This window comes from Virgibacillus sp. W0430 (assembly GCF_051846935.1).
Classification (GTDB): domain Bacteria; phylum Bacillota; class Bacilli; order Bacillales; family Amphibacillaceae; genus JBPYCR01.
Genome location: NZ_JBPYCS010000020.1, coordinates 1 through 49486 on the forward strand (window position 1 = coordinate 1; position 49486 = coordinate 49486).

Annotated in this window: 46 protein-coding genes, 14 tRNA genes, 1 rRNA gene and 1 pseudogene; 18 read left to right on the forward strand and 44 right to left on the reverse strand. The window is 37.0% G+C overall.

Translation table 11 applies throughout. The features are described 5' to 3' along the window. Positions 1–476: GntR family transcriptional regulator (locus tag ACLIBH_RS10505; RefSeq protein ID WP_439316669.1), on the reverse strand; the 476-nt coding region annotated here is incomplete at its 3' end. A gap of 188 nt (positions 477–664) precedes the next feature. Between ACLIBH_RS10505 and ACLIBH_RS10510 the strand changes: the two genes are divergently transcribed. Continuing rightward, positions 665–1645, forward strand: a complete 981-nt coding sequence (locus tag ACLIBH_RS10510) for a 2-hydroxyacid dehydrogenase (protein WP_439316670.1) — start codon at positions 665–667, stop codon at positions 1643–1645. A 151-nt stretch (positions 1646–1796) separates the two neighbouring features. Here the strand turns inward: ACLIBH_RS10510 and ACLIBH_RS10515 are convergent, their stop codons facing one another. After that, positions 1797–2153: a response regulator gene (locus ACLIBH_RS10515; RefSeq protein ID WP_439316671.1), complete on the reverse strand. Its 357-nt coding sequence runs from the start codon at positions 2151–2153 to the stop codon at positions 1797–1799. Between the two features lie 444 nt (positions 2154–2597). Here ACLIBH_RS10515 and ACLIBH_RS10520 point away from each other — a divergent pair, with 444 nt between their 5' ends. The 4 genes and pseudogenes from ACLIBH_RS10520 to ACLIBH_RS10535 all read left to right on the forward strand — a co-directional run. Next, entirely contained in the window at positions 2598–3938 is a 1341-nt protein-coding gene (locus tag ACLIBH_RS10520) for a cytochrome ubiquinol oxidase subunit I (RefSeq protein WP_439316672.1), read from the forward strand. Between the two features lies 1 nt (position 3939). After that, positions 3940–4968 (forward strand): cytochrome d ubiquinol oxidase subunit II, encoded by a 1029-nt coding sequence (locus ACLIBH_RS10525; protein ID WP_439316673.1) that lies wholly within the window; start codon positions 3940–3942, stop codon positions 4966–4968. An 18-nt stretch (positions 4969–4986) separates the two neighbouring features. Next, on the forward strand, positions 4987–5103 hold the full coding sequence (cydS, locus tag ACLIBH_RS10530) for a cytochrome bd oxidase small subunit CydS (protein ID WP_439316674.1): 117 nt from the start codon (positions 4987–4989) through the stop codon (positions 5101–5103). 102 nt (positions 5104–5205) lie between these two features. Continuing rightward, positions 5206–5398: pseudogene (locus tag ACLIBH_RS10535) on the forward strand (IS5/IS1182 family transposase); the annotation flags it as partial. A 589-nt stretch (positions 5399–5987) separates the two neighbouring features. On the opposite strand, the gene ACLIBH_RS10540 reads toward ACLIBH_RS10535, so the two are convergent. The 4 genes from ACLIBH_RS10540 to ACLIBH_RS10555 form a co-directional block, all read right to left on the reverse strand. After that, the gene (locus ACLIBH_RS10540) at positions 5988–6776 is read right to left on the reverse strand and encodes an HAD family hydrolase (protein WP_439316675.1); all 789 of its coding nucleotides are present in this window, start codon (positions 6774–6776) and stop codon (positions 5988–5990) included. 156 nt (positions 6777–6932) lie between these two features. Further along, positions 6933–10022, reverse strand: a complete 3090-nt coding sequence (locus ACLIBH_RS10545) for an AAA family ATPase (protein ID WP_439316676.1) — start codon at positions 10020–10022, stop codon at positions 6933–6935. Between the two features lie 21 nt (positions 10023–10043). Then, a complete protein-coding gene (locus tag ACLIBH_RS10550) occupies positions 10044–11234 on the reverse strand; it encodes an exonuclease SbcCD subunit D (RefSeq protein ID WP_439316677.1) in 1191 nt (396 codons plus the stop codon). Positions 11235–11303: 69 nt separating this feature from the next. Further along, a complete protein-coding gene (locus ACLIBH_RS10555; RefSeq protein WP_439316678.1) occupies positions 11304–11447 on the reverse strand; it encodes a hypothetical protein in 144 nt (47 codons plus the stop codon). A gap of 457 nt (positions 11448–11904) precedes the next feature. Between ACLIBH_RS10555 and ACLIBH_RS10560 the strand changes: the two genes are divergently transcribed. Continuing rightward, positions 11905–13116 carry a cation:proton antiporter gene (locus ACLIBH_RS10560; RefSeq protein WP_439316679.1) on the forward strand — a complete coding sequence of 404 codons (1212 nt, stop codon included), beginning with the start codon at positions 11905–11907 and terminating at the stop codon, positions 13114–13116. Between the two features lie 25 nt (positions 13117–13141). Here ACLIBH_RS10560 and sspO read toward each other — a convergent pair whose 3' ends face one another. Both sspO and ACLIBH_RS10570 read right to left on the reverse strand, forming a co-directional pair. After that, positions 13142–13279, reverse strand: coding sequence for a small acid-soluble spore protein O (gene sspO, locus ACLIBH_RS10565; protein ID WP_439316680.1), 138 nt, complete (start codon positions 13277–13279; stop codon positions 13142–13144). Positions 13280–13329: 50 nt separating this feature from the next. Then, positions 13330–13761, reverse strand: coding sequence for a pyridoxamine 5'-phosphate oxidase family protein (locus ACLIBH_RS10570; protein WP_439316681.1), 432 nt, complete (start codon positions 13759–13761; stop codon positions 13330–13332). 269 nt (positions 13762–14030) lie between these two features. Between ACLIBH_RS10570 and ACLIBH_RS10575 the strand changes: the two genes are divergently transcribed. Then, positions 14031–14405 (forward strand): carboxymuconolactone decarboxylase family protein, encoded by a 375-nt coding sequence (locus ACLIBH_RS10575; RefSeq protein WP_439316682.1) that lies wholly within the window; start codon positions 14031–14033, stop codon positions 14403–14405. A gap of 51 nt (positions 14406–14456) precedes the next feature. Here the strand turns inward: ACLIBH_RS10575 and ACLIBH_RS10580 are convergent, their stop codons facing one another. Continuing rightward, a complete protein-coding gene (locus tag ACLIBH_RS10580; protein ID WP_439316683.1) occupies positions 14457–14828 on the reverse strand; it encodes a hypothetical protein in 372 nt (123 codons plus the stop codon). A gap of 544 nt (positions 14829–15372) precedes the next feature. On the opposite strand from ACLIBH_RS10580, the gene ACLIBH_RS10585 reads away from it, so the two are divergent. Next, positions 15373–15882 (forward strand): type 1 glutamine amidotransferase domain-containing protein, encoded by a 510-nt coding sequence (locus tag ACLIBH_RS10585; RefSeq protein WP_439316684.1) that lies wholly within the window; start codon positions 15373–15375, stop codon positions 15880–15882. A 636-nt stretch (positions 15883–16518) separates the two neighbouring features. On the opposite strand, the gene ACLIBH_RS10590 is transcribed toward ACLIBH_RS10585, so the two are convergent. Then, a complete protein-coding gene (locus ACLIBH_RS10590) occupies positions 16519–17829 on the reverse strand; it encodes an ArgE/DapE family deacylase (RefSeq protein WP_439316685.1) in 1311 nt (436 codons plus the stop codon). A 78-nt stretch (positions 17830–17907) separates the two neighbouring features. Further along, entirely contained in the window at positions 17908–19293 is a 1386-nt protein-coding gene (locus ACLIBH_RS10595) for an alanine/glycine:cation symporter family protein (protein WP_439316686.1), read from the reverse strand. 368 nt (positions 19294–19661) lie between these two features. On the opposite strand from ACLIBH_RS10595, the gene pdxK reads away from it, so the two are divergent. Then, positions 19662–20477: a pyridoxine/pyridoxal/pyridoxamine kinase gene (gene pdxK, locus ACLIBH_RS10600; RefSeq protein WP_439316687.1), complete on the forward strand. Its 816-nt coding sequence runs from the start codon at positions 19662–19664 to the stop codon at positions 20475–20477. Positions 20478–20842: 365 nt separating this feature from the next. Here the strand turns inward: pdxK and ACLIBH_RS10605 are convergent, their stop codons facing one another. From ACLIBH_RS10605 to ACLIBH_RS10625, 5 genes are all read right to left on the reverse strand, one after another. Beyond that, positions 20843–21415 (reverse strand): class I SAM-dependent methyltransferase, encoded by a 573-nt coding sequence (locus ACLIBH_RS10605; RefSeq protein ID WP_439316688.1) that lies wholly within the window; start codon positions 21413–21415, stop codon positions 20843–20845. Positions 21416–21942: 527 nt separating this feature from the next. Continuing rightward, positions 21943–22392: an SRPBCC family protein gene (locus ACLIBH_RS10610; RefSeq protein ID WP_439316689.1), complete on the reverse strand. Its 450-nt coding sequence runs from the start codon at positions 22390–22392 to the stop codon at positions 21943–21945. 94 nt (positions 22393–22486) lie between these two features. Beyond that, positions 22487–22894: a DUF1761 domain-containing protein gene (locus ACLIBH_RS10615; protein ID WP_439316690.1), complete on the reverse strand. Its 408-nt coding sequence runs from the start codon at positions 22892–22894 to the stop codon at positions 22487–22489. Positions 22895–23257: 363 nt separating this feature from the next. Then, on the reverse strand, positions 23258–23527 hold the full coding sequence (locus tag ACLIBH_RS10620) for a hypothetical protein (protein WP_439316691.1): 270 nt from the start codon (positions 23525–23527) through the stop codon (positions 23258–23260). Between the two features lie 34 nt (positions 23528–23561). Further along, positions 23562–23945 carry a VOC family protein gene (locus tag ACLIBH_RS10625; RefSeq protein WP_439316692.1) on the reverse strand — a complete coding sequence of 128 codons (384 nt, stop codon included), beginning with the start codon at positions 23943–23945 and terminating at the stop codon, positions 23562–23564. A 963-nt stretch (positions 23946–24908) separates the two neighbouring features. Between ACLIBH_RS10625 and ACLIBH_RS10630 the strand changes: the two genes are divergently transcribed. Continuing rightward, positions 24909–25067 carry a hypothetical protein gene (locus ACLIBH_RS10630; protein ID WP_439316693.1) on the forward strand — a complete coding sequence of 53 codons (159 nt, stop codon included), beginning with the start codon at positions 24909–24911 and terminating at the stop codon, positions 25065–25067. A 440-nt stretch (positions 25068–25507) separates the two neighbouring features. Next, complete coding sequence (locus ACLIBH_RS10635) at positions 25508–26962, forward strand: alkaline phosphatase family protein (RefSeq protein ID WP_439316694.1); 1455 nt, start codon at positions 25508–25510, stop codon at positions 26960–26962. A 73-nt stretch (positions 26963–27035) separates the two neighbouring features. Here the strand turns inward: ACLIBH_RS10635 and ACLIBH_RS10640 are convergent, their stop codons facing one another. Both ACLIBH_RS10640 and ACLIBH_RS10645 read right to left on the reverse strand, forming a co-directional pair. After that, the gene (locus ACLIBH_RS10640; protein WP_439316695.1) at positions 27036–28100 is read right to left on the reverse strand and encodes a YkvI family membrane protein; all 1065 of its coding nucleotides are present in this window, start codon (positions 28098–28100) and stop codon (positions 27036–27038) included. A gap of 266 nt (positions 28101–28366) precedes the next feature. Continuing rightward, entirely contained in the window at positions 28367–29545 is a 1179-nt protein-coding gene (locus tag ACLIBH_RS10645; protein WP_439316696.1) for an NAD(P)/FAD-dependent oxidoreductase, read from the reverse strand. Between the two features lie 750 nt (positions 29546–30295). On the opposite strand from ACLIBH_RS10645, the gene ACLIBH_RS10650 reads away from it, so the two are divergent. From ACLIBH_RS10650 to ACLIBH_RS10660, 3 genes are read left to right on the forward strand one after another with little or no spacing between them, the layout of a single operon-like run. Beyond that, entirely contained in the window at positions 30296–30574 is a 279-nt protein-coding gene (locus ACLIBH_RS10650; RefSeq protein ID WP_439316712.1) for a (2Fe-2S)-binding protein, read from the forward strand. After that, a complete protein-coding gene (locus ACLIBH_RS10655) occupies positions 30564–30965 on the forward strand; it encodes a (2Fe-2S)-binding protein (protein WP_439316697.1) in 402 nt (133 codons plus the stop codon). The genes ACLIBH_RS10650 and ACLIBH_RS10655 overlap by 11 nt, the downstream gene beginning before the upstream one ends. Beyond that, positions 30958–32172: an NAD(P)/FAD-dependent oxidoreductase gene (locus tag ACLIBH_RS10660; RefSeq protein ID WP_439316713.1), complete on the forward strand. Its 1215-nt coding sequence runs from the start codon at positions 30958–30960 to the stop codon at positions 32170–32172. The genes ACLIBH_RS10655 and ACLIBH_RS10660 overlap by 8 nt, the downstream gene beginning before the upstream one ends. 176 nt (positions 32173–32348) lie before the next feature. Here the strand turns inward: ACLIBH_RS10660 and ACLIBH_RS10665 are convergent, their stop codons facing one another. The 3 genes from ACLIBH_RS10665 to ACLIBH_RS10675 all read right to left on the reverse strand — a co-directional run bounded on the left by ACLIBH_RS10665 (position 32349) and on the right by ACLIBH_RS10675 (position 33955). Next, complete coding sequence (locus tag ACLIBH_RS10665) at positions 32349–32888, reverse strand: hydrolase (RefSeq protein WP_439316698.1); 540 nt, start codon at positions 32886–32888, stop codon at positions 32349–32351. Positions 32889–32925: 37 nt separating this feature from the next. Continuing rightward, complete coding sequence (locus ACLIBH_RS10670) at positions 32926–33705, reverse strand: TatD family hydrolase (RefSeq protein ID WP_439316699.1); 780 nt, start codon at positions 33703–33705, stop codon at positions 32926–32928. A gap of 70 nt (positions 33706–33775) precedes the next feature. Next, positions 33776–33955, reverse strand: coding sequence for a hypothetical protein (locus tag ACLIBH_RS10675; protein WP_439316700.1), 180 nt, complete (start codon positions 33953–33955; stop codon positions 33776–33778). 625 nt (positions 33956–34580) lie between these two features. Between ACLIBH_RS10675 and ACLIBH_RS10680 the strand changes: the two genes are divergently transcribed. Then, positions 34581–36320, forward strand: a complete 1740-nt coding sequence (locus ACLIBH_RS10680; RefSeq protein WP_439316701.1) for a SulP family inorganic anion transporter — start codon at positions 34581–34583, stop codon at positions 36318–36320. 356 nt (positions 36321–36676) lie between these two features. Then, complete coding sequence (locus ACLIBH_RS10685) at positions 36677–36874, forward strand: YjzC family protein (protein ID WP_439316702.1); 198 nt, start codon at positions 36677–36679, stop codon at positions 36872–36874. A gap of 166 nt (positions 36875–37040) precedes the next feature. On the opposite strand, the gene ACLIBH_RS10690 is transcribed toward ACLIBH_RS10685, so the two are convergent. The 8 genes from ACLIBH_RS10690 to ACLIBH_RS10725 all read right to left on the reverse strand — a co-directional run bounded on the left by ACLIBH_RS10690 (position 37041) and on the right by ACLIBH_RS10725 (position 45143). Beyond that, positions 37041–38570, reverse strand: a complete 1530-nt coding sequence (locus tag ACLIBH_RS10690) for a solute symporter family protein (protein ID WP_439316703.1) — start codon at positions 38568–38570, stop codon at positions 37041–37043. A gap of 4 nt (positions 38571–38574) precedes the next feature. Beyond that, on the reverse strand, positions 38575–38886 hold the full coding sequence (locus tag ACLIBH_RS10695; protein WP_439316704.1) for a DUF485 domain-containing protein: 312 nt from the start codon (positions 38884–38886) through the stop codon (positions 38575–38577). Positions 38887–39030: 144 nt separating this feature from the next. Beyond that, complete coding sequence (locus tag ACLIBH_RS10700) at positions 39031–39771, reverse strand: LytR/AlgR family response regulator transcription factor (RefSeq protein WP_439316705.1); 741 nt, start codon at positions 39769–39771, stop codon at positions 39031–39033. Then, a complete protein-coding gene (locus ACLIBH_RS10705; RefSeq protein ID WP_439316706.1) occupies positions 39768–41531 on the reverse strand; it encodes a LytS/YhcK type 5TM receptor domain-containing protein in 1764 nt (587 codons plus the stop codon). The genes ACLIBH_RS10700 and ACLIBH_RS10705 overlap by 4 nt, the downstream gene beginning before the upstream one ends. Then, the gene (locus ACLIBH_RS10710; RefSeq protein WP_439316707.1) at positions 41528–43072 is read right to left on the reverse strand and encodes a solute symporter family protein; all 1545 of its coding nucleotides are present in this window, start codon (positions 43070–43072) and stop codon (positions 41528–41530) included. Before ACLIBH_RS10710 ends, ACLIBH_RS10705 begins: the two co-directional genes overlap by 4 nt. Next, entirely contained in the window at positions 43069–43344 is a 276-nt protein-coding gene (locus ACLIBH_RS10715) for a DUF485 domain-containing protein (protein ID WP_439316708.1), read from the reverse strand. The genes ACLIBH_RS10710 and ACLIBH_RS10715 overlap by 4 nt, the downstream gene beginning before the upstream one ends. Before the next feature lie 164 nt (positions 43345–43508). Next, on the reverse strand, positions 43509–44438 hold the full coding sequence (locus ACLIBH_RS10720) for a manganese-dependent inorganic pyrophosphatase (protein ID WP_439316714.1): 930 nt from the start codon (positions 44436–44438) through the stop codon (positions 43509–43511). A 138-nt stretch (positions 44439–44576) separates the two neighbouring features. Further along, positions 44577–45143, reverse strand: a complete 567-nt coding sequence (locus ACLIBH_RS10725) for a hypothetical protein (RefSeq protein WP_439316709.1) — start codon at positions 45141–45143, stop codon at positions 44577–44579. Between the two features lie 754 nt (positions 45144–45897). Between ACLIBH_RS10725 and ACLIBH_RS10730 the strand changes: the two genes are divergently transcribed. Beyond that, on the forward strand, positions 45898–47016 hold the full coding sequence (locus ACLIBH_RS10730) for an NAD(P)/FAD-dependent oxidoreductase (protein ID WP_439316710.1): 1119 nt from the start codon (positions 45898–45900) through the stop codon (positions 47014–47016). 161 nt (positions 47017–47177) lie between these two features. After that, entirely contained in the window at positions 47178–47345 is a 168-nt protein-coding gene (locus tag ACLIBH_RS10735; protein ID WP_439316711.1) for a hypothetical protein, read from the forward strand. Between the two features lie 516 nt (positions 47346–47861). On the opposite strand, the gene ACLIBH_RS10740 is transcribed toward ACLIBH_RS10735, so the two are convergent. The 15 genes from ACLIBH_RS10740 to ACLIBH_RS10810 form a co-directional block, all read right to left on the reverse strand. Continuing rightward, positions 47862–47945: transfer RNA gene (locus tag ACLIBH_RS10740), tRNA-Leu, on the reverse strand. A 93-nt stretch (positions 47946–48038) separates the two neighbouring features. After that, positions 48039–48112: transfer RNA gene (locus tag ACLIBH_RS10745), tRNA-Cys, on the reverse strand. Positions 48113–48124: 12 nt separating this feature from the next. Further along, positions 48125–48196, reverse strand: a tRNA-Gly gene (locus ACLIBH_RS10750). Between the two features lie 5 nt (positions 48197–48201). Continuing rightward, positions 48202–48276 (reverse strand) — tRNA-Gln (locus ACLIBH_RS10755). A 21-nt stretch (positions 48277–48297) separates the two neighbouring features. Beyond that, positions 48298–48373 (reverse strand) — tRNA-His (locus tag ACLIBH_RS10760). A gap of 19 nt (positions 48374–48392) precedes the next feature. Then, positions 48393–48466 (reverse strand) — tRNA-Trp (locus ACLIBH_RS10765). A gap of 12 nt (positions 48467–48478) precedes the next feature. Then, positions 48479–48563, reverse strand: a tRNA-Tyr gene (locus tag ACLIBH_RS10770). Positions 48564–48579: 16 nt separating this feature from the next. Beyond that, positions 48580–48652: transfer RNA gene (locus ACLIBH_RS10775), tRNA-Phe, on the reverse strand. Positions 48653–48654: 2 nt separating this feature from the next. Then, a tRNA-Asp gene (locus ACLIBH_RS10780) sits at positions 48655–48731 on the reverse strand. A 39-nt stretch (positions 48732–48770) separates the two neighbouring features. Next, positions 48771–48847 (reverse strand) — tRNA-Met (locus ACLIBH_RS10785). 17 nt (positions 48848–48864) lie between these two features. After that, a tRNA-Val gene (locus ACLIBH_RS10790) sits at positions 48865–48940 on the reverse strand. Positions 48941–48976: 36 nt separating this feature from the next. Beyond that, positions 48977–49051 (reverse strand) — tRNA-Glu (locus tag ACLIBH_RS10795). Positions 49052–49060: 9 nt separating this feature from the next. Continuing rightward, positions 49061–49153 (reverse strand) — tRNA-Ser (locus tag ACLIBH_RS10800). 1 nt (position 49154) lies between these two features. Beyond that, positions 49155–49229 (reverse strand) — tRNA-Asn (locus ACLIBH_RS10805). A 162-nt stretch (positions 49230–49391) separates the two neighbouring features. Next, positions 49392–49486: ribosomal RNA gene (locus tag ACLIBH_RS10810) — 23S ribosomal RNA — on the reverse strand; the annotation flags it as partial.

Genomic DNA, 49486 nt, shown 5'->3' on the forward strand with positions numbered 1-49486 from the left:
TGGACTTGAATGGAATTATAAATTTTAATTATTCGAGAGTTCCCAGATAAATTAACAATATAACTATGAAACTGCATATCTAGATCAAATAATTTATTCCAATTCTTATCATTCGAATGCTCTTTCATTTGATCAACTACATGTATTATATTTTTGAAATGTTCCTCATTCAACTGAGGCACTGCTTTTACAAATGCATGTGCTTCAATTAAAGTACGTAATTCAATAATTTCCTTCCAATCTTTTTCAGAAAATGGCGCAACATATGTCCCTTTACGCGCTTTGCTAATAACCATTTCTTCATATTCTAATATTTTTAATGCTTCTCGTATTGTACTTCGGCTTACATCATATTCTTCAGACAATTCACTTTCAAGCAATCGTTCACCGAAGGTAAGTTCTCTATTCCATATTTTCCTTCGTAATTGCTCGGCGATTAATTCCCCAAGTGGTTCTTGTAATATGGGTCTATCCATTTATTTTCTTCCTCTCCCAAAAGACCCAACGCCGATTGTCGACATTGAGATTTATATTCAAGTATAGTTTTTGTCAAAGAAATTGTCAATTGGCTATTTTAAATATTCGAAATTTATAAATTGACTTCAGTTCAATTTATCGATATTTTAGAAATAATTGCTCATAAATATTACTAGGGGGAAAAAGGTTGAAAAAGAAAATAATAGCTTATAATCGTGTTGAAACACCCGTACTAAACGAGCTTCAAGAAAAATATGATGTGAAATTTTTTAAAAACATAGATCCCAAAACGGATACTGATTTTCTTGCTCACTTGAGTGAATCAGAAGGTATTATTGGTTTAGAGCTTGAAGTTGATGAAGAATTATTAGAGAAAGCACCTCATTTGAAGGTTGTCAGCAATGTATCGGTTGGATACAACAATTTAGACATCGATGCGTTGACAAAGCGCAACATTATGGCTACAAATACACCAGATGTGTTAACCGATACAGTGGCTGATACAATTTTTGGAATATTATTATCAGCAGCACGCAGAATTCCTGAATTGGATCATTTCGTTAAAAGTCGCAAATGGACTGAAGCACTTGAGCCTGAGCATTTCGGGGTTGATGTTCACCATAAAACGCTAGGAATAATTGGAATGGGTCGGATTGGCCAAGCAATTGCCCAAAGAGCAAACCATGGATTTAATATGGATATTTTATATCATAGCCGCAGCCGAAAAAAGGATGCAGAGGAAAAGTATAATGCGACGTATTGTTCTTTAGATAACCTATTAAGCAAGGCTGACTTCATTGTCTTAATTACACCTTTGACAAAAGAAACGGAAGGCATGATTGGGAGAAGAGAATTTGAAAAAATGAAGGAGAATGCCATTTTCATCAATGGCTCTCGTGGTAAAACGATTGTTGAAAAAGATCTTATTGAAGCTTTACGAAATGGGGAGATCGCCGCTGCTGGGCTAGATGTATTTGAACAGGAGCCTGTCAATCACGATAACCCTTTATTAGATATGAAAAATGTTGTCACGTTACCACATATAGGATCCTCGACGTTTGAAACCGAGCTAGCAATGTCGAAACTAGCTGCCAAAAACCTTGAAGCTGGACTTAAAGGTGAAATGCCTCCAACATTAATCAATAAAGAGGTATGGAAAGAGAAATAAGTTAATTTTTTTCTTAATGCCATTAAATAGCGAATTGTTTAATACGAAATCCAATTATTATTAAGTTTTTTTTCGAATTGACTGTCGCTTTAAAAATAAATCGGGCCTTGAAGGAGTTTACACATTTTGTAAATCGTTCAGGGCCCTTTGTTTATAATGCTTTATCTAATGCTTCCTTAATTCGATCTTCCGTAAAAGGCTTTACAATAAAATCCATTGCTCCCGCCTGAATTGCATCTACGACCATTCCCTGCTGACCCATTGCGGAGCACATTATAATTTTCACATCGGTATTTAGTTTTTTGATCTCTTTTACTGCCTCTACACCATTCATTTCAGGCATCGTTATATCCATCGTTATTAAGTCTGGTGTAGTTTCTTTAAATTTATCAATAGCCTCTATACCATTCGCTGCTTCTGCAACAACTTCATGCCCTAATTTTGTTAATATATCTTTTAGTTGCATTCGCATAAAAGCTGCATCATCTGTTACTAATATTTTTGCCACAATTAATTGCCCTCCAGTGTTATGATTGTTTTTAAAATAATTTTGCAATTTTAAACAACAACTAATCTTTCCCCGTCTGATCGATTTTATATTAAACGAAAAAAGGGGAATTTTCAACATTTTATAAAAAAATTATACTAGCCAAATTATTTAATTAAATGAATTAATCGCGATGCATTAATCTTTAAATACTTAAAAAGACTGCATATCAGCTGAATTTGAGTTTGTTAAAACTGTCACATTTTGATCATCATACTGTAGGCAAATTGACAAAATCAGTGCAATAAACTTGCTGAATATCGGGTAAAGTATAAGAAGTGGGGTGTATAACATGTATAAAAAACATGACAAAATCTTAATGTGGCTAGCCTTTAGTGTTGCAATTATTATGTTACTGTCCATTCTTGGGCGGGTTTTTGGCGGATAAAAAAGGAGGCTTTATATATGTTCGATGCTGATTCTGTATTTCTTAGTCGGGTTTTAACCGAGTTAACTTTATCTTTTCATATTATATACGCAACAATTGGTGTAGGGGTTCCACTCATGATCATGCTTGCTCAGTGGGTAGGTATCAAAAAGAATGATGAGCATTATATCTTGCTTGCTAGACGTTGGACGCGTGGATTTGTAATTACCGTTGCTGTTGGTGTTGTAACTGGAACTGCAATTGGGTTGCAATTATCGCTCTTATGGCCTAATTTTATGGAATTAGCCGGAAACGTCATTGCATTACCGCTTTTTATGGAAACATTTGCATTCTTCTTTGAAGCAATCTTCTTAGGAATTTATTTATATACGTGGGATCGATTTGAAAATCAAAAAAAGCATATGCTTCTATTGATTCCTGTTGCACTTGGTGCTGCGTTTTCAGCCGTATTTATTACTATGGTTAATGCTTTTATGAACGCGCCACAAGGCTTCGATATTGTAAACGGTCAACTTGTCAACGTTAACCCAATCCTTGCTATGTTTAATCCGGCCATGCCGACGAAAGTAGCCCACGTTGTGGCGACTGCTTTTATGACTTCTGCATTTATATTAGCATCCATTGCCGCTTTTCGTTTGTTAAAAGGCTCGAATCACGTCTATCATAAAAAAGCTCTATACTTAACAATGAAAGTCGGATTAATTTTCTCCATTGCTGCTGCCCTTATCGGAGATTTTTCTGGTAAATATTTAGCTGAATACCAACCGGAAAAATTGGCGGCTGCGGAATGGCATTTTGAAACAGAGGAAGCTGCACCACTCATTCTTTTTGGGATTTTAAAAGACGGTGAAACAAAATATGCACTTGAAATACCGTATGCATTAAGTATATTAGCGCACAATGATCCAACAGCTGAAGTTATTGGACTGGATCAGTTCCCAGAGGATGAAATTCCTCCTCTATCTATTCACTATTTATTTAACCTAATGGTATTTATCGGAATGTGGATGATATTCTTGGCGGGTGTTTTCTGGTTAGGCGTTAAAAAGTCTTGGGCGTTTGTTCAAAGTCGTTGGTTCCGCTGGTTAATTGTATTAGGTGGACCTTTATCCATTATTGCAATTGAAGCTGGTTGGTGGATGGCTGAGGTTGGTCGTCAGCCATGGGTTCTTCGGGGTATTATGAAAACAGCCGATGCGGCCACTTCAAGTAACCAAGTCGATTTGATGCTCGTTTTATTTGCTGGATTATATGTTGTGCTTGGTATAGGCTCTGTTGTTGTCCTACGCCGCATGTTCAAAAGAAATCCAGTAGAACGAGAGCTCGAAGAACGTCATGCGGAAAAAGGTGGGGTTTAATATGACGCTCGATTTAGAAATTATCGGAATTATGGTACTGTGGACATTTCTGTTTGGATACGTCATTATTGGTTCAATTGACTTTGGTGCTGGCTTTTTCAATGCGTACAATTTAATTACGGATAAAGAGCACATATTAACCAAAATTATTCAAAGATACCTTTCGCCGGTCTGGGAAGTTACAAATGTTTTTCTTGTGTTCTTCTTTGTTGGGATTGTTGGCTTTTTTCCTAAAACGGCCTTTTACTACGGTACGACCTTGCTCGTGCCTGTCAGTATCGCGATTCTATTACTTGCTGTTCGTGGTTCCTATTATGCCTTTGAAACGTATGGTTCAAGAGGGCATAAAGGCTATTCCTTTATGTATGGACTATCTGGTTTATTCCTACCAGCCTCCTTATCTATAGTTTTAACGATATCAGAAGGTGGCTTCGTCTCAATTGAAAATAATCAGCCTGTACTCGACTACTGGGCTTTGTTTACAAGTCCGTTAACTTGGAGCATCGTATTTTTAAGTGTTGTAGCAGTGCTGTATATATCAGCAGTGTTTCTCACTTGGTATGCGAATAAAGCAAACGATGTACCTGCTACAAATCTAATGCGTAAATATGCTTTAATATGGTCTTTGCCAACTATTATTACTGCTGGGGGAATAATCTATGAATTAAGCTTTCACAATGAAGAACATTTCAATCGAATGCTTGATTTATGGTGGGTGTTTGGTTTATCTTTCTTGTTATTTGTCGGTACTGTTTGGTTACTATGGAAAAAGTCAAACTATGGACTTGCATTTGGCTTGTTAGTCGGGCAGTTTGCATTTGCCTTTTACGGCTATGGGTTATCTCACTACCCATACTTGCTTTACCCGCACTTAACACTTTACGATAGCTTTACAAATGAGGCGATGGCCATTTCACTTATTGTAGCATTTATAGCCGGCTTAGCATTATTATTACCTTCACTTTACCTTTTATTACGTCTGTTTTTGTTCAATAAGGATTATGTAAAAGGAAAATCGGATCATTATTAATGGAAGGGTGACATATATATGAATGAGTTTATTATGTTTTTTGCACCTTTTATTGTCCTGATTTTAGCAATTCTGTTTGTCTTTTGGGTCGCTCCGAAAGACAAATCTGTAGCTGAACGAGATAAAACGGAGTAGAGTTTAGAACATACCTGTTAAGATGTATAAGAAGTCAAACAGTCCACCATTTAAGCGATGGACGGTTTGACTTCTTTTAATTATTTTGCTAATAGAATGAATTTCATAGTTCCAGCTCGGGGATCAAAAGCTTGGGAAATTATCTATAATCGACGTACAGCCGAACGAATTAATGCGTATCTTAAAGAGCTCTTTTCAATTAAACAAAGTTCGTTACAGACCAGGTAAACGAGCAAAAATTCATTTTGGTATCGTCACCTTAATGTACAATGCATCTAAATTAGCAGTTGATTGAATTCATGCAGCATTCAACCAAGCATAGCAACACCAACTCGTCTGTGTGGAATCCGGATCCACGCAGACTCCTGCAGGAATAGCAACAGCCGAAAATCCATTTTAAAAGTTTTAGGGCAACCTTTTAAAATTAGTTGAGGCGTTGCCTACGGAAAGCGGAGTGGATCCGGATGGGACGCAGACACCAATCTCGATTTAAATTTTTAAATCGATTTTAAAATTCTGTTCCTTTGTGTTTTTTTAAAAATGGCTATTATGAAATTGGCTCACTAGTATGGGTTGTACAATATATGACGATAGTGAAGAAAAATCACATTACTTTTTGATAGGCAAATGTGAAGGATATTCTTTCACTAACGAGCTACAGAAGCTGAGGCCGTACTCACGAAAAGCCTGTCAGCTGTAGTGTAAATGAGCGAAATTAGAGCGCAAGCTGATGTTATCGTTCTACTTCATTAGTACGTTTTCCTCGACTTAAATTACATCACCAACGTGATTTGACAAAGAACCATAGTATGCCGCTACTATCAAACTGCTTTTCTCTGTTTTAAATTTACTTTATATGTTATATCAATCATTGTACGTCACTATTATTTACTTAAATCATTTACAAGAGGAAGCACTTCTTTTAAACGTGTAATTTCATACGTTGGTTTTACCTTATCACTTACCTTATCATGATGGTTAATCCAAACGGACGCAATTTCAACCTTTGAGGCGCCTAAAATATCCGTCATTAGATTATCTCCGACCATTATTGCTTCGTTTGCACGTACATCTAGCTCTTCAAGCGCATGAGTAAAGATTGCAGGGTCTGGTTTGCCGCTACCAAAATTCCCTGAAATAATTATAGGATCAAAATATGGTACGAGCTCAGGTGTAATTTCCAGCTTTGTTTGTTGTAAGCTTGGCGACCCGTTCGTCAACAGTGCTAATTTGTACTTTCCTTTTAACTGATCAAGCACGGTAAACGTTTCCTCATAGACAAAAACACTCTCTTTTCGTTTTACTGGAAATGTTTCTGCCAGCTCATACCCAAATGCTTCATCTTCAATGCCAACCTCTTTTAATCCTCTTGTCCATGCATTGGTGCGGTAGTGCGGAACGATTTCCTTCATTTTTTGAAACGACTCTCCAGCGTCATCAAAATCTCCCCACAGACCTTCAAACGGATTTATACCAATGTTTTTTGTGAAATCGTATGTTTCGTACGTTGCATACAACTTGCGTGCCTGCTGGCGAACCTTTTCTTCCAATAATTCAGGATCAACGTTATACTTTTTGTTTGCAATTTCACACGTTTTTTTAAAAGCTTCTTGAACACTTCGTTCATCCCATAATAAAGTATCATCTAAATCAAAAATTATTGCCTTTATCATGCTGCATCTCCCTTTCTCGATTCCTCTGTTAGCACTTAGCTTATCATATATTTTTGTTATCTGCTTTTACTATTTTTGTACGTTATCTTTTCTTATTGATTTCTGTAAAATTTCCGCGAAATTTTTCATCAAATATTACTCTGCTCCGTCGATACGTTATTGGATAATAAATTTTGTTTTGCTGCTGCCTTCATTCGTTTTAGTTACTTCTAGTATAGCTGGGAACATTGCTTTTAGCTCCTTCACATGCGAAATCACGCCGATCGTTCGTCCAGAACGTTGGAGTTCAATTAACGTATCAATTGCTTTATATAATGACTCTTCATCAAGAGAACCAAATCCTTCATCAATAAACATCGTATCAATTGCAATATTGCCTTGAAAGGACTGAATTACATCAGACATCCCTAAAGCTAAACTAAGGCTTGCGTTAAACTTCTCCCCTCCTGAGAGTGATTTTACATCACGTGTTTGTCCTGTATACGCATCATACACATCTAGGGCAAGTCCACTTTGACGCCCATGTGTTTCTTGACGATCGCTGCGCATTAATAAAAACTGCCCATTCGATAACCGTTTCAATCTATGGTTTGCCGCATCAATTATTTGCTCCAAATATTCCATTTGCAAATACCGTTCAAAAGAAATCTTTTGACTGTTTTGTCCTCTAATTACATCATATAAATCAGTAAGGAGTACCAGCTTTTCTTCTTGCCTTCTTACCTTTTGATACGTATTTTCAATTTTTTCTTTTATCGAATGCGCTTCCTTGAGGTAATCTTTTGATAAATTAAATATTTTAAGTGCTTGCTCATACGCTTGCTTCAAGTGTTGCAATTGGGCGTGAATCTCTGTAAGGTCTTTTTTTTGTTTATCTTTTAACGCGTCTTGCAGTTCTTTGACTTGGTGGTGTATTGTAGAAACATTTTGTTTGAAGTTATTTATTTTTTCCTTCAAGCTCTGTCGATCAGCTGAAGACATTTTTGCTTCTTCATACTTACTCTCTGATGGAAAGTCAGACTCTTTAAGCATAGCAAAAAAATGTGTTTCTAATTCACTGCACTTTCTTTTTGCTTCGTCCCATTGCTGTTTTGCATGTTTGGAATTCGCATTTGCTCTCGTTTCTGCTTCCTGTGCCTGCTGAAAATTTCTCTGTGCCATTTCCCATGCGTTCAAAAGCTGCGTTTTCTTTGTTTCTGCTTCTGTAATTTGTTGCTCAAGCGCAGATAAGGAACGAGCATTTTCAGGGATAGCGCGTACTCTTTCCTTTTGCACAGCACAATTTGTGTCATAATTTGACTTCTGATTTACATATGTTTCTTGTATTTCTTTATATTCTTCTTCCAACCGTTTATGCTCGCTTACTAATTGCTCGTGTGCATCTTTTAGTTTTGTTAGTCTTTTTCTGTTTGCCTCCATATTAGCTACTTCTACTTTTAATTGCTTTCCTTCATTTACGAGGCGTTCCATTTCTTGTTCTGCTTCACTATCCTGGATACCGTATTGCTGCAGTGCCTCTTTGAATTCTTGTAAGCGCGATTTGTTCAACTTATCCCTATCTGAGACTTCTCGATACGCCGATTCTTCGCTTTCAAACTTCTGCTTCATCTTCTCAAGCTGTTCTGTTGTTACGAGATTTTCCTCCCGGGCTTTATTTGGGTGGTTTTCACTTCCGCATACAGGGCAAGCATCACCATCGTGGAGATGAGAAGCAAGTATTGCCGCTTGGTTGTGTAACCAAGTTTTTTCTACCTCTTTATATGCTGTCTTCATTTTTTCAAAGGATGCTTGCTTCGTTTGCACTTCTTTCGTTAATACACGTTCATTTTGTTTCTCTTCCAAATATCGCTTTAAAGCGGTTGCTTGTTCTCTCATGAGGAGTAATTTTTCCTTTTCTTCTGGATACCGCTCGATCTCTTTTTCAATCCTTTTTATTTCGTTCTCTTCTTCTTGGCGTTTTGCTTCTATTTTTGATACGTACTTTTTTTGCTCTTCCAGCTTATGATAACTTGCTCGTACATCTTTCCGAAGCTTTTCTAACTGACTGTTTTTTTCATCAATTTCTTTTACAGCTGGTAAAAATTCTCGCAAGCGAGTTACATGTTGTGCTGCTGCATCTCTTTCGCCCTGTCTATTCGCTTCTCGATCAAACGTCTGCTTCGCTTGTGTATGTTGTTCGATTGCCTTTGTTCTATCCTTTTGAGCTTGGGCATACGCTACTGCTTTTGCTTTCTCTTCCTGTCGCATTACTTGGAGTTGGCTTTCGTATGGAAAAAGCTCATTTGCTTTTTCTGCACGTTTTAGCAATCGTTCTTTTTCATTAAAAGCGGGTAATTGTTGTTCCAACTCTTTTTGCTTTCGTTGTTTATCTTCTAGCTCCTCAAACCGTTCATTAATTATTTTCTGTTCAAAATAAACATTCGCACTTTTGTCATGCTTATTATAAGCAGCTTCATATGCCTTTTCATCTATTATTATTTTATTTTCATAAAAAACGATTTCTTCATCTAAACCATCAAGCAGTTGGTTCATATTAAAATGTTCTTTTTTCAATACTTGAAATAATGTAGATTGCTCCCTGACTGGTAATGTAGCTTGAATACTTTGCACATTCGTATCAAGTAATTGCTGCTCGCGTTTAAATTGATTATTTAGCTCATCTTTTCTTTCCTTTAATCGTCCTCCAATTTGTTGATACGATTCCGTTCTAAACAAACGACGTAAAATAGCTTCCTTATTTTCGGTTTGTGAAGTTAAAAGTTTACGAAACTCGCCTTGTGGCAGCATCACTATTTGTTTAAATTGATCTTGGGTCAATCCGATTAACGATTCTATTTTTTTATTAATCTCGGATACAATTGGACGATCGACACATGGCTTTTCTATCCCATCCACGAATTCAACAAATTCATAGCGATCGCCGGTTTTATTTTTATTGCCTTTCTTCACATGTGCCAGCTGTCGGAAAATACGATACTGTTTGCCATGTATATCGAATGTCAATTCAACCGCCGTATGAACATCATCGTCCGCAAAATCACTACGGAGCATTGAATAATTTTCTCGATCCTGTCCACTGGCCGAGCCGTACAATGCAAAACAAATCCCATCAAAGATTGTTGTTTTTCCTGCACCTGTATTCCCAGAGATGACAAAAAGACGATTTGCTTTTAGCGTTGTAAAATCGATTATCTCCGTATTTTTATACGGTCCAAATGCCGTTAATTTCAATTTTAATGGTTTCATTTGCATCCTCCATCAATCGTGTCATTTGTTTGGCACAGTCGTTTTTGCTTCTTCATGCGTTTCTTTTTCTTCTTTAAGTAAGTCATCCAGCACTTCTTTTAATATATCTTCTGTTTCCTCAGAAGCTTCTCTCCCTTTCACTTCTTTGTAAAAGGCTTTAAACAATTCTAAATCAGTCATTTTTGTCCGACCTTTTGAGTAGGTTTCTTGCTTAGATGAACGACTGGAAAAGTAATTTTTTCGTTCAACATGCATTGCATTTGGAAAAACGGAGCGTACCTTTTCCATTGGTGATAGAATAGGAGTTTCGTCCTTTAAGCTCACAAACACGTAGTCATCACTCGTTGGATACGTTAACAGCTCGTCCATCGTTGCTTCTATTGTGCGCATATCTCTTTTTGGAGTTAGATTTCGTTTTTCGACGGTTACTTCACCTGCTTCATCAAGCTCTACAATATAAAACCCTTTTTGATGATGCTCTTCCGATATTGAATATTTTAAAATAGATCCAGCATAACGAATCGTTTCTTGCAACACTGTATGAGCCCGATGTAAATGACCGAGAGCTGTATAATGAAAATCAGTAAAAATTCGCGCATTCACATATTCCGCTCCGCCGATCGATAGCGGTCGTTCGGAATCACTCGTATTCTCTTCTTCCTCACCATAAGGAGTCGCAAAAGCATGCCCAACATAAATATGTCGTGCTTCCGGGTCTTTCTTTCTATGAATCTCATCTACTATTTTTTTAGCTGCTTCATCATGCGTTCGAATTGTTTCGTCCTGAAACAAATGACGAACAACGCTCGGGTCACAGTATGGGATAAGATAGACATGTACTTCACCAAAATCATCGTGTAAAACAACTGGATCAAGTTCCTTTGTCAATTGCCCTGTAATATGTAATCCATTCTTTTTTAACATATTGCTAGCAAAATGAAGCCTACTCGGACTGTCGTGGTTTCCTGCAATGGCTAATACGGGTATTCCCAGCTGTAAAACTATTGTATCTAGCGCTTTATTCAATAAATGTACCGCTTCTGTCGGTGGAACTGCCCGGTCGTATAAATCGCCAGCGATAATTACAGCGTCTGGTTTTTCTTTTTTTATCTGAGCAATAAACTCTTCAAGTATATATTGCTGATCCTCTGTCATATACATACCTTGTACGAGTTTACCTAAATGCCAATCCGCAGTATGAAAAAACTTCATAAAAATCCCCCTCTTGTATATTATGTTTAGGCATTATTATTCCGCCTATTGTTTCTAAATGGTTCTATATCAATAATCGGGTATGTTATGCCCGTTACTTTGCACTACAGGCGGACGCTTTCCGCGAGCAGGGCTTGAGACTCCTCGGAAGAAAACCATTTCCTGTGGGGTATCAAGACGCATGCTTTTCCCGCCGGAGTCGCCGCCTTTCATTCCAAGTAACTTCCTTTTAATCACTGGCTTAGTTTAGTGTTGTCTTTTTTAGCATATTTGTTTCTTGATATCTTTATATTTAATTATCCTGCTCTTGACCTATCACCGCAGTCTTTTATTACGTTATCAATCAAACGCGATGTGAATTCACGCATTATAAAATCATTAATCAATCGGACTGTTCCTTCATAGTAAATTCCCTACCTATAGATAAATGCATTAAAAGCAAACTAAAAAGGGAACACTTGCTATAATATTGAAAGACTTCAAACAAATACGATCCGAAAACATTGGAAAACTACTTCCTATGATCATTATACGTCAACCACGTATGTTTCGCATCCAGGTTTTATGCAATGTGGAGCTTGTTTAATGCTACGGTTTAGAAGATCCATGTTTAAATTCACTTTTTAAAGGTATAAGAATAAATAAAACTATTTTTTTGAAGGAGGAACTAATGACAATTGTACAAATTGTATTACTGCTAACAATTGGGTACTTTATTTTCACACTTGACATGAAGCAAAACAAACTCCCTGTACCTGTTATTCTTGTTATTATTGGTATTGGTTTATCATTTACACCTTACTTTGCAACGATAAAAGTAACCGAAGATATGATTTATTCCGTTTTTCTACCTAGTTTATTGTTTATTTCTGCCTATCAATTTTCATCAAAATCATTAAAAAAACACGCAGGTATTATTAGTTTTCTAAGTACGATTGGAATTATTGCTACAATGCTATTTTTAGGATTGTTTATTTATTATTTCAATTTTTCTTATACTACTATTCCTTTTCTAGGAGCACTATTGCTGGCAACAATTTTAACTCCAACAGATCCTGTATCTGTTGTATCTGTGCTAAAGCAATCTTCCGATAATCCTGATATAGCTGCCATAGTTGATGGGGAATCAATGATAAATGACGGTACGAGTATTGTATTGTTTTCATTTATTTTTGACATGTATGTAAACGGGCAATCGTTACATATGCTTAATTTTATTCAATCATTTTTATTTGTCTCTTTTGGTGGAATTGCGATCGGACTAAGCGTTGGTTGGCTATTAAGTAAGGCGGTACATATCTTCTCTAAAAGAGATTACCAAGTTATGTTAAGTATAGTAATTGCGTATGGGGGATTTCATCTTGCCGAGCATTTTGGTGTTTCGGGTGTACTTGCAACCGTAACTTCAGGTATTATGCTTTCTTGGGAATTTAGTCGTGTAAATAAGGAGGATCATTACCGGGAAAAATTAGATGGTTTTTGGGGTGTAATAGAGCCGTCATTGCTCAGTTTACTTTTCTTACTAATTGGTATAGAAGTAGCTGACTATTTAGTTCATAGTCTTTGGGCTTACGTAATCGTACTATTTTTCGCAACAATATTCATTCGCTTTTTAATTGTTTTAGGAACGATGAAGTTGTTTTCTAAGTGGAATCACATATCATTAGATCAGTCTTTCATCATTTCTTGGTCTGGAATTAAAGGTACGATGTCCATATTTTTATTGCTAACTTTAACCTTAGCTTCAACAAATAATACAGACACAATTGTTTCAATCGGATTTTCAGTCGTCTTGTTATCTTTAATTATTCAAAGTATCGGTGTCTACCCTTTATCCTTGATCATAAATAAAAGAACACAACGAATCGAGGCGAACAAATAGCCTCGATTCGCTTCAAGTTCATTTTTTATTGGCGCTTTTTCGTTTTTTTATTATTGAACCGTTCCGTTGCTGTCCATGGTTCATTCGCTAATTCATGGTCGTATTTTTTTGAAAGTTTTTTACGTACAGCATGTTCATCACTCACTGGTTTTTTTCTTGGCATGCGCACACTTCTCCTCTCAATCAGAAATTCATTTTTTTATACTTATAAATCTACTCTTTGCTAATATAGAGCGTTTGAGGTGTATACGTGTTTTTATTCATTAGGCGTATGAGAACAGGGGTTATCTCTATGATCATATAGTTTGGATCGTCAGCATCTTTAAACCATTGCTTCATGCTTTCATTCCATAACTTTTCTTTTAAAGACGCAGAATCATTAACAGACACTTTCCCTTCATACTCCACATACGCATCACCAAATCCCTCTCCGTTATATCCTAAGATAATATGCGTGTACGGATTATCCTTCATTTCTTCTACCTTATGGGTCTCCTTGCTCGTAGCTGTAAACAATTGTAAATTTTCATGATAGAAAGTCATGTATCGGGAATGTGGCTTATTAGCTTTAACAGTTGCCATAGGACCTACTGTATCATGTTCGAGGATGCTTTCAATTTGCTCGCGAAGTTTTTGTTCCTCCAATTCATCTCCTCCTTCCAGTATGTATATTATTGCTTATTATTGCTTTTTTATTAGCTCGATTTAACCTACGCTTGAAAGCATTCATTAGCTTTTGTACAGTTAGTATAAAATAATGTTAATGCTCCGATTTATTCGGTCGAAAGTATAAAATTAACGGATCGATTTACTATTTATTGGTACCGTCATAAAGTGATTTTATATTCATGAATCCTCTGATTGATTATAGCCATACTATACGAGAAAGTTCGATTTATAGAGGGGTGATTAATATGGAAGCAAGTGAAAACGAGCCAACAAATTACTTTGACCAATCCATTATGGATTACAAACAAGGCAGCAGTCGAGTACAAAAGCATTTGCCTAATGTCGTTCAAGGCTATTTTAACTTTACGGAAGCATGTTTCAAAGAAGGAACAATTAGCCAAAAGCATAAACAACTAACGGCACTCGGCATAAGTATATTTGCACAAGATGAGTATTGTATTATGTATCATGCTAAAGGGGCAGTCGAACATGGGGCAACAGAAGATGAATTAATGGAAACAATTGCTGTTTGTGCTGCACTTGGCGGTGGTGCCGCATTTTCGCAAGGTGTCACATTAGCTTTGGACACATTTGATTTTTATAGAGAAACGAATCATTAAACACATCATCCACTTGACTCTAATAAATCAAGTGGATGATGTATTTCACTATTAAATTACTTCATTAAAAATTAAACCTTTATCAAATTCAATTACTTTTAAACGATTTGTTTTCTTTATATAAATACTTTTCACACGATTTTTTCCGTTTTCATCTTGTAGAACAATAATGCGTTTATTTGGATTATCCTCTACTACGTTTACTGAATAATCTGCATATCCCTTTTCCGCTAAAATCTCTTTTTCAGGATATGTTTGTACCGTACTTGGGTCTTGAACATCAACTTCATCTACTTCTACAATCTTGTTTTGCTCGTTTAATTGTGGCTCCTTCACATGGTCAGCAGAAACGAGTCCATATGTTGCGCTACCTGCTGCAATAAGTACTGCTACTATTATTATAGTAGTAACTGTTTTTTTCATATTGTTTCTCTCCTCATTTAGTATGTTTAGGCTTTCTTTACGGCCTATTAATTCTTACTAATTTACAAAAACACCAAAACCTCTTTGTTGATAACTCCATTACCTGTAACGGAGGCCGGATGCTGTTCGCAAGCCTGGTTTGATTCTCCACGGAATAATTATTTTCAACTTAACATATCACCCGTGGTCTTTAGTAAGTATGTTTATATAATAAACCACACAGATTAAAGAAAGCTTTGATTAAAATTAGAAATTGATGAGAAAATATAAAAAGCTAAAAGAAAAGAGGGCTTCAATTATCGACAACCGATAACGAAACCCTCTCATTTATGTGGCTAGTAATGAACTAGCCTTTTACGAAATTTGCGGCGAAGATGCATGTGTTCACATCCACATGAAGAAATACTTCGACTTATGCAAATCAGCTCATCGCTTTATCATTATACCATATTATCTATAGCAAAAGAGGATTTTTATAAAGTTTTAGTGAAATAGTAATGTGGTATAGTACGAATTAGAATGTTAAAAAGGAGTGACTTATTATATGGCAAAGATTGCAACCATACTAACAAATTTGTATGAAGACTCAGAGTTTACGGACCCTGCCCAAGCATTTGAAAAGGAAGGACATGAAGTAATAACTATTGAAAAGGAAGCGGGCAAGGAAGTTAAAGGTAAAAAGGGCGGAACAGTAACGATCGATAAAAGTATATCGGATGTAAAACCAGATGATTTTGATGCTCTATTTATTCCTGGCGGCTTTTCACCAGATACATTGCGAGCAGATGATCGTTTTGTTAAATTCACAAAAGCTTTTATGGACGCTAAAAAACCAGTATTCGCTATTTGTCATGGTCCACAGTTATTAATTACAGCTAAATCACTTAAAGATCGTGACGTAACTGGATATGTATCAATTCATGTTGATTTAGAAAATGCTGGTGCAAATTTGCACGATAAGGAAGTTGTTGTCTGTCAAAATCAGCTCGTAACAAGTCGAACACCGAATGATTTACCTGCGTTTATTCGCGAATCAAATAAACTTCTCAAATAACCACAAAAAACGGATTTTTTTCAAATGACGTTGGTGATGTATTTTAAGTTGAGGAATATCTACTAATTAAGTAAAGCGAAAATAGCAAAGCTTGCGCTCTAATTTCGCTGACTTGCACTACATCCGACAGGCTTTCCGCGGGCACGGTCTCCCCTTCTGTAGCTCCTCTATTCAAGTCGCTACAGTGATCTTCGGACGCCGTCGATCTTTCGTTCCAGTCAGCTTAAAGGGTGGGAATAGCCTTATTGCACACACTTCAATGCTGCTTACGTTGCATTGGAGTGTGTTTCTTTATGTTTTGTATTGTATTTTGTTTTTACAGGCTTTCACTTGAAATAAAAACATGTTTCGATTTTTATAAATTGTGAAGCTTCTGGAACCATGAGCGGCTAAACAAGCGATTTCTCTCGGATATGGTTTTCGACGATTTTTATTCTACATGGAAACTCACTTGTTTTCTATTAGAAAATAAAAATAACGTTCGTGACTTCACATTTCCCTACCAAAAAGTAGTGTGATTTTTCTTCCCCAACGTCATATATTGTACAACACAAAAACCAGAGCGTAATTAGGCTCTGGTTTTTTGTATAACGTAACTTTCTACCTTTAAACCGATAATATAAAAATATAAAATCACTATGCTTCGATCAGTGATTGTTTACTTTCTTGTTCCTCCATTTTGTTACGAATACCGCACCACTCTAAAATATACGCAGCATATACTTTTGTACATTCCTTTACACTTGGAAGGTCCACCCACTCATTCGGTGCATGGATATTTTCACCATAAGGACCGTAACACGTAGCTGGAATTCCATTTATATTGTAAGCGGCTGTATCTACCGTTGCAGTAATGGGAATATATTCCATTTGACTTTCAAACACTTTCGAATGAGCCTTCTCTAAGCATTTGAACATCGCATGATCTTTATCTAGATCCACACCCCAAGCATGATGTCCATAAAAGGTTATTTCAGGTGGCATTTCACGTAACCACGGATCTTCGTTAGCCACTTTCATTAAACGTTCATTTATTTCTTTAATTACATCTTGCGGATCAATACCCGGGTAAAAACCAATACGAGCTTCAAACATACAATCAGCAGGTACGGTGGATGCCCAATCTCCGCCTTGAATAACGCCTATATTAACATTTAAAGGATGATCAAACTTTTCAAAAGATGGGTGTTTCGGTCGAATATAATTAAGTTCATGTTCATATTTCTTTAGTTCTTCAATAAGAACGTATGCTTTTTCGATGGCATTGACTGCTTGACTTGCTCCAAGAACGTGAGCGCCACTCCCTGTCACACGGACTTTCATTAAGAGTACACCAATTTGCGATACTACCGCCGCCGGACCGAACGGCTCTGGAATTAGACAAGCATCCGCTTTATATCCTCTAGCGATTGCCGCTACAGCTCCATTCCCAGTAACTTCCTCTTCGTGTACGCTTTGAACAATTAAATCGGCTCCTAGCTCGATGCCTGCATCTTTTATTGCTTGAACCGCATAAATAAGCGCCGCTACGCCAGCTTTCATATCACAAATGCCGCGCCCATACATTCGATCGCCTTTAATCGCAGCTCCCCAAGGATCTACATCCCATAACCGAAGCGGCTCAGCACTAACAACGTCAATATGGCCTTGTAATATAAGACTCTTTCCAATAGGATTTCCTTCTGTCTTCCATGTACCAACAACGATTGGCCGTCCATCATATGGAATCTCATGCGGCCCATACCCAGGTGTATTCGCTATTTCTTCTACATCTGGTACGAATACATCTGTATCAAGATCAAGCGACCGATATTTATCAGCAATAAATTTTTGAACCGAAGCCTCATATCCTAATGTGCTTGGGAACCTTCCCAACTTTTGTAGAAAATGAACCTCTTCATCCCAGGAAGCATCAATTTGGTCAAATACTTTCTGTAAATATGACATACGCACTCTCTCCTATTTAATTATAGTTTTTTCCTTATAAGGTAACCCCTTCCGTTATAGAAAAGTCAGTAAAAACGTTTATATTTTACTTTTCTTTTTTCTAACGTCTGCTAAATAAAAATCCATCGAAGTGAAAAATTCATCTTTCAACTTCGCAACTTCCTTACTTAATAGTAATAAGGCAATTATGTTCGGAATAGCCATTGCCGCTAAGCTAATATCTAGTAAGCTCCATACTACTTTGGCTCCTCCGACTGCTCCAATAAATATCGAAATAACATAGACAAATTTCACTACCCAAACGGCCTTAGTACCAAATAAAAATTCTGCTTGTTTTTCTCCATAATATGATAAAACAATAACCGTTGAAACGACAAAGAACAGTAAAGCAATTGTTACTACGTATCCTCCAAACGTACCTAACCCTTCAGAAAACGCAACCGAAGTTAGTGCTACTGCATCTTCACTAGCACCTTCCGCTTTCCATACTCCTGTGGACAGTATAACAAATGCTGTTGCACTACATACAACAATCGTATCAATTACAACTTCTGCTAAAGCCCATAAGCCTTGTCGTACTGGATGGTCGGTTGTTGCAGCAGCATGAGCAATTGGAGCCGTACCAACACCTGCTTCGTTCGAGTATACTCCACGCGCAAATCCCCAACGAATGGCCTGCGCTACTACTGCACCGCCAAAGCCTCCAGCAGCAGCCATTGGCTGAAATGCATAACCAAAGATCAATCCAAGTACTTCACCAACCATATTAATATTCATAAGTACGATGATGAATGCGCCTGCTAAATAAATAAATACCATTGCTGGCACGAATTTCTCTGTAAATTTAGCTATCCGTTTAATCCCACCGATTATAACAATTCCTACAAAAATCATCGTTATGATACCGGTAACAACTGGACTAATATTAAACGTTTCCTTTACAGAAGCCGCTAATGAATTACCTTGAACCATAATACTAATCGATACTTCAATCATTAAAGCGACAGCGAACCAAACACCAAGCCACTTCATATTCAGACCTTTTGTAATATAATACATTGGCCCTCCAACGTATTCACCTAGTTCATTTCTCTCACGATATCGAACAGCCAGAACAACTTCCGCAAATTTTATTGAACCTGCAAGTAAACTAATCACCCACATCCAAAAAATCGCACCCGGGCCACCAAACATAATTGCAACGGGTACACCTACAATATTTCCTGCTCCAATCGTACAGGCCAAGGCAGATGTTAATGCTTGAAACGGAGATATTGTCCCTTTTGCCTTTTGCCTTTCATCTCGTTTTTTGAAAATACTTCCAATCGTTTGCTTAAATATGTATCCTGCATACTTGAATTGGAAGAGCCCAAAACGAAACGTTAAATATATCCCACTTAATAAAAGTAAGACAATCATCGGTGGACCCCAAATCCAATCCGATACTGCTACAATTACATCCATACTGTAAAAAAACCCCCTTAATGACTTTCTTTTTTTTCATAATCTTGTAAGCGTTTGCTCATCCAACGAAAAATAATAAGATTAGATTTCGCTACACTAATTGGTGCAAATCATGGTTGAGGTGGTAATCTTTTCCACAAAACAACTAACCTCCTAACCTTAAAAGTCTGATTCGCCTCGATTTGTCAAACCTTGTCGACTGTCGATCCAATAGCTACATGATAATTCACATTATTTTTAATGTCAAGAAGACTTTCCGCCTAAAAATTTACATTAACAAAAAAAGGGAAACGTAAGAGAAACTTCTTTTCAATATAAAAAAACTGTATTATTCTATACATGTGGCAAATTTTTAAAAGGAAAGTTGGATGGTTATGAAAAAAACTTTGACATTTGCTGGTTCGGATTCAAGTGGTGGAGCAGGTATTCAAGCAGATCTAAAGACTTTTCAGGAACACGAAGTATACGGTATGACTGCTTTAACATCCATTGTTGCAATGGATCCGTATAACAAATGGAGTCACGATGTTTTTCCCATAAATGTAAACATCGTAGAAAAACAATTGAATACAATTCTTTCTGTTGGTATAGATGCAATGAAAACTGGGATGTTAGGCTCCGTAGATATTATCGAGCTAGGCGCAAAAAAAATTGATGAATTTAATATAGTCAATGTAGTTATAGACCCTGTCATGGTATGTAAAGGCGAAGACGAAGTGTTGCAGCCAGAGAACACGGATGCAATGCGAGAATTGCTTATTCCCCGGGCAATAATTGCTACGCCAAACCTTTTTGAAGCAGGACAACTTGCACAAACAGGGCCAATTAAAACGATCGATGGCATGAAGGAAGCTGCAACTAAAATCAATGAGCTTGGTGCAAAAAATGTCGTCATTAAAGGTGGGAAAGCACTAGATTACGACAAAGCTGTTGACCTTTTTTACGATGGGAAAGAATTTACGTTGCTTGAAAAAGAAAAGTTACATACAACATATAATCATGGAGCAGGCTGTACATTTGCAGCAGCTATTACTGCAAATCTTGCAAATGGAAAAGATGTAAAAGATGCAGTGAAAGCCGCTAAAGAATTTGTTACAGCTGCTATTGCTCACGGCTGGAAATTAAATGAATATGTCGGTCCAGTTATGCATGGTGCATATAATAAGTATGGTGCATCTAACTAAAAGTTCTTCATGTACAGGGGCACATATGAACAAGGCTTAGAGATTTTTTCTAAGCCTTTTCTTAATTTATTCTACTAGAAGCGAAGTTCATCATGCTCAATTGCTTTGAAAAGTATAAATCCGAACAAAAAGACAAAAAGCAGATGCCAGTAAATAAAATACTCCCTCTAAAATCTAGCCTATATATGTCACATACGCTAAATAGATTCAAGAAAGGATCCTGTTAAAGACCTATCATACAATCCGTTGATTTCCATTTCAGGCGAACGTTTCCGCGGGAGTTGCCGCCTAAAACGGAAATCATGCGTTAGCTTTTAAAAATCACCATTGGATCCTTCTGTTTTTGAGTCAGGCAAAGATTAGCCTTAATTAGATATTTCAATTTGTTTTCTTTTTTTAATGGCCAGTAGGTGAAATTCTGTATTAGCTTCACTGTACTCAGTATAAGTATCAGTTAATGTTTCCCATTCATATGATGATTCATTAATAATTTTTTTCAAAGTCTTTTCACGTGCATCTCCTTTTAAAATACAGTTTACAAACACACCGCCTTCTTTGAGTTCGGTTAGTATTTTGTTTACAAATTCGGTCTCTTTTTGTAAGTCATTTTTATAAAAATGTAACATTGAATCTAATAATACAATATCAATGTCCTTGGATACCGGAACGTCATATACGTTATCTATTATGCCTTCAACATCTATATTTCTTTTTTTAGCTTCCTCATTAAGCTGGTTTATCCCGACTATTGAATGGTCAATTCCAATAACTTTATATCCTAAGTCTCCAATGAACAATGAATCTCTTCCTTGCCCACAGCCTAAGTCAAGAACTATTCCTTTAGGTTGATAATTTTTAAAAAAATCAATAAGACCTGGATATGGATTTCCAAAGTAATTAAGTTCTTGGTAATAGTCGTCATATGCTACTTTTTTCATTAATATCAACCTCAATTATAATAAATTCTGTCTATATTTACATAGTTCATCAATTTGGCTCGATAAATGCGTAATATTGTTAAGCAAAAGCGCCCGTTTACTTATTAAGGGAAGTATTATCTATTTTCTACACGCACAAAAACATTTCCAAATAGTTCTTCATCAAAATATGCCTCTAATTTCCATAAAGCTGGGCTTGGTAACATCATTATAGAAGGAATATGGTGGTCTGCCCCGTTTTTTGGTGCACTATGAAAAATCCAAATTAAACAACCGCACCCATTAACGGAACAAGTAAAAAACGATGATTTGTGTTTCGGCCGAACGCTTACCTTCTGTTTTGTGTTTTCAATGTCGGCGTTTTTTTAAAATCGGTCAATAGATTATGTAATTCCACCAACCCCTATCCTAATTCTTTTAATAAAATACTTTTGATTTACTACATCGTTTATATATACTTTAATAAAAAATATAAAAAAATTCCCCCGAACTATTTGGTCGAAGGAACTTCTTGTCCAGCTAATATCTTATGATACTTCACAAGCTTTTTTTATATCTTCAAGATCCTGCTCAAGTGCTTTACACATTGATTTCTTCATCATACCACCAAAGACTTTGCTCATTACTTTTGCCATAAGAGTTGTCCCATATCCCTCAAATGACATTTCAAGAAGAACACCAGCTTTTTCTTCCGTTATCTCTAATCGCGACACATAAATTGCACCATGATTCTCTGCTCTCGTCTGATAGAATTGATTTTTCTGACTGTCAGTTATCCACATTACTTCATGAGCTTCTTTTCCAAACATTTTTCTAGTTTCTTTCCATTTCAGGCCGACAAGATTTTCTCTAGACGGATTAATGATTTCGATGTTAGTGATTCCACTGATAAAGCTCGCTGAATTTTCAATATCTGTGATTACTTCCCATACTTTTTCTTTCGTGCTATTAATATTAATTTGTGTTGAGATTTTCATATATGAACTCCCTTTTTAATTTTTAAAAGTTATTTAATCATAGCTTAGTATTTAACGAATTACATTAACTTAAATAATTTTTGCTTTAATTAATTTACAATAAAATAAATAAAATACCGACTACTGCATAAACAACTAACTGGTAACCATGATTAATGAATCCTAATTTTATTGAGCGTCTTTCAAATCCCCAGTTTTTAATAATCATTGGTAAATCTACACCTAAAAACAAAATAACGGCGACAATAAGCGCTCGCCAAATCGATGTAATGTCAAAATTAACGATAATAAAACCAATAACATAACTAGTAATAACCGCCATCACCAATGTAAGACCATACACTTTCCCCATACCTGATGAATCAGTGACTTGTTCCTCCGTTACCCCTGATTCTTTCATCCATGATTTAGCAAAAAAAACATTGCTGTACCATAATGCTCCTAAGACCATATTAAAAATCCCGCCAATGATTAGCGGTAAAATACTTACTTCAAATATCATAATGAACCTCTTTTCTTTTTTAAGTACTTTTAATTATTTTGTAAATTTTTATCGTATATAACTCTTTTCACTTTATTTGAAAAGTATTCTTTTACTATACCATAAATAAGAGTTTTCGAAGTTTATTTGAAGAAATTCCTGCTTCCATAACAGAAACCGCAAATTATTAGAACGAGGCAAAAAGAAAAGTATGAGGATCATAAACTTTTATTAGATAAATCAAAATCTCGAAATCCTATTGAGGATAACCGGGATATCATTGAATTAGATATAAAGTTTACAAAACGATATCTGTAAAAATAGGCCTAAGCAGTCTATAACTGGAACGAGCGTTATAATACCAACGCCTCTCGTACGCTTCTTTCATTCTAATGAATAGCCGATAATCCATAAAACAAATAGGAATATAATATTCCACCTGTAACTGGTGTGCCGGCTCGATATCCTTTGACCACTCATCCACATCCACATCCACAGCGATAATAATAAGCCAACAATTCCTAAAATCGCATTCCATAAATGGCTTCCGATTGTTTTACCGACTTCGCTACGCCTATTTTTATTTGCTATCACCTTGTTCTTCAAAATGACCCAAATTGATGAATGTGGACAAATCGCAAATCCTTGTTCCAAAATTGCGCCCTAATATGGAAGATAATCAATCGGTTTACCTCTGCATTATCTGAATTAGATTGCCACATGTATCTTCGAATATAGCAATTGTTAGATCATCCATCTCTGTCGGCTCCATCGTGAATTTCACACCATGTCTTACTAATCGTTTGTATTCTTTACGAACATCCTCTACACCAAACATTGTTGCTGGTATGCCGTCTGCAGATATCTTTTTTTGATACTCCTTGGCGGCAGGATGGTCATTGGGCTCAAGTAAAAGTTCGATACCGCCTTCCTCATCAGGGGAAACAAGCGTTATCCACCTAAATTCCCCCATAGGAACATCCTCTTTTTTTACAAACCCCAGAGTTTCTGTATAAAATTTCAGTGCCTTGTCTTGATCTTCTACGAATATACTGGTAACAATGATTTTCATACTGCTTTATCTCCTTTTTAAATACTGTAATCTTAAACATAGGCTCCGTTTGCTTAATAGCCCTTACCGCATCAAAGTTTCAATACCTTCAATATAAATGAATATTTTGTATTATGCTAATATAAAAGGAACAAAATTATTCCCACCGAATAAGCCTTAATAATTTCTATATTTTTCAGCACTATTTATAGTAAAAGCCCAATTCAGCAAGAGATGAGTGGATCAGTTTTTGCAAAAAAACTATTAATCTCACTTTAGACGTTAAATAATAAGTATTTTTCCTCAAGTGAAAATAGCAAATATCTATATATGTACTTTTTTACCTCTTAATAGAATCACACTGTAAAAAGGAACATAACTTATCCTATTCCTTTAAGTTACACTTACAGAATTCCAATTATTTCAGACACTAACTTATAATTTAATACATTTATAAAAAACGACGGCCGACTCCGACATATAAATTCATTTACATAGAGCGTATGAGTAAAATGTTTGTGGGGGAACAGATGCACGAATCTAACTAGATAATATGTGATCAATTTTACTTCGAACGATATACACATGAATAACACCGTTGATTTTCACTGCAGGTGGATGCTTTCCGCGGGCACGGCTTCAGCCTCTTCGGAAAGCGTAGTGTATATCTACTGCGGTCGGTGGGAAGCAATACTAAAATTAACGAATACAAAGAGCGGTTTTTAACTTCTTAAAATAACACCCACAAATACTTGACTCAATCCGAATGAAACTGTATTTTGCTTATTTCATCAACATAACGTAAAATTCCCAGAAGATATCCACAACCTATGCTAACGTATAATTCAATATTCCATCTATATTCCACTTCTCGAGATCTTAAAGACTAAATTAAATACGTTCATGAACGGTTGATCAACATTATAATTTGATAAATTTCATTTATCTGTCCTTTAAGTTAAAGTAATAGGAAGGGTGATTTTAATGATTTGTGGAGCGAAACGATATATTGTTGAGTTTGAAATGAACGGAATAATAAAACAGCGATCCGTCATCGCAAGAACACCGGCTAGTGCTAGAAAATTCATCCGTGGTAAATACGATTGCGAAATAACTATTTTATTTGTACAAAAAGAAAATTAGGTGACATAGCTAGTCTTCTAGAGAATTTAGTCTCTGTAGTGCTTTTTCTCGGGCTGTTTGTTCATGAATTCCGTAATACGTACCAATAAACGCTAAATATAATTGTTCATACATATTGACCCTTTCCGGAATGTAGCCTATTTTTCTTCAATTATCGAGTTTTCAAAGTCACGAGCATATCGCTCAACATTGTTTTGAATGCTGAACACGTTAATTTAAAAAAACGAATAATGAGTACAGTAAAAAGGGGACTCTTTTGTACATAAAAGGTCCTCCTTTAATTTCGTATTAAAATTCACAGCATATAGATTTAAAAACGAATATTAACACTTTCCTGAGAAGTAAGCTATGTAAACAAATTGAACGCTACGGATTTCAGAATAAATTGACACCGTCAGGATAATCTAATACGTAAACTTTTGATTACAAGGAGCATTTTCATGAACGAACAAAAGCCGGTCATTTTATTAAATATCGACTCACTTATGCCACACGCCCTAGAAATAGCTGCACAATCAGGTCAAGCGCCAGCTTTACAATTTCTAATAGAAAATGGATATTATAGCGATCATTTGGTTTCCTCTTTCCCAACGATGTCCGTTACAATCGACAGTACGTTATTAACGGGTACGTATGCCGATCAACATCACATTCCGGGTTTAAACTGGTTTGACAGTATGACAAAGCAAATAAATAATTATGGGACAGGCTTTCGAGAAACTTTTCGTATCGGCGTTCGTCATACCGCCCATACTATGCTTTATCGTTTAAATAACGAGCATTTGAGCAAGCATGTATCGACGATTTATGAAGACTTAGCCAAATGTGGAAAAGCTTCAGCATCAATCAACTCTTTCGTCTATCGAGGAAATACGCCAAACCGTCTTCACGTTCCTAAGCTACTACGTACAATTACTCATTTTAAAAATGGCGTATGGGAAGCTCACACCCCGTCAACCTTTTCGCTCGGTTCATTTTCTAAACTGAGAAAATGTAGCTTTCCAACTCAAATTGCGGCAGGAAACCGTACATATGTAGCACGCGAACTCCGCTATTTAATTCGGAAGAAAAAGTTGCCTGCCTTCACTTTTTGTATATTTCAAGATATGGACACGCGTCTGCATTTTAAAAGTCCACTTGATATAAAAGAGATTATAAAAATCGATCAAGAAATCCAAAAAATAATGAACTTATATTCTAGCTGGCAAGCTGCCCTTAATCAAAACATCTGGTTGGTCATCGGTGATAACGGACATTCAACGACAGGGAACAAGCGAAAAGAAGTTGCAATCGACCTTAGGAAAATATTTAAAGATTTCAAGATCGCAAAACTAGAACGTCCTGCACTAAAAAAAGACGAGCTTTTATTTTCCGTTAATCAGCGCATGGCATATATTTATTTACTTCAGTCACATATCTCCCCCAGTTCATTAGTGAACCGATTGAAGAAAGATCCGAGAATTGATATTATTGCATGGCAAACGAACGACGGTGTATCCGTCGCATCAGGTGTTCACCAAGGAGAGTTATTTTTTAAACGAAAAGGAAAGTTTTTCGATATGTATGAACAATCATGGCATATAGAGGGGGATTTTAATATACTTGATTTGACATATGTTAATGAGTCCGTGTTAACGTACGGAAAATATCCAGATGCACTCGCACGATTATACGGTGCGATTCATTCCCATGCAGGGAAGTTTCTTGTCGTAACCGCTAAGCCTGGCTATGAACTCCAAGCTCAATTAACTCCTTTACATTTACGTGGAGCTGCCCACGGCTCGCTCCATAAACAAGAATCGCTCGTACCGCTCATCGTTGCAGGTACAGACGAACGACCAAAACACGCACGCATAGTTGATCTGAAGGAGTTTATACTGCGATTAACGCAATGAACTTTGTAGTAACTACTACATAAATACTAGCAGCTGTATTGACCGAATTATTAAGTTTATACCTATTATCCACTTATCTCATGAATTGTTTTTCTGTTTTTGCAAGTTTAAACGGTGCATATATAAGTGCCCCTACTAGAAATAAACCTAAGAAACCGATAAACGGATAAAAGTGACGAACGAGATTTGTAAACCCGACAAAGCTAGCTGCAAATGCTACAATTCCAGTTACAACAATAAATATATTTCCTTTTTTTGTTTGCATATTTACAAAGCGAGCTGCAAATGCATAAAACATACTAACAGCTGTATTAAAGATCATTCCAAATAAAATAACTGACATAATAATTCCAATTATAGGGGATATACCATCTACTATTTTTAAAATCGGCATATCAACGTTCGCAACGATGCCAATTTTTGAAAATATCGCCAAATGGCTAATGAGGATTAAGACACCAATCCCTAACCCTCCAAGTAATCCTCCTAAAGCAGCTGTCTTTTTATTTTCTTCTGCTCCCCCCATAACGAGCGCCATCGAGGCTCCTACAGCGATATTGAAAGAAACATAATTTATCGCCGAGATAAACCAATTTGACAATGATGAAGGCTGTGCTTTAGCAATTGGATCTAGTGCTGTAAAGGACTGCTCCATCGTCAGCAAGCTATAAACACCGATAATTACAATAGACAATATGAGAAATGGCGTTATACTTCCGATTACAGTTATTACTCGTTCTACATTTAACATAGCTGTTAATATAAATAAAACCGTCATAACGAAACTCCCAATAAACGCAGGCAGTCCGAACTGTTGATCGAAAATGGAGCCTGCTCCAGCAACCATTACTACACCTACACCAAAAAGTGTAAGTACCAATATCGCATCGACTACTATACCGATATAACGCCCACAAATGTGATAAATTACTTCCTTATGTGAACGTGTTTTTATAATGCTGCCTATTTTAGTAAGCGTCATGCCTAAATAAGCAAACATTATTGTAGCAACTAGTGCTGCTAACGTACCTAACGAACCGAAGCTTGTAAAATACTGGAGTACTTCTTGACCAGAAGCAAAGCCCGCTCCAACAATTATGCCTATAAATGCACTCCCTATTTTTAATGTTTTTTTCATGATTGCCTCCACTTAAATCGAGTGTTCGGAAATTGATGGGAAGAATGTTTTTCTCCACCCTATTCTTAACATTTAACCATACAATTTCGAGCAGTCAAAAGATCTCGATGTGAACAAACATATTTCACATACCCAATATTTTTTATTTCATTTTAGTTTAATACATTCACCCGTTTTTATGTACGCTTCCTGTTAAAGGTTATTTCACCTCGGTAGTACGTTTTTTATTAAGCCTATGATAAATACGCTTTTAATTGCTGTTCAACCTAATGAGCGGAAACTACTTTAAATCGATCATATCGTACAGGATCAATAGGGATAATTGTTTCATTTTCTCCTTGAATCAATTGTTCTATTAATTTTCCCGTAACAGTAGCTAGACTAATTCCATCGCCTTCATGGCCTGCCGCAATAAAGAAACCAGGAACTTCTTCTACTGCTGAAATAATTGGCAAATGATCCTCCGTCCATGGTCTAAGACCTGTATAAGAGCGTATTAAATTAAAATCATTCATTTTTGGAAAAAATCGTAAAGCACGATTGGCAATTGTTTGTACTACATTTATATCAACGCTGCCGTCATAGCCTACAAATTGCCGACTGCTTCCAATTAAAAAGTTTTGGCTTTCCGTAGGCTCCAATACTAAAGCTACACCGTGGGCAGCCGTTCTCGCATCTACTTTTCTTTCACGGCCAAACTTATTCATTAAATAACCAAATTCCATTACGTTTCGCATCATAACCGGTTCCTGCCTAGCACCAACAAGAATGTGTCCTTTTCTCGGCTTTATCGGAATATCTACATTTAGCATTTCTCCAATAAATGGCGCCCAAACACCAGCAGCATTGACAACTTTCTTTGCGGTATACGTACCGTCTGTAGTTTCAATAATGAAATCGTCTTGCTTAGAAATATTGGTTACCTCGGCATTTGTATGTACCTTTAGCCCATACTCCTTCGCTTTTTCTACTAAAGAATAGCAAAACAGATACGGATTTATTAAGGAATCCGTTTCACATTCTAATCCTCCTGGAATATCATGGGCAAAAAAAGGAGATTCCTCACGTATATCCAAGTGATCCAACACGTTAAATTTTAATCCTGACTCATTTTGAATCTTTACCCATTCTGTTGCCGCTTCCATTTCTTCTTCATTATCACATACTAAAATACTGCCATGTGCCCGATATTCAAAAGGCAGTTCTAATTCTTTATTTAAATCAACAGTTAGCTCTTGGCTAACTAAAGACATTTTACTATCAAATCCTGGATCTTTATCTACTATTGTAATGTTTCCATCACAACGAGAAGAAGTACCGCTTGCAAGATCATTTTTTTCAATAATCATACAATCCATTCCTGACTTTGCAACATAGTAAGCAATGGCGCAGCCAACAATCCCACCACCAATAATAGCAACTTCTGCATGCTTCTCAGCAGTCATTCTTAGCTCCTCCTTTTTTTTCTAATGCATATCTACACGACCTAATCTATTACTCTATGTAATAACATTAGCCATTCTACCACACTAAAAAATTATATGTTAAAATGATGAATAGGTTTGTCTATTTAATAGAAGTTTATTGTTTTTATATACGCTATTTATGTTAAGGTAAAAAAAGCGATTGTTCAACACTTTTATTGTTTGATAGAAAGCCCTGCGGTGATATGTCAAGAGAAAGCTAATTAAATAGTAAGATATCTTGGAACAAATGTGAAAACTGATCAGCAGCCTCCTTTATGCGTACGATCCTTGTATCGAAGTCGCGATGGATCTGCTCACATCCAGGTTCGAGTATCAAGATGTGTTTAAAGGTCAAAACGTACACTGGGAAAAAGTCTTTTTAATGCGGTTATGACAACAAGGAGAATAAGTATTGTCCCAAATGATCCTAAGGCCATTATCTAGAAACATCATGGAGTGTCCTAATGATTGAAATATGATACAGGTCATTCATTTACAAATCAGAGCACAAACTGAGTTATCTTTCATTGCAGGCGGCGAATCCAGTGGAAAAGCATGCGTCTTAAGCCCCCACAGTGAGCGCTCTTTACGAGCAAGGAGGCTCAAGCAGTGCCCGCAGAAAGCGACCGCCTGTGGTGATAGATAATGGAGTTATAAAGTCGGTATAACTCAAAAATGAATTAGAATAAATAGGCTAAGATTAATGCCTAAATATACTATACGAGGAGAATCGTTGTGGATGAATTAATCGTATGTCGCTGTGAAGAAGTATCAATTAAAGATATTAAACAAACAGTTCGTACATATAATTGCTCTGCTAGAGAAGTAAAACTGAGAACGCGAGCTGGAATGGGATACTGTGGAGGGAGAACTTGCCGGCCAATTGTTGATACCGTAATAAGGAAGGAAACAGGAGAAGCTACGAGTAACCACCCCCCTTTGAAGGTACAACCTCCTGTTCGTCCTATTTCTATGTCTGTATTAGGAGGGTACACAAATGACAAGTAATCGAATTTATGAGCATCCTGTATTAGGAAATTTAACAGATAAAGAACCAATAACATTTACATACGATGGTATTACTTATAAAGGACAGCGAGGGGACACAATCGCCTCTGCTCTGTTAGCCAATGGAATTCGAACATTACGAGTCCATGAAGAAACACAAACACCACGCGGTATATATTGTAATATTGGGCATTGCTTCGAGTGCCGAGTTACGATTAATAACAATTCTGGAATTCGGGCATGCTTAACAGAGCTTGAAGAAGGAATGATCATTGAAAGCGGAAAAGGGCAACCAACCCCTTTAAAGAAAACATCAGAAAATGAGGAGCTTCCTCGTACATATGCGGAGTACAAAACAACTAGTAAGAAGGAGGATGATCGACTTGTATGATGCTTTAATCGTCGGTGCAGGACCAGCAGGGCTTTCGGCAGCAATTGCATGCCGAAATTGGGATCTCAACGTTCTCGTATTGGATGAATTTCCGAAGCCGGGCGGTCGTTTATTAGGTCAGCTTCATCAAGAGCCTTCCGGAGAATGGTGGAACGGCATTGAAGAAACAAAACTGCTCGTTAATGAAGCAGAGCGTTTAAAGACAGATATACGATGCAGCGTTTCAGTACACCATATCGAAAAGGTAGATACTAGCTATCGAGTGCATACAAATAAAGGTCTTTTTGAAACAACAACCGTTCTAATTGCAACTGGAGCAGCTGAAGTAGCAACTCCTCTTCCTGGTTGGACACTTCCTGGCGTTATGTCGATCGGTGCAGCACAAGTAATGACAAATGTGCATCGTGTTCGTGTTGGGGATAAAGGGATAATTGCTGGAGTAAATGTATTGTCTGCAGCGATTGCTCGTGAGCTTCAGCTTGCTGGGATCAACCTTCACAGTATGGCCCTACCCGTTTCCAATCCAGTAACTGGAGATGCTGCCAATCCGAAAAAAGTAATGGAAGCATTAGCTCGGATAGGTCACTTAGCTCCTTCTGCCTTCCTCCGTTTTGGGAGTAAATTTGCAAAATCAGCTTTAATTCGTAATCTAGCTGTTCGGTTTTACCCTAAAAATGGAATGAAAATGTGGGGAATGCCGATCCATATCCGAAAAGCGATTGTAGAAATAAACGGGGTAGAAAAGGTAGAATCAGTCACGATGTGTTCTCTCACCCCTGATGGTGAAATTATTCCAAATAGTGAAGAAACGATAGACGTTGATTTTGTATGCATAGCAGGCGGACTTTATCCACTTGCTGAGCTTGCAGCTGTTGTCGGTTGTCCATTCCGTTATATTGAAGAATTAGGAGGACACGTTCCCGTCCATAATGAGCAAATGGAAACGCCAATAGATGGGCTCTTTGTCGCTGGTAACATCACTGGAATTGAAAGTGCAAAAATAGCACGCGAGCAAGGTAAAGTAGCTGGACTATCAATTGCTCAATATGTTTTACAGGATAAAAAGAATTTGCATACCGTATTGCAACAAGCAATGGATAACGTTAAGTCTGTTCGCGATTCGGCCTCCATCCAGTTTCACCCTGACATTAATGAAGGGCGTATTAAAGTAGAAGACGCTTTTCAGAACAAGAAAAATATTAGTTAACTATTAGCTAAATTTGAAATAAAAGCGCCTATAATTGCAAAAGAAGTTCTGTAGCTCATTTAAAGATGAATCTACATGAACTTCTTTTACATTGTGAAACCAATTTATCAAACAGAATAACAGGAATTCACATGCGTCTTTTTTAACACATGACGAGAGTACAAATTAAACAGTGTTTACTTTATCAATTTACTAATCGCTTTAAACTCTGGATGCTCCGCTGTCTCCAATAATTCAAACAATGCCATTTCCACATTCGTTTCCGTAATTCCATACGATTTCATTTTTTCAATCCCTAACTCTTTACTTTCTAGCGTGCGCGAGGATATCGCGTCTTTAACAATTTGGACTTCATGCCCTTGTTCCTTTAAATCCTTCGCCGTTTGGTATACACATATATGTGATTCGATTCCTGCAACAAGTACTTGATGCCTCCCAAGCGCATGAAACACTTCTTGAAACTCCTCATTTTTACACGCACTAAAAGTCATTTTTGAGATTGGTTCAAGATCGGATAAATATTGTTTAATTTCATCTGCAGTTGGCCCTAAGCCTTTAGGATATTGTTCCAGCCAAATAATTGGAATATTAAGCTTGCGCAATCCTTGGATGAGTGTACCTAATTTTCCGAGCAATGTTTCACTTTCATGCATAATACGAGCCAACTTACCTTGAACATCGATTAAAACAAAAACCGTTTGATCTCTTTTTAACATGCAATCACCTTCCCTTTTCTTTTTGAACATTAAGTTGTCACGCCAAATTATAAAATTGGTTTGTATTTTCATAGATTGTGTGATAAACCTCAGCCACATTCATACTTTTTATTAGAGCAATTTCCTTAATAACTTCATGTACCATTTTAGGATGGGTTAATTTATTTTTAAACAAACCTTCAAAAGGCCACGGACCGTCTGTTTCAACCATCAGCCTTGTTAGAGGGAATTGGCGAACTAACTCTCGCGTTCTTTGTTTATATAGAATGTCGGGGGTAATGGAGACGTAGTAATTGTTTTTTATTATTCGCTCAATCGAACGCTCGTCTCCTTTAAACCAGTGAAAGTGCGCTTTTTGAACCGAATGCTTTTCTAGCAGATCACAGACAATCGGTGCGTCGTCATACACAGCGTGAAGCACAATTGGTTTATCAAAACGGACGGCTTGCAGCACAAATAGTTCTAGTAGTTCAATATAAGGCTCCAAACGCAAGCTTTTGTTGTCATTTTTTAAATAGTATGGGAGCCCGACTTCCCCAATAGCTGTCATCGCATGATGTTCACTGTCAATAAAGTCAAACAGCTGTGTTAAATGTGCATCACTAGGCAGTGGTTGTTCCGGATGAAATCCATAAGCAGGCTTTATCTTGGCGTTCGATCGCGCAAGCTTTCTATTCGTGTATGCGGAATTCAAATCATTCGAAACAGTAATAAGAGCATCGATCTGATACTCTTTTAGCTGTTCCGTAATTCGGAGTTGCTCTTTTTCATTGTAAGCAGCCAAATGAATATGAGCATCAATCACTGGGTTAAGCATTCATCTATCTCCGTTTTATCGAAATTTTTATTTCCAATATATTTGTTTATTTGAGATTGTTTTCTTTTAATCATTTATGTTCGTGCTGATCAGTATTCATTTTTTGTTTTAATTGCTTTCCTAATTCGGAGTTGTCAATTCCATTTCTAACAGCCGCTTGAATGATAAGATAAGCAACAAAAAACAGCAAGGCAATAAATAATATACTCGTAATTAATCCTACTGGTGCAAAAGAGGCCAAAGTTTTCATCTCTCCTTATGTTAAACATGTCTTCCGAGTTCTTTTAGATAAAATGAACCGTATTTGTTAAGGCATTCTTCTGATCATTGTAAATCTTTTCCGTTGTTTTTTCAATGCATTGAGAACATCAGTTGATGAAAAAATATACAATATGCAAGGTAATTACTAAAGGGAGGTTTCAGATTTTGTATGTACCTTCTCACTTAGCGTATGAGTAAAATGTTTGTGGGGGAACAGATGCACGAATCTAACTAGATAATATGTGATCAATTTTACTTCGAACGATATACACACGAATAACACCGTTGATTTTCACTGCAGGTGGATGCTTTCCTTGAGCACGGAAAGCGTAGTGTATATCTACTGCGGTCGGTAGGAATCAATACTAAAATTAACGAATACAAAGAGAGGTTTTTAACTTCTTAAAATAACACCCACAAATACTAACTCAATCTCACTTAGCACAATTCCGTCCATTTCATTTTTTTATGGTATAATATATATAATGTGAAAACAAAAAAGTATATAAGTAAATGTTATTTGCCCCGCAGTTGCCACAACCTGTTAAAATTTAACCGGTTTTACAGGTAACTGCGGTTTAACCGTGGGTCAAATTATAAGGGGGATTGCAACGTTGTTTACAGATAAGCGCTTCCGAGGATTATCCAAGGCAGATGTAAAAAATGATTTCGTAGCAGGTATTACAGTAGGTGTTGTTGCAATACCGTTAGGAATGGCCTTTGCTATTGCATCTGGAGTAAAACCAGAGTACGGATTATATACAACAATTATCGCTGGACTGCTTGTCGCTTTATTTGGTGGCTCTCGCTTTCAAATTGCTGGACCAACAGGCGCATTTATCCCAATATTACTCGCTATTGTATTGCAATACGGTTATGAGGACTTACTTATTGCAGGTTTTTTGGCAGGGATTATGCTTATTTTAATGAGTTTCTTTAAAGTAGGGAACTTAATCAAGTTTATTCCAAGATCTGTAACAATCGGTTTTACATCTGGAATTGCTGTCATTATTTTCTCTGGCCAGTTGGAAAACTTCTTTGGACTATCCGGTGTAGAGAAAAAAGAGTATTTTCATCAAAACATGTTGCAAATTATAACTAACTTCCCAACGTTAAATATGTACAGTCTACTTATCGCTGTTACAGGACTTTTAATTATTATATATGTACCAAAGGTTTTTCCGAAAATCCCAGTTCTGCTTGTAGCGCTAATCATTCCTACCATTTTATCCATACTTTTCTTTCCAGAGAAGGTAGCAACGATTGGAACAGCGTTTGGTGGTATTTCGCAATCACTCCCCTCCATCCAAATTCCAGCATTGACGTGGGAAAAACTAATTTATTTATGGCAACCTGCTTTCGTAATTGCCATGCTTGGAGGAATTGAATCGTTATTATCTGCTGTTGTTGCTGATGGAATGACTGGAAAGCAGCACCGTTCTAACCGAGAGCTGTTTGGCCAAGGGCTTGCTAATATTGTAACGCCATTTTTCGGAGGAATTCCTGCAACTGGCGCAATTGCTCGAACAGCGACAAACATTAAAAGCGGTGCAGTAAGTCCCTTTTCCGGTATATTTCAAAGCTTATTTGTTTTGTTTACATTACTGTTATTCGCTCCGTTTGCCTCTCATATTCCTTTAGCAAGTATGGCACCAATCTTAATGGTCGTTGCTTTTAATATGAGTGAGTATAAATCATTTTGGCATATATTAAAGTTAAGGACAGGCGACTCCCTCGTTCTTGTTACTACTTTTTTATTAACAGTTTTTGTGAATTTAACAGTCGCAGTTCCAATTGGCCTGCTTTTGGCAATGCTTTCTTTTATTAAACGGATTAGTGGTTTAGTCGAAGTGGAAAATATAATACCCGATAAGTTTGTCCATAATAAAACACAAAATGGCGTTACAGATTATCGCTGTCCAAAGATTGCGAGCTATACCGTTCACGGTCCTCTGTTTTTCGGTGCAGCCGATCGTTTTGAAACGATGATTACTCGCTCCATAAATAAACGGCCGGCTCTATTAATTCTTAAAATGCGTCACGTATCTTTAATTGATATTACTGGTGAAGCGAATCTATCTGCGCTTGTCGAAGACTTTCAGAACAAAAATGGAGTCGTTTTAATAGCCGAATTGCATGAGGAACCATTAAAAATGTTGAAAAAAACCGGATTGTACAACAAGATAGGAGCAAATCATTTTTTTGACCATACTGCAGATGCCATTGATTATGCTTTACATTTAATTAATGTTAGCAATTGTTCCTTTTGCTCGAAAAGTGGCCACACGACGTGCCAAGTTTTTCGGAAAATAAACGATAAGCCGGTGCAAGTAGAAGCAAACAAAAACACATGAAATCATTATGATAAACGGCTTCATTTAAGAGTCTTTGGCAAATATGAGCATGTTTTTTACACCATCACTATTAGTGATGCTAAGTACAAGTGAAGCATCGTTCATGCAATGCATTCACAACATTCTAATCGCAGGCTGCTTGTGAGTCGCACATTTAGTATACATGTTTATTAAAAGTGCTCCTATCAAATAACTTCATATTTTCAAACATAAATTGTCAATTTAACGCCACAATAATAGTACCAAAAGAGTATTCGGACTTTGTATGAAAAAAGTGAGTTCATTTTGCTTACAAGATAAAGTGCATTATTTCCGAACAATTTTTCCGAGTACTATAATAGAAAGGGGTATATTATATGGGTGAAATCAGTCAGTTTCGTCCGGGTGAAAAGGCGCCTAACAATGGCGTATACGTAGAGATAGGGGAAACAGGCAGCAATGTTTCTGAACCGAAGCAAGTAGAACTAAAGGCTGGAGACAAATTTCCAGAAACGACAAATCAGGATCGTGTCTGGCAAAACAAACGAAAGCAAACGAATCCACATCCACAATAAGCGAAATATATAGCAACTATTAGTCATGCAACTCCAGAAACCAAATGTACAAATTCGATTACAAAAAGCAACTGCTCATAAATTTATTGAAGCAGTTGCTTTTTGTATAATCCGATCACTTTTTTGCTTCTGTTCTTAAAATTTAGTACAGAATTTGAGTAAATAATTATTCGGCAGATATTCCAGTGTTTGCTCTGACGGTCATCTCTGCATAAGCTTCTTGTTTTTCTGGCTTACTAAAAATCGTGAATATAATTGCAGATAAAAACCCTGCAGGTATACTAATGATTCCTGGATTGGCCAATGGGAAAATTGCATTATCTCCCATTACGTTCGGTCCAATTACAACCAATCCTACAGAAGCTATCGTTCCAATTAACATACTCGCAACGGCTCCCGTTGTATTAAACCTTCTCCAATATAAAGAAAATATAATCGTTGGTAAATTTGCGCTTGCACCAACACAAAATGCTAGGACAACTAGGTACGCCACGTTTAAATCCTTTGCAAGAATTCCAAATACAACAGATAGAACACCAATAACAAGCGAAGTAAGACGGGCTACTTTAAATTGTTGTTTACTATCTACTTCTCCTTTTTTAATTACATTCGTATAAATATCATGGGCGAACGCTCCAGCACCTGTAATGACAAGTCCGGCAACAACTGCTACAATTGTTGCAAACGCAACTGCTGAAATTGCTGCCATAAACATTTCTCCACCAATTGTTCCAGCTCCACCACCTAAATATTCCGCGAGCAACGGTGCTGCCATGTTCCCTCCACCATCAACTGCAGAGATCGCCTCGCCGCCAACAAGGGAAGCAGCTGCATAACCGATCATCGAAATCATAATGTAAAATACACCAATTAAGCCCATTGCCCAAATAACTGATTTACGTGCAGCCTGTGCAGTTGGAACAGTATAAAAACGAACCAATACGTGCGGTAATCCAGCTGTTCCTAAAATAAGTGCCATTCCAAGTGAAAATAAATCTATTGGGTTACTGTACAGCCTACCTGGCCGTAAAAATTCTACACCATTTTTATCAATAACATCTCCAAAAAGCGCAGATAAATTAAATTTAAATATAACGGCGATGAAAAGGATCATAACGATCATAGCCGCCATTAGTAATACAGCTTTAATTATTTGTACCCAGCTCGTCGCTAACATACCACCTAAAGAAACATAAATAATCATTAAAATACCAACGATAACAATTGCTAATTCATATGGCAAACCTACGAGTAAGTGGATAATAGCTCCTGCACCAACTAATTGCGCAACCATATAAAAAATCGTGACGGCTAACGTAACAACTGCTGCAGCACTTCGAACTGGTCGTTGCCTTAATCGGTAGGACAATACATCTGCCAAGGTATATTTCCCCGAATTCCGAAACGGTTCGGCAACGATAAAAAGGACGATTACATACCCCATTAACCAGCCAACAGCATACATAAACCCATCATAGCCATGCAGAGCAACTAAACCAGCTATCCCTAAAAACGATGCCGCACTTAAATAATCTCCTGCAAGTGCAAATCCATTTTGCATCCCTGTTAAAGATCGTCCAGCCGCATAAAAGTCGGATGTTCCTTTCGTTCGTTTCGACGCAATATACGTTACATACATCGTTAATCCTACAATTGCAACAAAAAGTGCGATCCCAAATAAATCAACGATCGTCATACTTTTATGCTCCTTCCTTCTCTTCGCCATATTTTTCAATAATTTCATCTGCTTGCTTGTCAAACTTCTTTGCCTTTACAACATAAATACCAGCTAAAGCCCAAGCGACGAAGTAGAAAGTAAGACCGTATAAATATCCGAACGTCAAATTACCGAATACGAACTTTACCATAAGTGGTTTTGCGTACCCTGCCATTAAAGGAAAAGCTAAATAATAGCAGAAGAAAATTGCTGTTATAGGCCAAATAAACAAGTTTTTGGACCGTTTAAGGTTTTGAAATTCGGTTGATTTCTCTATCTTTTTAAAATCGACCACGATAACATTACCTCCCAATGTATTAAAATAAGCGTGAATGAAAACGCTTACTACGTAGTATAAACGAGGAGGTAATCGTCGTCATAAAATATGGTTGAAATGTCCAATTTCATGGATGAGCAGCAAGTAAAACATAGTGAATTGCTAACTCCCAAATATTTCAAACAATGCCTTTCTTGCTGAACGACTAACAGGGACCGTTGTTCTTTTTTTATCCTTCAATTTGACATTACACGCACCGTTAAACCAAGGAGTAATTTCTAAAACATGATTTAAATTTACAAGATAGCTTCGATGTGTTCTAAAAAATGAATACCCTTTTAATTTTGCTTCCAACTCCTGCAATGTCATTTTACTTTCAAAAACATTATTTTCTGTATGAATTTCGAGCATTCGTTTTGAAGGAACGGCATAATATATCGATTCAGGAGCTAAAACAATCATGCGATCTCCATCATCAATTAACAATTTGGAATTCGGCATCGACAAATCTACATGTTCGTTACTTTCTTTTGCTTTTAACCGCTTTTTCAATCGATCCATCATCTGTTGGAACCGAGTATGATCGTATGGTTTTAATAAATAGTCAACCGCTTCTACTTCAAAAGCATCCATAGCGTATGCGTCATATGCTGTCGAAAATATAAATAGCGGGTGTTCCTTTGCTAATTCAGTAATTCGCTTCGCAGCTTCAATTCCAGACATTCCAGGCATTTCCACATCTAAAAAAATAACATCTGGTTCATAATTGAAGTATAACTCTAATAACTGTTCTCCCGTTTCAGCACTTGGACACAGCTCTAAATCCTCCTCTTGTTTTAACAAATAAATAAGCTCCTCACGTGCCAAATGCTCGTCTTCTGCAATCATAACTTGAATACTCATAAAGGCACTCTCCTTTTCACTGGAACATTATAAGGAATATGAAACGAAATTTCGCTTCCTTTTGGGGACAAGTTAGTAATCTCTAATTGTGCTTGCTGCCCAAGCAAGCTAATAAGCCGTTGATTCACGTTATACAGACCATTCCCACCGTCTTTTATATCGGTTAATGTCTCATTTCCAACACGGTCCAATATATCTTCTGGAAAACCACTGCCATTATCTCGTACGATTATTTTAATGTAATGATCTACCTTTTTTATTTTTACTTCAACCTCTCCTCCGCTTACTACATTTTGCAATCCATGCTGAATACTATTTTCAACGAGTGGCTGAATGGTCGATGGCGGAATGAACACTTCAGGAATATTTTTCTCCTTATAGAAATTTATTTTCAGTCTACTTGCAAAACGGGCCTGGACAATTTCTATATATGCATTTACGTGCGTGCATTCTTTTTCTAAATGAATTAATGCATTTGAAACGAGTCCGAGATTAAATCGCATATAATTAGCTAATTGAACCGTTATATGACGTGCACGCTTCGGATCGATGCGGAACAATGTTGCAATTAAATGCAATGTATTAAACAAAAAATGCGGATTAATTTGTGCCTGCAAATTGCGAAGCTCTGTATCACGTATATGTGCTTTTAAATTTTCGTTCGCTATTATATTTAATTGATTGGAAATTAACTGACCTAACCCTTCTGCAAGTACAAGCTCAACTGGGCGAATATGCTGCGCCTTACGAAAGTAAAACTGAATTAATCCAGCCGTATCATTCGCCTCTGTTATCGGTATAATAATCGCTGCTTCCAAAGGACAGTTTGGATGCGTACATTGTATTTCAGAACGTAAATATGCAACCTTCATCTCGTTCGTATGAAGCGCTTCCTTTGATAAAGGAGTAGTAATCTCTGTTTGACTACAATGATGATCGTCTCCAAGTCCTTTATGTGCTAAAATTCTCTTTCCATTCGTAACCGAAACAGCAGCAATCTTTAATCGGTCATACAATAAATTGGCTAGTCCCTCCGCTCGCTCTTGCTGATCCTGCTTTCTTAGAAAAGGCAGCGCTTCTTCTGCAATCGTTAATGCTTGTCTTGTCGCTAAAGCTGCTTCATTTTCTTGTTCTTTCAATACGATGCCAATCATTGCTGTAAAAATAGCTATCGCAATGCTATTAGATAAGACGAGAGGCAAGCCGATTGTATTCACAACATTTATCGTTCCAGGCTCTTGCGGATATAAAATTAATAGCATTTGCATTTGTAATATAGGAGGAAATACACCAATAAATAACGCCTGAATCGGGGAAATAACCCGTTCCTTTGAAAAAAAGCGCGCAGTTAAACCAGTCAACAAGCCAGTAATTGGATTTACAAGCATGTTAGCAAACCAACCAATACCTCCAAGAAAAAAGAGGTGAACACCGGCAATCATCCCGGCACCTAGCCCGACGATAGGACCGCCCAATAACCCCGCAATAACGATGGCAACTAAGCTCAAGCTGACGACCATTTGATCATCTGCAATAGACCAAACGAGCTGATGTGTTATTACTACCTCTCCGTCAATTACAATGCCAGCAATTGAACTCGCAATCCCAAACAAGCCAAACATACATATGTGAATAATAGACATTTTAATACTATGTTCACGATACAGCAACGAACGAAATCCTTTAATACGCGTCAATACAAAAGCAAATACAAGCAACAACCCTATTCTCTCAAATAAAATCATTGTTAAATACTTCAAAGGTTTTCTCTCCTCGTAGTTGCTCCGGTATGAGCTTTTAAGTAAAAACGTTCAAATGCTTGAATACTTTCTTCTGATGGCTTCGTTAAAAGCGAACCGAGAATTGCACCGATAAAACCTACAGGAATTGCAATAATACCAGGGTTATACAACATAAATACAGGGTCCTTTGCAATCCAGCCACCTTCTGGGTTCATAATATGCGGCCCAAAAACGAGTAAGAGTAAGGACGCAAGCAAACCGCTCGTCATACCAATAATAGCTCCCCATTCATTAAAGCGCTTCCAATAGATTGTTAACAACAACACAGGCAAATTACTAGAGGCAGCTACGATAAAGGTTAGTGATACAAGAAACGTAACATTTATATTTTTTAAACCGAGAGCAAATAAAGTAGAAATTAAGCCAATACCAAATGCCGTCCACTGAGCTGCACGCAGCTGTTCTTTTTCCGTTGTCTGCTTCTTTTTTAGTATATGGTGATAAATATCATGAGAAAAGGCTGTAGTTGCTGAAATAACTAAGCCTGCGACAACTGCTACAACGGTTGTAAAGGCAATTGCTGAAATAAACGCAAGTAAAAAGTCGCCACCAAGCTCTTTAGCCAACAATGGTGCAGCTAAATTTCCTGTGGAGTCTGTCATCATTAATTGGTCGAAACCAATTAATGCAACAGTTCCTAATCCAAGCACTAAAGTCATTATATAAAAAACACCTATAATCCAGCTTGCTGTCAAAACCGACTTCCGAACTTCTGTAGCGTTTTTAACAGTGAAAAAGCGTATTAAAATGTGTGGCAGACCGGCAGTACCTAAAATTAAAGCTAAATATAAAGAAAACATTTCAAATGGGTTATTTAGTAAGTGTCCTGGTAAAAAAAACTGATCCCCCAAAGGGGTTCCCTGCTTTACACTCGTAATTAATGCAGGTATGTTCCATTGAAAACGGGAAAAAACAATAAGAGATAGCAAAAATGTTCCCGACATTAACAAAACAGTTTTCACAATTTGCACCCAAGATGTGGCAATCATGCCACCAAATACAACATATACAGTCATTAAACTTCCTATAACCATGACGGATGTAGAATAATCAATATTTAATAATAAACGAATGAGCAAACCAGAAGCTACAAGCTGTGGAATCATGTATAATATTGAAATGATAAATGCACCTAAAGCCATAATTAATCGTATATTATTACGAGGGAACCGTGCACATATGACATCGCCTAACGAATACTTCCCTAAATGATGGACAGGCTCTGCAACAAAAAACAAGACGACTAAATACGAAACGAGAAATCCAATTGAATAAAGAAATCCATCATAGCCATTAATCGCTATCGCTCCAATAATACCTAAAAAAGAAGCAGCGCTAATGTAGTCGCCAGCAATGGCCATGCCATTTTGTACCCCAGTCAACTTACCCGCAGCGGTATAAAACTGAAATGTCGTTTTACTTCTACGAGCAGCCCAATATGTAATAATAAGCGTACATACGACAATACATATAAAAAATAAAAAATATGTAAAATTCATTTATTCATCCCCTTACGTAAACGCTCAGCTATTCGATCCAATTGCTTTGCTTTACGCCAGTAAAACGAGCCTAGAATCCAAGTCATTCCAATTTGAATAAAGGCATATAACCAACTCCATGTCATGCCGAATAGTGGTGATGCTTTATTCATTGTAACGGGGAATAAAGTTAATACAGTAGGTAAAGAACAATAAAAAAATAGAAGTATAAAAATAGCGATAATATTAACCTTCTTTTTCTCTTGTCTAAATTGCTGGAAAAGATTGTTCATTCTATCCCCCCGCACTATGTATCTATTTATCTAGTTTTACTGCTTTAATATTCTATTTTGACGTTACGCACTCTGAATCGATTCCGTCCATAAATAAATATGCTAAAAAGCCGAACAAGAAGCGTTCAATTAAACGAAATCGCTGTTCGGCTTTTTTAGACTTGTTAATTTGTAAAAACTTCTGTCAATTTAGTAACAATTTGCTTTTTACGAGAAACTACTCCTTTAAGCAATGCACGTCCATTTGTTAACTGCACGTCAAACGCTTTTTCAACATTTGATATTGAATTACCTAATGCAAGAACTTCTGAATCATTATTTAAAATATCGGTTACTACGAATAAAAACAGATCAAGATTCTCATCAGCTATTCGGTTTTGTATCGCTTCCTCTAATTCTTCTTGATCCTCATAAACCTGATTAATATCAATTGCATTTACTTGGGCTATTTCTACATGCGCTTTCCCCATTGTAAATGCCTTTGCATCCATCGTTAATAAGTCATTAATTGACTTATCGCTTAAATCTGTCCCTGCCTTTAACATTTCTAAACCATACTCTTTTAAATCAACTGCAGCGATTTCTGCTAGTTCATGTGCAGCTCGTATGTCTTCTTCTGTACATGTAGGTGATTTTAATAATAAGGAATCCGAGATGATTGCTGACAATAATAATCCTGCAACCGCTCGTGAAGGTTGTACATCATTTTCTTTATACATTTTATTTAAAATTGTTGCAGTGCATCCGACAGGCTCTGCTCGAAAATATAAAGGATCTTTCGTTTCAAAATTAGCAATTCGGTGATGATCTATTACTTCAATAATACGTACATCTGTAATGTTATCCGCACTTTGCTGAAATTCATTATGATCTACTAAAATAACCGAATCTACATCAGCATCAATTTTTTCAATTAAGCGCGGTGCAGCTACATCAAAATAATCTAATGCAAATTGGGTTTCTTTATTAACTGCACCTAAGCGAACAGGTTCAACAGTATGGCCTAATTTTTCTTTTAAATATGCATAAGCTAATGCGGAACAAATAGAGTCCGTATCTGGATTTTTATGACCAAAAATTAATGTCTTCATAATTATGTACTCTCCTTACAATCTTTATGTAATCTACTTATTAGATTAACATACCTTTACATCTAAAAGTAGTATTTTACATAGCTTAAAAGCCCTCTATGTATGCTTATTAAATAATGGCGTGCATCTACAAATAAGTTATTACGGATTCATTTTTAGCGTTTCTGTTACATCCCATATTTTGTCGTAATTACTATATTTATTTAATGCAATATCTAAATCGTGAAACATACGATGTAATTCACGTATGGTTTCCACGCTACTTTCCTTTTGAGCATTTTGAGCAAGTGTACGCACCTTTTCAAGATCCTTGCGTAGTTTTTCATTGTCCATTGAAGGCAATATCTCATCTATATAATGAACGATATCTTTTGCAAATTGTCGCTGCTCGTTCCAGTCTAAGGATTGAATAGCACCGTATCCAGTCGTTTCATTATAGAAAGTATGCATTCTAGAAATAAATGTACCTATCTCTTTGTATTCCTCTCCAACAGTTTCCCTAGTTTTTTGTACAAGGGTATCCATTTCCGCTGATATTTCTTCTGCTTCCTTTTTATGAGTGCTTCTATCCATTTCTACAGGATTAGTAAAAATGCTCATACCGAATAAGTTCGTGAAAAGCATTGTCGCTCCAATGCTAACTATAAATAGTACAGAAATCATACTCCAACCGAACCAGCCAAACATTAATTTTCTCCCTTTACTCACTAAAAAACCCCCCATTTTAAAATTTATGTTTGTTTAATTATTTATAAGAGCTACCCATTCATTTGACTCAATTTCATAATTGTCATTTTTAAAAAATCACAAAAGAACAGAATTTTAAAATCCACTTAAAGCGAGATTGGTGTCTGCTGTATTCCATCCGGAACCACTCCGCTTTCCACAGGCAACGCCTCAACTAATTTTAAAAGGTTGTCCCAAAGCTTTTAAAATGGATTTTCGGCTGTTGCTTTTCCTGCATATACAACCTCTGTTTCTTGGTTGAATGCTGTATGAATTGGATCAACTGCTAATTTAGATGCATTGTACATTAAGGTGATATCAAAATGAAGTTTTGCTCGTTTACCTGTTCTGTAACGAACTTTGTTTAATGTGTAATGGTCATAGGGAGTGTCCCTCCAGTCTATGGTTTGTAGTCAAACTACCATTATATAGGATTTGGGTAGGTGCTTCCTTTTTTAAGTTTCCAAACCCTTGCCCTGTAAGCGTTTGGAATTATAAAATTCATTCATTTAAAAACCATAATAATAATATCTATATACAATCAGCATTATATAATATATTAATCCGTTTACGTACACTTTCCATCGTCTAATTTACTTGAGATTTATTCCAATATTCCTAGTAAATCTAATGTATCCCGTTAATAGCTAGGCGAATATATTTCCCGCCTTTTTTAATTCGTGTTACAATTATGCTTGAACAATAAAAGGTGAACGTAAGGATTTGAATAAAACTTATGAAAAAAATAATTATTATTGGATCGGGAATTGTAGGCGCTACCGCTGCATATAGACTAGCCAAAGCGGGAATGGAAGTACATGTAATTGATAGAGAAGAATCTGGACAAGCAACGAATGCTGCAGCTGGGATTATAAGTCCATGGTTCGCGCAACGCAAAAACAAAGCATGGTATCACCTTGCTAAGAGTGGTGCTAAATTATACCCAGAGCTTATTTCGGAGCTTAAAAGCGACGGAGAAGAGCATACAGGTTATAAAAAAGTAGGAGCACTACGACTTTTTACAAATGAAGACAAACTATGTGCCGCTAAAGAACGGATAATAGAGCGTCAAAAAGATGCCCCTGAAATTGGTACGATTCACGTTCTTCAACCGAACGATACGAAAGAACGATTTCCATTAGCTGAAGCCGAATATCATTCCATTTATGTTAGTGGTGGTGCACGGGTAGATGGACGAGCATTAAGGAATGCTCTAATCAATGGTGCAACAAAGCACGGTGCCCTTTTTTATACAGGGAATGCAGAACTTCTATATGAAAATAAAAAGATCAATGGAGTACGCTTTAATAAAAGCGTAATGGAGGCAGATACTGTCATTGCTGCTACAGGTGCCTGGATGAAGGAATTACTTCAACCAATAGGAGTAAACGTACTTATTTATCCACAGAAGGCTCAAATTATTCACTTAGAGCTTCCGAATACCGATACGAGTAAATGGCCTGTCGTCATGCCACCAAATAACCAGTATTTCTTAGCGTTAGACTCGAATCGAATCGTTGTCGGAGCGACACACGAAAAAAAAGCTGGCTTCGACAAGCGTATAACAGCAGGTGGTGTACATGAAGTGCTTTCTAAAGCATTAGAAATTATGCCAGGTTTAGCACAAGCCACTATTTTAGAAACAAGAGTCGGCTTTCGACCTTTCACTCAAAACTCTATCCCAATTATTGGGGCGATTCCTGGAATAGAAAATTTACTAGTTGCAAATGGCCTAGGAGCTTCAGGACTTACTACCGGCCCTTTTGTAGGATCACAACTAGCGAATCTCGTTTTAAACAAAACATTAGATATAGATCTGAACGAATATAGCGTAGAAAAAACAATGAAAAACTAATACTATCCATATAAAGAGGGACAGATTATTTAGCTTTTATACTTACTGTTTTCTTTCTCTACGTATCAATAGGATATGTTCATTCTTTTTATAATCTTATTCGACTATTTATTTAAATAAATTTTTACTATCGTCTATAATTTATTGAAAGGGGTTTATTAATGAAAGGCAAGATGATCGTATTCTTAATTATTTTAGTTACAATCGCTGTCCTAGGTTTAGCTTGGTTTTTATTACAATATATGTTTAACGAATTTGACGTCGATCGAGCAAAAGGTGCAAATAATTTGCTAACAGTTCATTTAAAATACCAACTATCGTTAATATAATTTCACAGCACGCATACTGAATTGACGTAATTAATTGATTGAAAATAATATTCCCTAATATGGCTGAAACCTTAAGTTTAATTTAAGGTTTCAGCCTTTTGTTATCGCAATATCAATAAATATCATATTACTTTTTTTTTCTTGCATAGTAACTTCTCATTGTCTTAAAATAAAGATACTAGCAAGCAATTTCAAGATATTATACGTACATACATTTACGTAATTTAAAATTTTATTTATACACGTGTGATTAAATCCTTTTGCATACATATTCTCTCCATTCCTTTTGATGTCGCAATTTAAAGGTACCAAAAAAGAGAATAAGGGTGTATTTTTTCGCCTTATTTTTTAGGTTAGCTTCAACCCACGATACAGTAAGGGAGACCACCACATTCAATATAGAGCCTCAATATAGAGCCTTAAGTATAAGACCTTGTAAACAGAAAAAGCCGCTTAAACGGCTGTTAAATAACCGTCTAAACGTCTTAATACACTACTGTATACAATTTGTTCCGATACCAGTGGCCGGGGTCGAACCGGCACTCCCGTGAAGGAACCAGATTTTGAGTCTGGCGCGTCTGCCTATTCCGCCACACTGGCATGTTTAAAAGCAAGATAGACTTTTATATAATATTTGCACTAAATTTCATAGTTATCTATGTTACATTTAAATAATTAACTAATGTAAAACTTTGGAGGCGGCAACCGGATTTGAACCGGTGATAAAGGTTTTGCAGACCTCTGCCTTACCACTTGGCTATGCCGCCTTATACATATAAAGCGGAAGACGGGATTCGAACCCGCGACCCCCACCTTGGCAAGGTGGTGTTCTACCACTGAACTACTTCCGCATAATTGGCTGGGCTACTAGGATTCGAACCTAGGAATGACGGGACCAAAACCCGTTGCCTTACCGCTTGGCTATAGCCCAAAGCTATACGAAAATATAAAATGGGGCGACCGGTGGGATTTGAACCCACGCATGCCGGAGCCACAATCCGGTGCGTTAACCACTTCGCCACGACCGCCATTTAACTGTATTTTTTATGGCAGGGGTAGTAGGAATCGAACCCACATCAAAGGTTTTGGAGACCTTCGTTTTACCATTAAACTATACCCCTATTAGTTATAAATGGTGGAGGGGGGCAGATTCGAACTGCCGAACCCGTTGGGAGCGGATTTACAGTCCGCCGCGTTTAGCCACTTCGCTACCCCTCCAAAGCTAAATAAAAGGTGGCTCGAGACGGAATCGAACCGCCGACACAAGGATTTTCAGTCCTTTGCTCTACCGACTGAGCTATCGAGCCAATGGCGATCCGGACGGGACTCGAACCCGCGACCTCCAGCGTGACAGGCTGGCATTCTAACCAACTGAACTACCGGACCGTTTTAAATAATAGATAATAAAAAGTGAATTAATTAAATTGGTTGCGGGGGCAAGATTTGAACTTGCGACCTTTGGGTTATGAGCCCAACGAGCTGCCAGACTGCTCCACCCCGCGATATGATAAGTTAGTAATGGTGGAGGATGCAGGGCTCGAACCTGCGACCCCTTGCTTGTAAGGCAAGTGCTCTCCCAGCTGAGCTAATCCTCCACTATAATAAATAAGTGTTTCTATAAGAAAATAATTTGGTGACCCGTACGGGATTCGAACCCGTGTTACCGCCGTGAAAGGGCGGTGTCTTAACCGCTTGACCAACGGGCCATAATAATCTGGCGGAGAGCGAGGGATTTGAACCCTCGAGACCGTGTTACCGGCCTACACGATTTCCAATCGTGCTCCTTCGACCAACTCGGACAGCTCTCCATGGCTCCACAGGTAGGATTCGAACCTACGACCGATCGGTTAACAGCCGATTGCTCTACCACTGAGCTACTGTGGAATATGCTTATGCTTTAAAAGATCAAGAGCTGTTTTTTTTAGCGACAATCTCTATTATAATTGTTTTTCTAAAAAAATCAAGTTTTATTTGGCATATAGTCGTTCATACCTTGAAAACTAAACAAGAATTATTTCATCAATGGGCATCATCAGCCAAAAATAGTTAGTTAAGTCCTCGATCTATTAGTATCCGTCAGCTTCACGTGTCACCACGCTTCCACCTCGGACCTATCAACCTCATCGTCTCTGAGGGATCTT

What these genes read in the sequence shown, in the direction of transcription:
- ACLIBH_RS10640 (WP_439316695.1), bottom strand. Translation starts at nt 28,100, where the DNA reads ATGAAAAAAACATTAAAAATAGGGAGTGCATTTATAGGCATAATTGTT.
- ACLIBH_RS10580 (WP_439316683.1), bottom strand. Translation starts at nt 14,828, where the DNA reads ATGAAAAAAACAGTTACTACTATAATAATAGTAGCAGTACTTATTGCA.
- ACLIBH_RS10645 (WP_439316696.1), bottom strand. Translation starts at nt 29,545, where the DNA reads ATGACTGCTGAGAAGCATGCAGAAGTTGCTATTATTGGTGGTGGGATT.
- ACLIBH_RS10590 (WP_439316685.1), bottom strand. Translation starts at nt 17,829, where the DNA reads ATGTCATATTTACAGAAAGTATTTGACCAAATTGATGCTTCCTGGGAT.
- pdxK (WP_439316687.1), top strand. Translation starts at nt 19,662, where the DNA reads ATGGTTATGAAAAAAACTTTGACATTTGCTGGTTCGGATTCAAGTGGT.
- ACLIBH_RS10685 (WP_439316702.1), top strand. Translation starts at nt 36,677, where the DNA reads ATGGGTGAAATCAGTCAGTTTCGTCCGGGTGAAAAGGCGCCTAACAAT.
- ACLIBH_RS10555 (WP_439316678.1), bottom strand. Translation starts at nt 11,447, where the DNA reads ATGAAAGGCGGCGACTCCGGCGGGAAAAGCATGCGTCTTGATACCCCA.
- ACLIBH_RS10560 (WP_439316679.1), top strand. Translation starts at nt 11,905, where the DNA reads ATGACAATTGTACAAATTGTATTACTGCTAACAATTGGGTACTTTATT.
- ACLIBH_RS10550 (WP_439316677.1), bottom strand. Translation starts at nt 11,234, where the DNA reads ATGAAGTTTTTTCATACTGCGGATTGGCATTTAGGTAAACTCGTACAA.
- ACLIBH_RS10625 (WP_439316692.1), bottom strand. Translation starts at nt 23,945, where the DNA reads ATGAAAATCATTGTTACCAGTATATTCGTAGAAGATCAAGACAAGGCA.
- ACLIBH_RS10615 (WP_439316690.1), bottom strand. Translation starts at nt 22,894, where the DNA reads ATGATATTTGAAGTAAGTATTTTACCGCTAATCATTGGCGGGATTTTT.
- ACLIBH_RS10665 (WP_439316698.1), bottom strand. Translation starts at nt 32,888, where the DNA reads ATGTTAAAAAGAGATCAAACGGTTTTTGTTTTAATCGATGTTCAAGGT.
- ACLIBH_RS10710 (WP_439316707.1), bottom strand. Translation starts at nt 43,072, where the DNA reads ATGAATTTTACATATTTTTTATTTTTTATATGTATTGTCGTATGTACG.
- ACLIBH_RS10670 (WP_439316699.1), bottom strand. Translation starts at nt 33,705, where the DNA reads ATGCTTAACCCAGTGATTGATGCTCATATTCATTTGGCTGCTTACAAT.
- ACLIBH_RS10520 (WP_439316672.1), top strand. Translation starts at nt 2,598, where the DNA reads ATGTTCGATGCTGATTCTGTATTTCTTAGTCGGGTTTTAACCGAGTTA.
- ACLIBH_RS10525 (WP_439316673.1), top strand. Translation starts at nt 3,940, where the DNA reads ATGACGCTCGATTTAGAAATTATCGGAATTATGGTACTGTGGACATTT.
- ACLIBH_RS10675 (WP_439316700.1), bottom strand. Translation starts at nt 33,955, where the DNA reads ATGAAAACTTTGGCCTCTTTTGCACCAGTAGGATTAATTACGAGTATA.
- ACLIBH_RS10655 (WP_439316697.1), top strand. Translation starts at nt 30,564, where the DNA reads ATGACAAGTAATCGAATTTATGAGCATCCTGTATTAGGAAATTTAACA.
- ACLIBH_RS10630 (WP_439316693.1), top strand. Translation starts at nt 24,909, where the DNA reads ATGATTTGTGGAGCGAAACGATATATTGTTGAGTTTGAAATGAACGGA.
- ACLIBH_RS10610 (WP_439316689.1), bottom strand. Translation starts at nt 22,392, where the DNA reads ATGAAAATCTCAACACAAATTAATATTAATAGCACGAAAGAAAAAGTA.
- cydS (WP_439316674.1), top strand. Translation starts at nt 4,987, where the DNA reads ATGAATGAGTTTATTATGTTTTTTGCACCTTTTATTGTCCTGATTTTA.
- ACLIBH_RS10690 (WP_439316703.1), bottom strand. Translation starts at nt 38,570, where the DNA reads ATGACGATCGTTGATTTATTTGGGATCGCACTTTTTGTTGCAATTGTA.
- ACLIBH_RS10730 (WP_439316710.1), top strand. Translation starts at nt 45,898, where the DNA reads ATGAAAAAAATAATTATTATTGGATCGGGAATTGTAGGCGCTACCGCT.
- sspO (WP_439316680.1), bottom strand. Translation starts at nt 13,279, where the DNA reads ATGCCAAGAAAAAAACCAGTGAGTGATGAACATGCTGTACGTAAAAAA.
- ACLIBH_RS10585 (WP_439316684.1), top strand. Translation starts at nt 15,373, where the DNA reads ATGGCAAAGATTGCAACCATACTAACAAATTTGTATGAAGACTCAGAG.
- ACLIBH_RS10575 (WP_439316682.1), top strand. Translation starts at nt 14,031, where the DNA reads ATGGAAGCAAGTGAAAACGAGCCAACAAATTACTTTGACCAATCCATT.
- ACLIBH_RS10540 (WP_439316675.1), bottom strand. Translation starts at nt 6,776, where the DNA reads ATGATAAAGGCAATAATTTTTGATTTAGATGATACTTTATTATGGGAT.
- ACLIBH_RS10595 (WP_439316686.1), bottom strand. Translation starts at nt 19,293, where the DNA reads ATGGATGTAATTGTAGCAGTATCGGATTGGATTTGGGGTCCACCGATG.
- ACLIBH_RS10545 (WP_439316676.1), bottom strand. Translation starts at nt 10,022, where the DNA reads ATGAAACCATTAAAATTGAAATTAACGGCATTTGGACCGTATAAAAAT.
- ACLIBH_RS10715 (WP_439316708.1), bottom strand. Translation starts at nt 43,344, where the DNA reads ATGAACAATCTTTTCCAGCAATTTAGACAAGAGAAAAAGAAGGTTAAT.
- ACLIBH_RS10735 (WP_439316711.1), top strand. Translation starts at nt 47,178, where the DNA reads ATGAAAGGCAAGATGATCGTATTCTTAATTATTTTAGTTACAATCGCT.
- ACLIBH_RS10605 (WP_439316688.1), bottom strand. Translation starts at nt 21,415, where the DNA reads ATGAAAAAAGTAGCATATGACGACTATTACCAAGAACTTAATTACTTT.
- ACLIBH_RS10635 (WP_439316694.1), top strand. Translation starts at nt 25,508, where the DNA reads ATGAACGAACAAAAGCCGGTCATTTTATTAAATATCGACTCACTTATG.
- ACLIBH_RS10700 (WP_439316705.1), bottom strand. Translation starts at nt 39,771, where the DNA reads ATGAGTATTCAAGTTATGATTGCAGAAGACGAGCATTTGGCACGTGAG.